Raw genomic sequence first — 56,679 nt, 5'->3', positions numbered from 1 at the left:
GGCTCGCGAGGGATCATCCCCATCACGATCCTCCAGTCCTACCGCCAGGGCCAGAAAGTCTGGGGCGACGCCGGCATGGATGCCCTGTGGTCGGCCTCGACTGTGAAGGTCATCGGATCCGGTATCGACGACCCCGACTTCGCGGACAAGCTGTCCCGTCTGATCGGCGACCACGACGTGGAGACCCTTTCCACCTCCCACTCCGAATCCGGCAAGTCCACTTCCGTGTCCATGCGACAGGAGCGGATCCTGCCCGCCGACGCCATCCGTGCCCTCGCCAAGGGCACCGCTCTGTGCTTCGCCACCGGGATGCGTGCCGCCATGCTCGACCTGCGTCCCTGGTACCTGGAACCGGGCGCCGGCGAACTGTCCGCCGCCTCCGCCCATGCCTCAACGGCCATCACCGAACGCGCCGTCGCCAAACACACGCCGACACAGTCCGGCTTCGGCAAGGCCACGTGAGGCGAAGGAGCCCGTCCGCGCGTGACACCGTCACCACCCACCGCCGGCACACGCAAACTCCCCGCGGTACGGGGTTCGTCAGGCCGACGAACGACTGCACGCTCCCTCCCCCTCTCGCCCTGGAGTCCCTACGTCCGCCGATGCCCCCCCACATCCCACGACCTCGCTCGTGCTCTCGCAAGCCGGATCCACCCCGACGCCGCCCCGCGGGACGTGATCGTCAGCTTCCGCGTCCGGCCCCAGGCCGCCGCCGAGTTCCACCACAAGGGCAGCGGAGGACCAGCCGCCGAAGTCGCCCAATGGCTGCACGCCCAGCTCTACGGCCTGCCCACGGCCCCCGACCCGCTGCCCACCGCCCTCGACGCGCTGCTCCAGGCCACCCGCACCACGCACACCGGCCAGCAGCGGGCAGCGATCGTACGGCGGGTCGCCGACCAGCTCCGCGACGGAGCCGAGATCATCAAGGGCTACCAGTACAGGGCCCAGTGGGAGCGACTCCCCGAAGAAGCCGCCGTACATCTGCGTCAGGCGCACGACCTCGCGCAGCAGGTCGCGGACCTCCTCGACCAGGCTGCTCCTCACTTCCACAACTTGCACGCCCATCCCAGCCGCCGAAGCCATGCGCGCCCGGTCAGCACTCAAAGCGGCTTCGGAGGTACAACACAGCCACAGCCCGACGTCTGGTTGGCCTCCGCTCCACCACCTCCGAGGAGAACGACCTGACATCCGCACCCCAGCACCTCCACGTTGAGGCCGACATTCACCAACAAGTGGCTCTCCTCGCCTGCGCCTTGGGGCTCACCGCCAGCGAGACCATCGCTCACCTGCTCCGCACCTACGCCCAACCCTCATCCGAGACACCAGCCCGCGCGGACATGCTCACCCCCGTCTACGCCATCTATCAGCGCCGTCGCATCGAGGGGCACTTCGACCGTTCCACCGGAGCCTTGAGCATCCCCGCGGGCCCCGGGGCGGGGCAGTACAGGACCCCCAGCGGCGCTGCTCGCGCCGTCATCACGGCGCTACGCCCGCAGGTCTCGCCCATCCGTACCGGATGGGCGTTCTGGCGCCTTGCCGAAACTGGCGCCCACCTCGAAGTCCTCCGCGGCACCACCAATCACACCCGCGCCAAAACGAGCCCGCCCGCACCGCCGCCAGCCAGCACCGCTGCAGCCGCGCCGCGCACCCGCTGACCTCCATCGGTCCACCCAAGGACGCAGTTCCGCCGAAATCCGCAGCCCGTCCGATTCGCGACGTCGCACCCTCGTCCTGACCGGCCTCGGATGCCGCAGCCGCCGGCCCGTCGCCCGGGCTGCCCCGACTGTCCCTTCACCGCGCGGATCCCACGCCGCCCTCACCCCTGGAATTCCATGAGCACCCCCACCCTGAAAATCCTTTCACTAGGCGCCGGAGTTCAGTCCAGCACGTTGCTCGCCCTGTCCGCCGAAGGAATTCTCCCCAAGGTTGATTACGCCATCTTCGCCGATACCGGATGGGAACCTGCAACCGTCTACTCCCATCTCGACCGTATCGAAAAGGAGATAGCCAAACCCGCCGGCATCCCCGTCCTCCGGGCCTCCTCGGGTAACATCCGTAAGGATGCGCTCGATCCCGGGCACCGTTTCGCTTCCATGCCGCTATACATCCTGAACAAGGACGGCAAGCAGGGCATGACCCGGCGCCAGTGCACCGGCGAATACAAAATCAAGCCGATCAAGAAGAAGGTCCGCGAACTCCTCGAATATCCCCACCCGCAGCGTATCCCCAAGGAAATTTTCGTCGAGCAGTGGGTCGGGATATCCACGGACGAATTCCACCGGGCCAAGGACGCCGACGTCCGTTACATGCGCAACCGGCATCCACTCATCGACATGGGCTGGTCGCGCAGCGACTGCGTCCGCTACCTCACGTCGCTCGGCCTCGCGGACACCCCGAAATCCTCGTGCCTGGGCTGCCCGTTCCACGGGAACGCGCAGTGGCGGCACATCCGCGACACCAGCCCGGACGAGTGGCAGGACGTCGTGGAGTTCGACGCCGCGATCCGCCAGGGCAACGCCCGCGCGAACGAGACCGGCAACAAACTGCTCGGCCAAGCGTTCCTCCACCGCTCCCGGGTACCGCTCAGTGAGGCGCCGATCGACCACGTCACCGCAGCGGAATGGGCCGCCCTCCAGCCCGAACTCGAGGGTGCGCCGGACGCGCAGGATCTGGAGAAGGGGGTGGTGGACGGCTGCTCCCCCTGGGCGTGCCGCGGTGACGTCGATCCGGTGCGGGACAACTTCGGTCTGGCTTCGTGAGGGGGATCGTCCTTGATTTGTTCGCGGGTCCGGGCGGGTGGAGTCACGCTCTGAGCGTGCTCGGGGCCCGGGATGTGGGTCTGGAGTGGGATGCGTGGGCCTGCCGGACTCGTCAACGGGCTGGGCAGGTGACGGTGCGCACGGATGTGGCGGCGTATCCGACATGGCCGTGGCTGGGCCGGACGAAGGGGGTGCTGGCGAGTCCTCCGTGTCAGGCGTGGTCGATGGCGGGCAAGCGCCTGGGGCTGGTGGACCAGCCGCTGGTCCACCAAGCGGTCGCCGACCTCGCAGCCGGACGCGACACCCGCGCGCGAATCCTCACCGCCTGCCAGGACGTGCGTTCTCTCCTGGCCGCCGAGCCCATGCGCTACCTGCACGCGCTGAACACGGTGGGCGAGCCGGAGTGGATCGCCATGGAAGAGGTCCCCGACGTGCTGCCCTTGTGGAGGCAGTACGCGGCCGTTCTCCGGCCCTGGGGGTTCTCCGTGTGGACCGGGATCATCCAGGCCGCCGACTACGGCGTGCCCCAGACCAGACGGCGGGCGATCCTCCTCGCCTCCCGCGTGCGTACCGCCAAGCCTCCCCCGCCGACCCACGCCCGGGTCGCGGAACCGGAGTCGCTGTTCGGGCCGGGCCGTGCCCGCTGGGTCAGCATGTCCGAGGCCCTGGGCTGGGGCGCCACCGACCGCCCCGTCCCCACCGTCTGCGCCGGCGGCGGCCCCGGCGGAGGCCCCGAACCCTTCCCCTCCGGCTCACGGAAAACCCTGTCCGACGCCCGCGACCGCGGCACCTGGACACCCCGCCCAAAGGGAACCACCCCGCCTTCCCACCGGGCCGCCGACCAGCCCAGCGCCCCGGCAGCCGTATCGGTGACGGGGGCGCATCGGTGGTCATGGTCGCTGCGGAGCAACAACCAGGCCAACGCCACCGTCCGGTCCATCGCGGAACCGGCGGGGACGCTGTTCTTCGGGCACCGGGCGAACGAATGCACCTGGGTCGCCGAACCCGCCCACCCCCACGTCGGCACCGAGGACCTGGTGGCGCCGGACCCGATCCGGATCAGTGCCCGCGAAGCGGGCACCCTCCAGACCTTCCCCGCCGACTACCCCTGGGCCGGGAACAAGGGCCAGCAGTTCTCACAGATCGGCAACGCCGTACCACCGCTCCTCGCCGGCCACCTCCTCGCCCCGCACCTCGGCGTCACCCTCGACCCCGACGACTTCACCCTCGCCGCCTGATGCCCAACGCTCCCGAACCCGACGAAGACGACCTCGACGCCATCGCACCGCCCCAGCCCGTCTTCCACGTCGAGCAGGCCCTCCTCGGTGCCCTCCTCCTCGACCCGCACCGTGTGGACGACGTGAGCGGCATCGCCGCCGACTCCTTCTCCACCGCCGCGCACTCCGCCCTGTACGGCGCGATCACCACCCTGCCGCGGCCCGACCTCGCCGAGCACGCGAAGAACACGCGGTGGCTCGACCGCGTACTGGCCACAAGCCGGGAGCAGGCCCGCGGTCTGACCGCCTCCTACCTGCACACCCTCGTCCAGGTCTGCCCCTGGCCCGGCCACGCCCCCGCCTATGCCCGGATGATCGAGGCGGAACACGCCCGCCGCCACCTGCAGACGGCTGCCGAACGCCTCGTGCGCACCATCCACGACGTCACCCTCCCGCACCCCGTCCAGACGATGCTCACCGAGGCCGACGCGCTCACCGCGGTCGTGGACGACATCGCCCATCGCTTCCCGCCCCGCGCAGGCGTGCTGCCCCGCACCACGGCACCACCGCCACCCGCATCAGCCGATCCAACTGAGGCCGTCGAAGAGGAGCAGATGCTCCTCGCCACCGCCACGGCCCGCCCCGCCGGTATCGGCTCCGTGCGGTGGCTGCTCCCCGGCGACCTCACGCAGCCCCTGCACTCCGGCCTGTGGCAGTGCCTGACGGCCCTGGCCCGCCGCAACGAGCCCGTCGACGCCGTCACGGTGCTATGGGAAGCCCAGCAGCGCGGCCTCCTGGACGACGGAAGTGAACCAGGCGAGGTCCTGCGCATGCTGGCGGAGCCCGCCGGTTCCGTCGAGCACTGGGGTGAGCGGGCCCTGCAGCGCTCTTTGCTGACCACGGCCGAGCACGCCGGCCGGCGCATCGCGGTGTACGCCGACGACCCGGCGAACACCCCGTTCCAGCTCGTGGTCGGCGCCCGCCGCGCCCTCGCCGACATCGCCGCCGTCCGCACTCGCTGGCAGCACGTCACCGGAGCGGCCCCTCCTCAGCGGCGGCGGCCCGCGCCCACCACGCGCGCCGGGCCGCCGACCACCAGGGCCGCGCCCGCCGCCCGATCCACACGAGCCCCCCGGTAGCCCCGAATACGCCGGTGGCCGGACCCGAAGGCCCGGCCACCGGCGAGACAGAGGAGACCCCCACGTGACTCCCGCCATCGACGCCCACGTCCACCTCGACACCCACCCCACTCACCCGAGCGCCGTACAGGCCGTCCTGACCGGAACCCAGGCCCGCGTCGCCCTCATGGCTCTGGAGGCCGTCGACTGGAGCGTCGCCGCCACCAACCTTCTGGTTCTGGCCCGCATCGACCACGAGGAGCCCTACTGGGCCCACGACGCAGCCAAGCACCTCACCGCCGAGGGCATCACCGTCGAGATCACCCCGCGCCTCCAAGAGGCCATCGACGAGGAATGGACCTGGCCGAACTACCCGATGCCCTGGTGCACCCGCAGCGAAATCCGCGAGATCTCCGACCAGGCGCAGAAGATCCACGACGCCATCCGCCACGGCCACCTCCTGGTCCACGCCCACGCCCGCGACGGCCACACCACCGTCGCGGTCGGCACCTACCTCCACCGAGGCGGCAAGTCCATCTACCTGCACGGCGAGGACCACCTGCGTCAGGTCGCCGACACTTTCGACTCACCTGCGGAGGCACTGGTGGCCTTCGAGAAGGTCCACGCCGCCGAGATGCGCCCCGGACCGGCGCCCTTGACCGACACCGAGCGCGCCGCCATCGCAGCGCGTTCCGTCTTCGACGTCACCACCGCCAAATCCGTACCTTCCCGCCCGAAGCCGGAGACCGTCCCGGTCCACCTGGCCGACGCCGACGACCACGACGCTCTCCTCGACCGCTTCCTCAAGACGCACGGAGAGTTCGAGAAGTGGCGGACCTGGTCGGACGGCACCCCCACCCCACCGGCCGAACGGGACGAGCCGAGGACAGAACTCGTCCCGGCGTACGCCGCCCACCCGGGCAACCACGAAGCCATGCTCGACGCCTTCCTCGACGAGGAGGACGACTGGCAGAAATACAGAACGTGGGTCGAGAACACGACCATCGCCACCCACGAATCACTCACCCTGCGGATCGAGTTCGTCCACGAGGCACACGTCAACGATGTCGCCTGGACCATCGCCGCCTACGAATCCCCCACCGGCCCCCGCGTCTGGCACCTCACCGCGACCTCCGCCACCCCCGCCGGAATCATGGAGGTCCTCCTCGACGGACTCGCCGCCCAAGACGCCTGGGCCCAGGAAGCCGACGCTCTCAACGAGCAGACCGTCGCCCAGGCCATGAGACCGCTGGCCGACGAATGCTGGTCTCAGACGGTCGACAGCCACTCGATCCGATGGTCAGAACCTACCGGCAAGCCCGCCGGCGCCGCGTTCGACGCCTTCGCCGCCACCACCCGTACCGACAGCCCGCCGCCCACCTGGACCATCTGGGGCGGCAACCACAGAGACCACCCCACCTGGGCCATCCACTGCTCGCCCCACACCCCCACCAAACTCCTGGCCGACCTCACCTACGACCTCATCCACGGCGCAGTCCGCCAACAGGTCTCCCCGCCCGCCCCGGCACAATCCCCGCACCACGCCACACCGGCAACAGCCCCCACACCAGCGGCACCACCACACCCCCACACCCGGCACAGCCGATGAGCCGAGCGGACGGCACTGCTCAGCACGGGAACGACCAACCAGCCTGCCGGCGCCGCCCCGTACCAGGGACTACTCCGTCAGGCCCAGCTCCGTGTCCGGCCGGCAGAACTCGCAGGCTTGCGCACCGACCGCCGACTGGGTGAGCGCCAGCCGCGCCTCGGCGGCACTGATCCCACTGGCCGAGCGCTGCGTCATCGAGCAGTCACCAACGTGGACGCAGGGCGGCCTCGGGTGATCCGGACGGATCTTGGGCTCCAGCTTGTAGGAGCCCGCCTGCGCACGCTGAGGCGGACCGGTCCGTTCGCGCCGCCGCCCCGGAGCCGATACGTCGGCAGCGGCAAGCGCACGGCCGACAGCCTCACGCTGGAGCCGAAGCCACGTCCCGATCGTGTCGCTCTCGGCGATCTGCCGATCAAGGTGAGCCATGATCACACGGAGCCGGGCCTCGTCCGGAGGCAGGCCACCGCGAGCCGCCGGCCGCCCGTCACTCACGTACGGCCGTGAACGCGTCGCGGCGGCAACAACGGCACCGCCGGACGGCGCCCGGCCCAGCAGGGATGGTAGAACGCCGCAACGGTGAGCCGTTGCAGACGCCGGCGCAGCTCCGCACTGCCTGGACGATCAGCCAACAGCCGATACGTCGCAGCCAACTCCCGCTGAACCTGAACAAAGGTGGTCGTAGCCATATCCCAGATTCAAGCACGTGTTCGAATATGATGCCCAGGCGATCCACGCCACGTCTTGACTGGTGAGGGCGGCGGCTGCCGTTACTGCTGCTGGAAGGCGTCGGCCACATCCCACGGCTCGACGTAAGGGAGGTCGGCTACCCGCTGGGCGAGCGGGTAGCCGACCTTGTGGTGGATCCGGGCCGGCTCGCAGGCCGCCCACCGGGCGGTGCCGCTGGGCGCTATCCCCGGGTCAGGCAGCAGTGCGTCGAGCGCCAGGGCTTCGGCGGCCCGGTCGGCCAGCCACTGGGCGAAGGCTGAGTCCGCTGCGGCCTGGCCGGGAGGTGCTGAGCCGTCAAGGAGGGTCCGGTCCGATCTGTACGGAGTTTCACCGTCCGACGGCGTGCTCCCGAGCAGACCACCCGAAGGGGTGACGCTCCCCAGAAGTGGTGAAGCATGTTTTCACCTCGGCACAAAGAATTTCCGTTCGATAGCGACCGGGGTTGATCATATTTGCGGGGTCGATGACTTCTCCGGCTCTGCGGAACATTCTTCGGATTAGCCCACTCAGATTCCCTGTGGAGTTCCGTGTTCCGTTTGCATGATTTCCGGGTCCCTCGGGCGGGGGCGCCATGCGACTAGCGTGCGTGGAGTCACGAGGGAAGGGCCCCGTGTTGGTTGGCGTCAGCTCCGGAACCCTTCCCCACGTGCCGAACCGAACCCGACGTAAGGAGAAGGGCATGATGCAGCACGTCCGCCGGAGGATCGAGAGTCTCTTTCCGGCAGCGCACGACGTTAGCATTCCGTTTTCGGCCGTCCCGCAAACCGGAATGGTGAGCGTCACCATGCTGACGCTCCGCTTCGGCTCGGTACTAACGCTGGGGTCGATCACGGGGGCCGCCGTGTGGCCGGAGTCCTTCTCCGTGCAGCTTCTGTTCACGGTGTTGGTGGCGGCCGTCTCGGACCGCAGCGCGATCACCCGTCTGTGGGTCCGTCGCACCATCTGACCCCGCACCGGGTCCGGAGCGTGACGCCGGCTGCCGCTCTCAGTCGAAGGCAGCCGGCGATCCCCGTCGCGCCGAGGTGCGGCCCTGCTCGTACGTCCCGGCCGGTACGGGGAACCGCGCTGCCGTTCTCCGTGGCCGATGAAGCATCAGAGGCGAGGTGACCCTCATGCCGCCGCTGTCCAGTCCGCCCGGGCCGCAGGTTGATCCTGCGGCCGACGAGCGGCAGTTCGTACCTCCCCGCGCGTACCGTGGCGCCGGGTCGGGCGCCGCCGTGGCCTATACCGCCTTCTGCCACAGTCACTGGCCCGTCTACCAGCGGTATGCCGGCGCGGTGACCGGATGCCACGCCGCCGGCGTCGAACTCGCCCGTGCGGCTCTGCGTGAACTCGGCGTCCAGTGGCCCACGGCCCTGCGCAGCGACGTGCCCTCCGCCCTCGGCTGGGCGCTGCTCTGCGCCATGACCGCGCCCCGTCGTACGGTGACCTTGCGGACGCTTCTGCGGAATCTCTGCGTGCGTGAGGTGGACGCGCTCATTCTGCGCTACAAACTCGGCCTGACCGTGCGGCAGGCCGGATACGCGATGGGGATGGCGCCGGAAGTTGTCGAAGTGCTCAGGCGTAACGCTCTGCGAAAGGCGGCCGGGCTCGGGCGGGAGTCACATATGCCGGGGTCGAATGCGGTCCGTCTGCGGAGGTGTGCGCCGGAGCACTTCTTGCCGCCTCGCCGTCAGGACAGCTCCGAGTAAGTTTCACCCCATAGTGGAAGCGGGTAGCTGTGGCTCGGACCGGCCTCCTAACATGGCATCTTCACCTGGAGATCCACCACGTCTGAGGGGCGCGTGTGGCCGAGAGCGTGGGGAGCGGCTCATTCTTGACCTCAGTAAACCCAGCGTCGCCCGGATGTACGACCATCTTCTCGGCGGAACGGACAATTACCAGGTCGACCGGGACGCATGTGCCGAATTAATCCGCATTGCTCCGAGCGCACGCGAACTGGCCCGTGTAAACCGGGATTTCCTCGTACGGGCGGTGCACTACCTCGCCTATGAGCGTGGCGTGCGTCGGTTCCTCGACCACGGATCCGGTCTACCGGCCCAGCCCAACGTCCACCAGGTCGCCCAGAGCGTCGACCCCGCCAGCCAGGTCGTCTACATCGACAACGACCCCCTTGTGCACGCCCACGGCCGCATGAAGCTCGCCGAGGACCCGCGCACAACAGCCGTTCTCCAGGCCGACATCCGCGATACGAACGGCATCTTCGACAGCTCCGAGGTTGAGCGCCTGCTGCAGGGCGGCCAGCCGGTCGCCGCCCTGTTCGTCTCGGTCCTGCACTGCATCCCCGACCGCGACGACCCATGGGGCCTCGTACGGCAGGTCGCCGGACGGCTACCTCCCGGCAGTTACCTTGTGATCTCGCAGTTCGCCAGCGACGACGCCGAACTCCGCGCGAAGATCACCCGGTTCATGGCAGACATCACCGACGACCAGTGGGGCCAGGTCCGTTCGACGAGCGAGGTGAACCGGTACTTCGACAGCCTCGAACTGATGGAGACCGACCGCCCCGGGGACGTCTCGCGCTGGAGAAGGAACAGCGAGCTGGCCCTGCGGCAACGCTCCACGGAGTGGGTTGCGTACGGAGGTGTGGCCAGGATCGGATAGCTGTGCGCGGCTAGTCGTGGAGCTGGTTGATGTAGTGCTCCAGGACCTTCATCGACTCACCCTTGTCCAGGGCTCTGGTCCACAAGTCGTCCAGCGATGCCTGGAACATCTCGATGTCCTCGTCTTCGACGAGCAGTTCACCGCTGCGGTTCCTGGTCTCCAGGTAGACGGCGCGGCTGACCGCGCCATCGTGCGGAGTGATCAGCGTCATCGACGTGTGCAGGGCGGATCCCTGGCTCAGGGCTTTCCCCAGCAGGACACGGATGTGGATGTTCGGCCTGTTCTCCGAAAGGCTGTAGACGTGCCTCAGTTGCTCACGGAGGACAGCCGGACCGCCCACCTCCATCATCAGAGCCGGCTCTCCGATAAGCGCTTCGTACTCCGGAGCGTGGTCGTCGTCGAGGAGCGTCTGCCGCTGAAGCCGCGTGTCCAGGCGCCGGTCGATCAGGGCGCTGTACCTGCGCTGCCGCTCCTCGTCGGGCTGGGCACGGCTGAAGTCCGACATCAGGGCCTTGGCGTAGCCGCGCGTCTGCAGCATGCCGGGAATCCCGTTCTCCTGGTACGTCCGGATGGACTTGGAGGTGGCCTCCATGGCAAACAGGCCGGAGAGGGGCTCGGAGACGACATCGGACGGGTTCGCCCACGCCGGCGAGTATTTTATCCGACGGAGGCACTGAGCAGCCTCTTCACGGACCGCCGAGGAAGCTCCGCACGCCTGGAGGAACGCGTCGACCCTTTCCGGATCCTGATCCTGCTTTCCCGTCTCGTACCGGCTCAGAGTGGGTACCGACCCCATCACGGGAACCGCGACAACGCCGTCACGTTGAGTCCACCCCTTCAGCTCGCGGTGGTGCCTCAGCAGCGCGCCGACGGTCCGCGCCAGCGGATGCGGCGCGGACCGTGACGTCTTCTTTTCCTGCCTACCCGGCAGAGGGACGAGCTGACCGGACACGATGCGTACTCCTCGCGCGTAAGCGGAACTCCCGCCCCGCGCGAACATCTTTATCGCCCGATCGGCCCTCAGCAACCTGTGGGCAGAATTTTTCAGACAGTCATCTCCTGGAACTCCCCCTTTGTTGCACCGTCAATGAATGCGGACAGTTCACGTCGCGTGAAGATCAACGCAGGTCCGCCCGGATCGCGCGAATTTCGCATCGCGATGTTCTCACCGACCACTGCAAGCTCGACACAGTCATTGACGCCGTCGCTAACGGACGCCTTCACCCACTCCAGAACCGGCAGTTCGCCGGCCCCGATCCCGTTGTAGACCGCAGTCACCATCCACCCGCTTCCCTCTACGACCAGCAGCGACGCCCGCCCTCTGGTCTTCCCGAACTCTCCACTTACCAATTTTCACCAGTGCGTGAGAATTTCATGCACTGGTGAGAGTGGGGAAAGTCTAGCCCCCAGGACCACCGCCCCGCTGTCCCTCGAAAGGGCGCTCTCGGGAGAGCGAAAATAATACATACGAAGAAAGCATTAATGCGGACGGTGATAACGGCTGTATCCGCGAAAATGGCCGAACAGTGTTCCCTGCAGGCGATCGCAAGATCGGTATCCCCCGCGCCGATCAACGGCAGGGGGCAGCGCCCGGCTGCCACGTGCCGTGAGGCATCTCGTTCGGTACTGGCCTGGGCCTTCCGCACCGGGCTGCCTTCCAACTCGTCTGAACGCAGGCGGCGTCGCAGGACCGACTTGTTCGGCAGTCACCCCGGCCGTATCGCAAGTGGGGGAACATAGCGCGGAGTCGCCAGTTGGCCAGACCGGCGATCCCCGGATCATTAACGATCCGCCGCCACTCCCTGCCCGCCTTCCCGGAAGGAACCGCAACACCTCAGGAACACCAACGACATCACGCCTACCCGCATCAACCACGCACCGGTCACGCTGCCGCATAGCTGAGCCGGAATAGCTCGGCCGCGCGCTCGACATCGCGCTCGGAACGCAACCGCACCTCCAGGTCGCCCGTTCCGTGGTGGCCGAGCCCCGTCACGTCCCGGGTGAAGCCGGGGATAAGCTCGACTGCCTTCGGGTCAGCCTTGAGGTAGACGAGGAGCTTGGTCTGCTGCGGCGGACAAAGGCAGGCGAAGTTCCGCAACCTCTGATACGCGGCGTACTGCTTACGCTGAACCCGGGTGACCCCATCCCCGAGACCGAGCAGCACCTCGTCGACCGCATCCGCCAAGTCCGCCAGCGCACCGCCCTGCCCGCGGACAGGCGTCGGCCCGGCCGCGCGACGGCGGGCTCCCTTGGCAACAGCAGCCGCCCCGGTAACGGAGGCCACGGTCTCCAGGCCGAGCAGGTCGTCGCCGAAGAGTCGATAGCGGACAAGGTCGATGCTGTGCCGGTGCTCGCGTACGGCGTGCACGTCGTAGCGGGTGAAGTCGCCGGCCACGCAGATCAGCCTCGGCGCGCTCCACAGGATCTGGGAGGCGGCCGTGGCCCCGAGCCGGTCGCGGACCAAGTGCGCGAACTCAGCCCGGTGGTCCATCAGCCACGCCAGGTAGAACAGCCCCTGGTTGATGACGCCCGCGTCGGTCGCGCGCTTGTACTCGACGATGACCGGCGCCCCGTTCTCGTCCAGGCCCAGCGAGTCGATCCGCCCTCCGTGCACCGACCCGGTGCCGTACTCGCTCGCCAGGAACCGCACCCCCAGCAGCCTCTCCATGTGCGCCTCGACGAGACCCTGCACATCCGCCTCGGCCTCGGCCAGTCGCGGCACGACCTCCGTCACGCCACCGTTCGTGTGAAACAGCTTCAGGCCCGACACCTTCCCCTCCTCGGCTCCGTACGCCGCAACAGCGAACAGATACCGGATTGTTTCCAGGAGGAGCCTCGGAGCTGTAAAGATGTTGTGAGAGAGTATCAATCGGCTTCTGAGGCCCTCCCGCCTCAGATCCCACATACGTCCCACGACACACAGGGACGAGCGCCGGAAGGACTGCGTTTTCGCAGGTCAGCCCCCGTAGCTCAGTGGATAGAGCAGGTGCCTTCTAAGCACTTGGCCGCAGGTTCGAGTCCTGCCGGGGGCGCTCTTCTACGCGCGGTGCACGGCCCTCCCGTCAGGGAGGGCCTTTGCGCAGGTCGACGTAGTTTAGCGAGAGCGCTGTAGTGACGGCGTAAGGCCCACCGCCGCCTGCGAGGCTCACCGCCGCCCCCGAGCTCACCGCATCCGACCCGGCCGCACTTCCCCGTACCGTCCGCGTTCTCCCGCCCCCCACCGCGCCCCCCTGTGCCCCGGAAACGATCTCCGGACTTCCCGGGTTGCCCCGACTCATCCGGAAAATTATGCGCAAATCCCGGGAACTATTCACGCCCGTCACGAGGTCTTACCCAGGGACGAGGGGCCCGCGGCGATCCGAGAGCGCGGGCCGGACCACGGGGAAAGGTTCTCTCATATGCGCACCCGGCTCCGCGAGTGGCGGTGGTGAGTGTGGCGGTGGCTGTCGCGGTGGCGGTGGGTGTGGGCCACCGCCACCGCGCCCGACACCACCCGGGCGCCCTTCCCACAGACGTGATCACGCCAGGGCGGCAGAACCGGCCGGCCGGGCACCGGGGGAATTTGTCATCGCACACAACGATTGGCACGCGGAACGGGCAGCGAACAAACGAGAAACGGGCGGCCCCGGCGTTGTTCCCGGCCACCCCGGGCGCCGCGGATCGGATTCGGGTGAATTCCCGGATTGTTCACCCATACGCTCCGCCGCCGCCTCCCCGGCGCCGCGCGGACCGCGACCGGAAAACGATGGCTCGCCGATGACGGGCCGCTTCCCATGTGCATCGGCCGAGATACGCATAAACGCAGATCACCGAAGATCGGCCATTTCGGGCAACTCCCGGCCGCCTTCACCGCGAGACGGGCCCGCCGCCCCCGAGGCGCCCCGTCCCGTACGGCGCGGGGCACACCCTTCGAGAGCTGCCCTTTCACCCGGCCGTTCGACCGGCCGGGCAGCGCCCGTTCGGAAGCGGTCACGCCGCGGAACAAGCGAATCGGTCACCCGCGCTGCCCGGCCCGGCCTCAGCACCTATGGGTGAGTTGCCGCAGAGCATTTGCGCAACTTGGCGTGCTCTCACCCTGCCGTGGCGCGATGTCCAACACAGAACGACGAGAATGAGCCAAGTTCACAGCTCACCGATCCAAGCTTTCGTACTGGGCCGCCTTACCTACGAGTAGCGCTGCATTATCGCTGGGTACCGGAGTGATCTCATCGTGAATCCGGGCCGACAGTGGTGTTCGTGCGTGCCGCCGTCCGCTGGGACGGTGGCACCAGACCACGGGGGCCGACCCGGGAGGGGAGGCGTTCCGTGGGCCAACTCTTCGGTCGCATCAGGAAGGCAACGGGCGACAATTGCAGATCAATCTTCTCGGACCGATGGAAGTAATCGACGACGGGGTTCAGGTCCGGATACCCGGAGAGAAGTTACGCTCGATCATGGCGGCCCTCTCCTTGTCGGTGGGCCGTTCCGTTTCGCGGAGCGAGCTCATCGACGAACTATGGGGCGAGGAGCCCCCGAACAGCGCTGAAAATTCATTGCACGGCCACATTGCCCGGTTGAGACGGGTGTTGGTCGCACACGGAGGGAAGGCCGCTCTGCGCAATGTCATCCAGACCTCGCCGACCGGGTACGTCCTGGAACTGGCAGAAGAGGACGTCGACGCCTCCCGGCTGCTCCACCTGGTGGCCCGCGCCGACGCGGCGAGCGCGCACAGCCCGAGGGAAGCCGTCGACCTGCTGAACGAGGCGGTGTCCCTGTGGCGCGGCCCGGCGCTGATAGACGCCGGGCACGGAATGATCTGCCAAGTGGCGTACACGCAACTGGAAGAGGTCAGACTGGGAGCGTACGAAAGGCTCTTCGACATCCGCCTCCGGCTCGACCACCCCCGGGCCGTCATCCCGGGGCTGGAACAACTGCACGCCAGGTACCCGCTGCACGAACGCTTCTGTGAGCAGCTCATCACCGCCCTCTATCTTTCGGGGCGGCAGGCCGACGCGCTCAACACCTACCACCGCACCCGCGAGTACCTGTCGCAGCATCTGGGGCTGCAGCCCGGACACGGACTGCGTGACACCTTCCAGGACATCCTCCGCCAGGCTCCTCACCTGACGAGGGCGACCGCCGGCGAAAGGGTCACACCGATTTCGTGACCCTCAGGATCTGCCAGATGGCTCCCAGCCGCGCCCGGCCGTGGAAGGCCAGGTACTCGGGGGACACGAGCTGGGGGCCCCACTTCTCCTTGTAGGCGAGCTGGCTGGCCGCGGGATAGACCTTGTCACCGTGGTCGGCCAGCAGCCGCATGATCCGGCGGGTGGCCTTGCTGGCCCCGTCCGGATCGTGCTCGTCGGCGAGCCCGGTGAACGGGGTGAAGCCGAAGTGCAGCCACTCCGCGCCCTCCTGGCGGAACATCTCCAGCGCGGTGAGGTTGATGGCCTCCATCACACCGGGCGGCGCGTCCGGCAGCCGCCGGCTGAGGTCGTGCAGCCAGCCGGGGCGGGTGCCGTACGCGGGCGAGTACGAGATGTACGCGATGGCCACCCCGTCGAGCCGCCCCAGCATCAGCCGGCGGGCGTGCTGCACGGGCCCGCCCAACTCGCCCACCAGGAACTCGATCTCCTTGACATGGCGGCCCTTGCTCCGCAGCCAGGCCCCGTCGATGCCGTCGATCTCCGCCGCGCACTCCTCGTAGGGGACCTCGGTCACCTCAAGGCCACTGCGCCGGGCCTTCGATATCTTGTTGCGGAGTTTCATGAAACGGGTTCCGCGCAGGGCGAAGTTCGGCAGGTGCACCGAATACGACGAACCGACCTGATTGACCGTGAAGCCACACCGGACATAGAGCTCGACGTCCGAGGTGAGGAGCTGTATGGCGACCACCTTGCGGCGGCGCCGGCGCGCATGGTCGAGGAACGCCTTCAGCAGCGCCTCCCGCTGGTCCTGCGGGGCGTGGACACCACCGAACTGGATGAAGTACGAGCCCGCCTCGCGATAGGAGACGACCCCGTCCAGCGACGGGTCGGTGAAGTACGCGTTGCCGGAGTTGAGCGCGAGGAAGGCGCTGGGATTGTCGCCGTCCTTGCGGAGCCTTTCCAGGACGTCGAGCACTTCTTGGTCGGATACCTCTCCGCTGCGCGTCGTCATCTCACTCCCGTTGCCTGATGCGTCGAGTTACGGGGCCGAGTGCCCGGTGCCGTGCCCCGCAGACTCTCCGGCATCTCTCTTCCATTTCCCTGAAACGCCCGTCTCAGCGCGGTCTCAGCGGCGTCTCAGCGCCGTCTCCGGGGATTGTCAGGGGGGTCTGTGATGGTCGTAACCACCACTTGGAACTGCGAACTTTCCCGTCGGACGATGGGAAATGGAGAGCGGAGGGGCTGCGTGAGCAGCGACATCACGACGCCTTCGGCGTCAGGAAAAGAAGATTCCGGAACGCCTCGCCCTGAAGTCCCCACCTACCTTTCCCTCATTGACGGAAAGAACGTTCCGAGCGGGTCCTGGGTATACGTGGTCGACTCGGACGCCCTGCTCGACGACGCGTTTTCCACGCTGACCCTGAAGCGGAAGCTGGAGAGCGGCCGTATTTCCGCCGAGAATCTGCCGGCCACCATTGTCGGCCGGGTGGCGAGGGCGGACCGGCAGACCACCGATCTGGCGGTCGAGGCGGCGGCCGCGGCGGTCGGGCCCTGGTCCGCGTTCCCCCCGGAGACTCGGATCGAGCGGTTCGGCACCCTGCTGTACCGCAGGCTCGTCGAGCAGGCCGATCAGATCACCGAGGTCCTCGTACGGGAGGGGCACCCGCTCGCGCTGGCCCGCTGGCAGGTGTCCGGGGCCCTGGAGGTCTTCGGCCCCGAGTCGCTGGGCTTCTACCGGAGCCAGATGCTCCAGGAGTACCGGCACGGGGAGCGGACGATCTCCGTACGCCGCCGCCCCGACGGGGTGGTCTGCCTCAACCCGCCGCAGAACGCCCCGCTGTCCAGCGCGCTGCTCGGCGTGACCGCGATCATGGCCGGCAACGCCCTCGTCGTCCGGGCGCCGCGCAGCGCCCCGCTGGGCGCGATGTACGTGCTACAGGAGGTCGTGGCCCCGGTCCTGGCGGAGCTGGGCGCCCCGCCCGGCACCCTCGGCGTGGTGTGCGGCGACCCGGCCCCGATGCTGGACGCCTGGCTGGAGAGCCCGCTCGTCGACGACATCATGTACTTCGGCAGCAGCGAGAACGGGATGCGCTTCCAGGAGCGCTGCATCGCCGCGGGCAAGAAGCCGATCCTCGAACTGGCCGGCAACGACATCGTGCTGGTGTGGAAGGACGCCGATCTGGATCTGGCGGCCGAGGCCATCACCGAGAGCTTCTACGGCTCCGGCCAGCTCTGCATGATCCCCAACCAGGTGGTGGCCCACCCGGAGATCGCCGACGCCCTGGTCGCCCGGCTCTCCGAGAAGGCAGCGCTGATCAGGCCGGGACGCTCCTCGGAGGAGGGCGTCCTGCTCACCCCGGTGCTGCGCAACGAGAAGTTCTTCGCGTGTCTGCGCGACGCCCTCGACCACGGCGCCGAGCTGGTGTGCGGCGGACACGCGATGCAGGAGGACGGGACCCGCGACACAGCCGGGATCTTCCTGGAGCCGACGGTCGTGAAGGTACACGGACTGGCGCAGGCCCGGGAGGTCCAGGCCGTCCGCGAGGAGACGTTCTTCCCGCTGCTCCCGGTGATCGTGGCCGAGCCCGCCCCCGACGACGTACTGCTGGAGCGGTTCATCGACTTCGTCAACGGCAACGCGTACGGGCTGCGGAACTCGGCCTGGGCCCGGGACCCCGAGGTGGTCGACCGGATCGTCACCCGGATCACCCAGGGCGGGCTGCTCAAGGTGAACGACTCCCACATCGGCTTCCTGCCCTATCTGCCGACCCACGGCGGGACCGGACTCACCGGGGGCGTCTTCGGCGAGGCCAACTACCCGATCCTGCGCACCTCCCACATCCAGGGCGTGAGCGTCGCCACCGGCGCGCGCCCCTCCGAAGCGGTGTTCGGCGCCTGGAAGGCCCTGCAGGCCGCCGCCGAACGCTGACCGCACCCCTCTCTCGCGGGCCGGGGCCGCCTCCGTACGGAAGCCCCGTGCGCGGCGTCCGTACGCCCGCGAACCATCCCGAACAGAACTGAGAAGGATCCATGCGCTCGTTGGATGCCGCACGCGAGACGTGCGAATCATTCCTGCCCGGACTGCTCGATCTGCTCTCCGGCACCTCGCTGGAAGAGCTGGAAGCTCCCAAGAACCCCGCCCTCGACCACTTCCGCAAGGCCGGCGGCCCCGGACTCGTGATCCCCAAGACGTACGGCGGGGCGGGCGCCGACCCGCTCCAGGCCCTCGCGGTGACCCGGGCCCTCGCCTCCAAGGCGCCGTCCCTGGCGATCGCCACCACGATGCACCACTTCTCGGTGGCGACCCTGTTCACCCTGGCCGAGTCCATCCAGAGCAGCGGCATGGAGTGGGCGCTGCTCGAAGGGATCGCCGAACAGCGGCTGCTGGTCGCCTCCGGCTTCGCCGAGGGCAGGCCGGGCCGGGGCATCCTCTCGCCGATGATGACGGCGACCAAGGCCGACGGCGGCTATGTGATCAACGGCGCCAAGAAGCCGTGCAGCCTGTCGCACTCGATGGACCTGCTCACCGCGAGCGTGGCACTGCCGACCGACAGCGGTGAGCCGCGGATGTCGGTGCTGCTGATCCCCCGCGAGACCGAGGGCGTCACCATCCACCCGTTCTGGGGCAGCCGTACCCTCGCGGGCGCCGAGAGCGACGAGGTGCGGCTCACCGACGTCTTCGTCGACGAGCAGCTCATGATGCACACCGAGCCGGGTGACGCCGGGAACCTGGACGACCTCCAGACCGTCGGGCTGATCTGGTTCGAACTGCTCATCTCCGCCTGCTACCTCGGCATCGTCAGCGGGCTGGTCGAGCGGGTCGTCGACGGCGGCCGGGGCAGCGACTCCGACCGCGCCCGGGTGCTCACCCGGCTGGAGACGGCCGCCCTGCTGCTGGAGGGCACCGCCCGCATGATCCGGGACGGCGAGACGGGCAACGCCGGGCTGGCCAGCACGCTCGTCGCCCGGTACGCCGCCCAGGACGCGCTCGGCGACGCGCTGAACCAGACCGTCGAACTGCTCGGCGGGACCGCCTTCATGTCCTCCTCCGACGTGTCCTACCTGGCCGGCGCGGCCCACGGGCTGTCCTTCCACCCGCCGTCGCGGGCGAGCTTCACCACCCCGTACCTGGACCACGTCGCGGGCCAGCCGCTGCGTCTGACCTGAGGAGGCGGAGCCATGACCACGACACCCACGCTTCCCCCGGCCCTGCCCCCGGCCTCCCCGGCGGCCCCCACGCCCGCGCTCGGGCGTGAGGAGCTGGGCAAGCTGTACCGGGCCCGTCTCAGCAAGGGCCGGGCGACGCTCGGCGAACTGTTCGGCGGGCACATCGAGGTGGCGTCGCAGGGCGCCTGGGTCACCACCTCGGAGGGCAGGACCTTCCTGAACTGCGGTGGTTACGGCGTCTTCCTGACCGGCGCCCGCCACCCCACCGTCATCCGGCATGTCGCCGAACAGCTGGCCACCCACCCGGTGGCCACCCGTCTCTTCCTCGAACCCCAGGTCGCCCTGGCCGCCGACGCCCTGGTGTCCGTGGTGCCCGAGGGGCTGGAGCGGGTGCACTTCGCGGGCTCGGGGGCGGAGGCCGTCGAGACCGCGATCAAGCTGGCCCGCACCCGGGGCCGCCATCGGCTGATCGCCACGGAGAACGGCTACCACGGCAAGACCATGGGCGCGCTCAGCCTCACCGGCAAGAGCGTCTTCCAGGACCCGTTCCGGCCGCTGCTGCCGGAGACCAGCCATGTCCCGTTCGGCGACGCCGCCGCCCTCGAACCGCTGCTGGCGGCCTCCCCCGGCGAGGCGTGCGTCTTCATCGAGCCGGTGCAGGGCGAGGCCGGGGTGGTGATCCCGCCGCAGGGCTATCTGCGGGCGGTGCGCGATCTGTGCGACCGGTACGGGGCCTACCTCGTCCTGGACGAGATCCAGACCGGCCTCGGCCGACTGGGCACCTGGTGGGGGGCCGACCGGGAGGGGATCTCCCCCGATGTGCTGCTCGTCGGCAAGGGGCTGAGCGGGGGCGTCGTCCCGGTGTCGGCCGTGGTCGCCACCCGGGAGGCGTTCGGCGCCTTCGACCGGGACCCGTATCTGCACACCTCCACGTTCTCCGGCGCGCCGCTGGCGATGGCCGCCGTACGCGGATCGCTCGCGGCGATGCACGAGGACGACCTCGTGGCCCGCTCCCGCGATCTGGGCGCCGAGATCCTTCCGGAGCTGGACCGTATCGTCCGCTCGCACTACGGCTCCGCCGTGCGCGAGGTGCGCGGGCAGGGGCTGCTGCTGGGGATCGAGTTCACCGACCCGGGCCCGGCGGGCGATCTGCTCATCGAGCTGATCATGAACGGCGTCATCGCCAACCACTCGCTCAACTCGCACCTGGTCCTGCGCTTCACCCCTCCCGCGGTGCTGACCAGGGGCGACCTGGACTTCTTCTACGAGGCGGTCGACCGCGCGTGCCGTGCGCAGGGCGCCCGGTACGCACCCACAGCAGAAGGCGGCAACATCCATGCGTAGCGTTCAAGTGATCGTCCGTGTCCATGACGTCGCCGCGGCCGCGGCGTTCGAGCGGGTCGGCGCCTTCAGCCGGTATCCCGAACTGACCGAGGTCATCCGTTCTGTGACCTCCCGTCAGGTCTCGGAGAAGGAGGAGGTCAGCGACTGGGACGTCTACTTCCGCAACGGCATCCTGAGCTGGAGCGAGACGGACCTGTTCGACCGGGACGCCCTGACCATCACCTTCGAGCAGACCGACGGTGACTTCGCCGAGTTCGCCGGGGTGTGGCGGCTCACCGCGGACGGCCAGGACTGCCTGGTCGACTTCAGCGCCGAGTTCGACTTCGGCATCCCCAGCCTCGCGGGCATCCTGGACCCGGTCGCCGAGCGGGTCTTCAAGGAGACCATCGCCCGGGTCGTCATCAGCATCTTCGGCGGCAACGCCGCCGTGGTCGGTGACGAGGCGGTCGCCCGCGCCGTCGCCGAGGCGCTGGGCACGCCCGTCACCGCCGCGTCCGGAGCGCGCTGATGGACGGGAAGAACCTCTTCGAGACACAGACCACCTACCGGCTGATCCGGCTGGAGTACGGGCTCGGTCTGGTGATCGCCGCGGTCTTCTTCTTCGCCCACATCGACGAGGTCCGGTGGATCCCGGCGATCGGGCTCTTCGTCTACATCGACCTCATCGGCTACATCCCCGGGGCCATCGCGTACCACCGCTCGAAGACCAAGCGGATCCACCGGGGTTATTACGTCGCGTACAACGTGATGCACAGCCTGGCCACCCAGACGCTCGTGGTGCTCGCGTGGATCTGGCTGTGGGGCCCGGAGTGGGCGCTGCTGGTCGTCCCCATCCATCTGTTCGGGGACCGCGCGCTGTTCGGGAACTTCCTGAAGCCGTTCGCGCTGGACTTCGAACCGGTGGCGCATCCCGCGTACACCCGCTTCACCGGCCAGTTCGCCACCACGGCCGTCACACCCGCCGCGCAGCCCGAACCCGCCGGCGGGGTGACCGCCACCGCCCGGCAGCCGCAGGGAAGCTGACGGCCCCACCGCCACCGCACCGGCCGGCCGGCACACACCGGCGGCCGCCTCCGGAAGGAACCCCTCATGGAAGACGTCTACAAGCGCCTGGTGGAACTGCTCACCAGCACCTTCGGTCTGGACGCCGGCTCCATCGAGCCGACCAGCACCCTCAGCGGTCTCGAACTCGACTCGCTCGCCCTCGTGGAGCTGTCGGTCGCCGCGCAGGAGGAGTTCGACGTACCGATCGACGACAGCGAGCTGGGTCCCGAGTCGACCGTCGGTCAGGCCGCCGAGATCATCTCCGGCAAATTGGCCACCGTCTGATGAGCGGCCGACCGACGACCTCCCCGGCACCGGCCCGGTTCGACGCGGCGATCACCGGCGTCGGCATGGTCACCGCCGCCGGGGTCGGGGTGGAGCAGAGCTGGGAGCGGATCCGCGCCGGCGCCGGTACGGCGGCCTCCGAGGTCCCCGCGCTGGCCGGGCTGCCCGCCGACTTCGCCTGCGCCGTGACCGACTTCGACCCCAGCGCGCTGATCGAGCGCAAGCAGGTGTGGCGGCTGGACCGCAGCAGCCAGCTCGGGATGGTCGCCGCCCACGAGGCCGTCGCCGACTCCGGTCTCGACCGGGACTCCTGGGACGCCACCCGCGTCGGGGTGATCCTCGGCAACGGCATCGGCGGCGCCGCCACCTGGGAGAAGCAGCACAGCGTGCTGCTGGAGAAGGGGCCGCGCAGGGTCTCCCCGCTGCTCGTCCCCATGCTGTCGCCCAACATGTGCGCGGGGTACGTCTCCATGATGCTCGGCGCCCTGGGCCCCAGCCTGGTGACGGCCACGGCCTGCGCCTCGGGCACCACGGCGGTGGGCATGGCGCGCGAACTGCTGCGCAGCGGCGTCTGCGACGTGGTGATCACCGGGGGCACCGAGGCGCCGCTGGTGCCCTCGCTGATCTCGGGGTTCAGCCAGATGCGGGCCCTGGCCGACCGCCGCGACGACCTGACCGCCACCTCCCGGCCCTTCGACGCCGACCGCAGCGGCTTCGTCGCCGCCGAGGGCGCGGCCGTCCTGGTCCTGGAGCGGGCCGAGGACGCCCGGGCGCGCGGCGCCCGGATCCGGGCCATGGTCAGCGGTTACGGCGCCTCCGCCGACGCGCATCACGCGACCGCCCCCGACCCGAACGGCAGGGGCGCCGAACTCGCCCTGCGCGCCGCGCTGCGCGACGCCGGGGTCGGCCCCGACGAGGTGGACCACGTCAACGCGCACGGCACCGCGACGATGCTGAACGACGCCACCGAGGCCCGGACGATCCGCCGGGTGCTCGGGGAGCGGCCCGCCGTCACCTCCGTCAAGGGGGTGGTGGGCCACTCCCTGGCCGCCGCCGGCGCCATCGAGGCGGTGGTGACAGCGCTCACCCTGGAGGAGGGTCATATCCCGCCCACCGCCAATCTGGAGAGCCTGGATCCGGAGCTGGAACTCGACATGGTGTTCAAGGCCGGGCGCGATGTGCGCGCCGAGGTGGCCGTCAGCAACTCGTTCGGATTCGGCGGTCAGAATGCCGTACTGCTGTTCACGGCGGCCTGACCGGTCCGCGCCCGGCCTCGGCACCCGGCCGGGTGCCGAGGGCGCGCACCACGGCGGCGGCCAGGGCCGCGTGGCCCCGGCTGTTGGGCCGGGGCCGGTCGCGGCTCCACACGGCCGCCGCCGCGGCGTCCGGGCGGCGGGGGCCGGGGTCGACGTAGAGCGTGCCGTGGCGCAGGGCGACGGCCCTGGCCTGGTCGGAGACGCGCCGCTGCCGCTCGGCCGCCCGCTCGCGGCGGTCGGCGGGCAGGCCGGGCCAGGCGGCCAGCGGCGGGGAGCCGACCAGCACGACGTCGTGACCGGCGTCGCGCAGCGGTGCGACGATCCGTACCAGCTCGGCCGTCAGCCCGTACAACCCGAACGTCTCGTCCTGGGTGTACGCGGTGCCGCAGCACACCAGCGCGAGGTCGCCCCGGAAGGCGAGGGCGGCCGGGAGCTGCCCGGAGCGGACCTGGGCGAGGCGGCCCGTGCGCCGGCCGAGGAGGTTGAGGTAGGCGATGCCCTCGGCGGCCTCGTCCAGGGCGGCGGCGACCCGGTCGTACCAGGGCCGCGTGCCGTACCCCTCGACCGGCTCGGCGGCCCGCTCGACGGCGAGGTCCCCCAGCACCACCAGCCGGCGCCACGGGGCTCCGGCGAGGAGCGCCCGTGCCTCGCCGGGCCGCAGGCAGTGCGGGTCGGCGGCCTCTTCGACGGCGGTCCCCGGGGCGTCGCCGTGGCCGGTGCCGGCGGCATGGGCGGTGTCGTTCTCGATGGCGTTCCCCTCCCTCCGAACCCTTCCTTGCTGCCCGGCCGGAATCAGGTCCACTCCACCGTCCGGCCGCGGGTCGCCGGCCGGCGGCCGGTCTCAGGAAGATCTCAGCGTGATCTCAGAACGCTGCGGCAGCATCGGTGGCGCGGCGGGAGCGGTGATCGTTCCGCCCCCGCGGCAGGGAGAGGTACCCGAAGCGGTCCAACGGGGTTCCGGGGCAACCCGGATCGGGTGAAAGCCCTCGCAGGTTCGAATCCTGCCCTCTCCGCCGACCATCCGATGCCGTGGAGCGACCCCGCCCGCGCGGGGGACCCGCCCGGGGCAGTCGGACAGCCAGGGCGACGGCGCCGCGCACCGTACGCGCGCGTTGTCCCGTACACCCGTTCCCGGAAGTTGCCGGGCCCGCCCTCCGGGGCCGTGGGCCCGTTCTGTGGCACCACCCGAGACGTTGCGAACCGCGAAGGGAAGTCCGGATGATCGAGAAACTGCTCAAGGGCCCGCTGGAGTTGGTGGAGAACAACTTCAAGCAGCCCGACGGACGCGCCGGTCGGCTGATCGGCCATGTGATGGCCAAGCAGCACCGTACGCTCACCGTGTGGGCGATCGAGCACATGGAGGTACGGCGCTCGCAGCGGGTCCTGGACATCGGCTGCGGCGGCGGTATGGCCGTCAAACTCCTTTCGGAGCAGGCGAGTCAGGGGTTCGTCGCCGGGGTGGACTACTCCGCCGAGATGGTCCGGCAGTCCGTACGGCGCAATGTCGACGGGGTCGCCGCGGGGCGGGTGGAGATCAAGCAGGGCGACGCGGGCGCGCTGCCGTACGAGGACGCGTCCTTCGACCAGGTGAGCGCCATCGAGACGTTCTACTTCTGGCCCGACCCGATGCGCGGGCTCAGCGAGGCGTACCGGGTCCTCAAGCCCGGCGGGCAGGTGGCGATCACCCTGGAGATGAGCCGGGAGGCGTCCGACACCCCCACGGCGAAGCAGCGTCTTCTCGGGAAGCGGTTCACCGAGCGCTCCGAGCGGGAGGGGCTGCGGATCCTCTCCGGGGACGACCTGGTGGAGATGTTGGGCAAGGCCGGTTTCCAGGACGCCCGGTTCGTCTCGGAGCCGCTCCGTTCGTTCGGCTGGGTCTGCGCCCTGGCGCGGAAGTGAAGGGGACGGAGCCCACGATGACGGCAACACACGACACGGTCGCCCCGGTCAGGCCCGGAACGGCCCCCTCCGCGCCGGAGGCGCGCAGCCTGCCCGTGCTGGGCAGCGTCCTGGACTTCCGCAAGGACATCCTGGACGCCATGCACCAGGGCTGGCGCGACCACGGCGATCTGGTCCGCTACCGGCTCGGTCCCGTCGTCGTGCACGGCGTCTCCAGCCCCGAGCTGGCCGGCGAGGTGCTGACCGACAGCGCGACGTACGGCAAGCTCGGCCCGGACAACCCGCTCCGGCTGATCCTCGGCGAGGGCCTGCTCACCAGCGACGACCACGAGAGCTGGATGCGCAACCGGCGCATGATGCAGCCGATCTACACCAAACAGGCGATCGCCCGCATGTTCGCGTCGATGTCCGAGTCGACCGCGAACCAGGTCGCGCACATGGCCGCCTCGTACCGGAGCGGCGACGTGGTGGACGTCCACGCGGAGATGATGCGGGTCACCCTCGACATCGTCAGCCGGTGCATGTTCTCCACCGATGTCGAGCAGACCAGGGACGGCATCAGCCCGGAGGCCGTCGACGTCGCCATCAACTACGCCTTCGACCGGCTCCAGAACCCGTTCAGCCCGCCGACCGACTGGCCGACCCCCCGCAACCGCCGATTCCAGGCGGTCATGAAGGGGATCGACGACATGACGTACGGGATCATCGCGGAGCGCCGCAAGGCCGCCGCCGACGGGGTCTCCCGCGGCGACGGCGTGCCCGACCTGCTCGACATGATGCTGGACGTACGGGACGCCGACACCGGCGAGGGCATGAGCGACCGTCAGGTGCGGGACGAGGTCATCACCACCTTCGGCGCCGGCCACGAAACCACCGCGATCACCCTCACCTGGGCCTTCTACCTGCTCTCCGGCAACCGCGGGGCGCTGCGCCGGGTGCAGGAGGAGGTGGACCAGGTCCTCGGCGACCGGATGCCCACCATGGAGGACCTGGCGGCGATGCCGTACGCGCTCCAGGTCTTCGAGGAGGCGCTGCGGCTCTACCCGTCGGCACCGATCGTGCCCCGGCTGGTGCTCAAGGACACCGTGCTCGGGGGCCACACCGTGCCGGCCGGCTCGCGGCTGCTGGTCAACCTCTACAACATCCACCGCCACGAGCGGCACTGGGACGACCCCGAGCGCTTCGACCCGGACCGCTTCTCCGCCGAGGGGAAGAAGGGCCGCCACCGCTTCGCGCACATGCCCTTCGGCGCGGGACCGCATCTCTGCATCGGCAAGCACTTCGCGCTGATGGAGGCACATCTGCTGCTCGCCGCGCTGGTACGGCGGTACGAGTTCCGGCATGTGCCCGCGCACCGGGTCGTCAACCAGGCGTCGATCACGCTGCGGCCCCGCTACGGAATGGACATGACCGCGCACGCGCGTACGGGGACACCCGGCGCCCCGTAGCACGGAACAGCAGAGGCAGAAGCAGTACCAGCACCGGTATCGGATGGGAAGACGGACCCGATGAACTTCGACCCCAGCACAGCGGACGCGGAGCGCCTGAACTGGACGCAGTACCGTCCGGGCCAGGAAGCCGGCCACTACGAGAGCTTCTACCAGCGGGGCAATCACCCGACGGAGCCCCGGGCCTTCTGGATCCGGTACACGATCTTCAGCCCCGCCGGCATGCCCCACGCCGCCATCGGCGAGCTGTGGGCGATCTACTTCGACGGCACGACCGGCCGTCATGTGGTGGCCAAGGAGGAGTACCCGATCTCCGACTGCCACTTCAACCCCGACTCCTTCGGCGCCCGGGTGAGCGACCGGGTCCTGGAGCCGGGCAGTCTGAAGGGCGAGGCCGTCGGCACCAACGGCCGCATCGGCTGGGACCTGAGCTACGAGGGCTCGGAACCGCCGCTGCTCCTGCTGCCGCCCGCCATGTACACCGGCGGATTCCCCAAGGCGAAGAGCCTGGTCGGGATCCCGCTGGCCAGCTACACCGGCAAGCTCACGGTCGACGGAGAGACCATCGACGTCGACGGCTGGACCGGCAGCCAGAACCACAACTGGGGCAGTCGGCACACCGATCACTACGCCTTCGGCCAGGTCGCCGGGTTCGACGACCACCCGGACAGCTTCCTGGAGATCGTCACCGGTACGACGCGGCTGGTCGGCCCGGTCAAGACGCCGAAGATCACCTTCCTGGTGCTCCGTCACGACGACCGCGAGTACAACCTGTCCGCGCCGCGCCAGGCGCTCAAGGCCAAGGCCGACTTCGGGTACTTCTACTGGGACTTCGCCAGCTCCGACGAGACCGTCGCCGTCCGGGGCCGCTTCACCGCCGCCCCCGAGGACTTCGTCGGCCTGAACTACTACAACCCGCCGGGCGGCATCAAGCACTGCCTCAACACCAAGATCGGCCGGTGTGAGCTGGAGATCCTCAACAAGGCGACGCGCAAGATCCAGCGGCTCACCACGAGCAACCGCGCGCTGATGGAGATCCTGACCGACGACCGCGAACACGGAATCGCGATCCGCGCATGAGCCCGCGTCGCGCCCCTTCGAGCGGGCCGCCGCGGCCCGCGAGCCGCGGCGCGTCCCGGTTACCGTCCGGCCTGTCCCGGCTGACCGGCCGTCACCGGTGGCCGCTGGCCGTGCTGTGGCTGCTGCTGCTCGGCGTCGCCGGCTGGCAGGCGGCCCCGCTGCCGGGGCTGCTCAGCGGCGGCGGGTGGTACGTGCCGGGCTCCGGCTCCGCCGTCGCCGCCGGGCGGCTCACCGACGGCTTCGAGGGGCGCGGCGCGACCTCCCTGACCCTGGTGGTCAAGGACACCCGGCACCGCTCCGGCGATCCCGCCTTCGACACCCGGGTACGGGAGGCGGCCGAGGCCGTGCTCCGGGACGACGGCCTCAAGGCCACGGGCGCGTACGGCTACACCACGCTCACCGGCGAGCGGGCGCGCTCGGCCTTCCTCGGCGAGGACGGCAGGACCGCCCTGGTCCGGGTCGGCTCCGCGCTGGACGACGGCACGGCACGCCGACTGCTGCCGGACATCCAGGACGGCCTCAGCCGGAGTTACGGGCCGCAGGGCCTCCAGGTCTCCCTGGTGAGCCAGGCCGCGCTGTGGGGCGAGGTGAACCAGCTCAGCGAGCGCGGGCTGATCATCGCCGAACTCATCACCCTGCCGCTGATCCTCCTGGTGCTCCTGCTGCTCTTCCGCAGCGTGGCCGCCGCGCTCGCCGCCCTGCTGGTCGGCGTCACCTCGGTGGTCTTCGCGCTCGCGGTGCTCGCCGTGATCGCCCGGCGGACCGAACTGTCGGTGTTCGTGCAGAACGCCGCCACCATGCTCGGTCTCGGCGTGGGCGTCGACTACTCGCTCTTCATGATCATGCGTTTCAAGAGCGAACTGCGCGCCGGGGAGGGGCCGGTCTCCCGGGCGGACACCGAGCGCGCGCTCGCCCGTACGCTGCGGACCTCCGGCGAGACCGTCGTGGCCTCGGGGGTCACCATCGTGGCCGCCATGTCCACGCTCTTCCTGGTGGATCTGGGCGTCATCCGGTCGATGGCCCTGGGCGCCGTGGTCGTGGTCGCCTTCTCGGTCCTGACCAGTGTGGTGCTGCTGCCCGTACTGCTCCATCTGCTGGGCCCCCGGATCGAGTGGGGCCGCTTCGGCCGGCGCGGTCCTGCCGCCGGGCGGTCCGGCGGCGGCTGGGTCGCGGTGACCCACGCGGTCATGCGCCGCCCCGCGCTGTTCCTGGTGGCCGGCGTCGCCGCGCTGGCCGCCCTCGCGCTGCCGGCCCTGCGGCTGGAGACCTTCACGCCGGACGCCCGGGTCGTCCCCGCGGACGCGGCCGTACGCCAGGGGTACGACACCATCAGGGACGAGTTCGGAGTGGGTGGCGCCGCCCCGCTCCAGGTGGTGGTCGCGTCACGCGTACCGCTCCAGGAGCGCTCCGACGCGGACGCCGGCCGGCTGCTGCGCCTCCACGACACGCTCACCGCGCTGCGCGGTGTGGTACGGGCCGACTCGGCGGTCGACACCCTCCGCCAGGCCGGCGGGGAGCGGCCGTTCGCGGCCCTGGCGGCGCGGGACCGGCTGCCCGGGGACGCGCGCGCCACCGTCGACTTCTTCGTCTCGGGCGACGGCAGGACCGCGCTCATCGAGGTGGTGGCCGACGACACGGCCTCCTCCGACGCGGCACAGGACCTGCTCGTCGCCGTACGCGCCGAGGCCGCCGCCTTCACGGCCGGCGGCGCGGGGTGGACGGTCCATGTCGGCGGGGAGACCGCGGAGGGCGTCGACGCCAACAAGGTCATCGAGGACGGTCTCGTACCGGTCATCGCGACCATGCTCGCCGTCATCTACCTGCTGCTGCTCATCACCTTCCGTTCGGTGTTCCTGCCGCTCAAGGCCATCGCGATGAACCTGCTCTCCGTGGGCGCCACCTACGGTGTGCTGGTGCTGGTCTTCCAGGACGGCCTGGGGAGCGCGCTGTTCGGCCTCGACGTGGACGGCCATCTCACCAACTTCGTCCCCGTGCTGCTGGTCACCCTGCTCTTCAGCCTCAGCACGGACTACGAGGTCTTCCTGCTCAGCCGGGTCCGCGAGGACTATGTCGCCACCGGGGACGACATCGGCAGCGTGGCGCGCGGCATGTCCGCCACGATGCCGCTGATCTCCGGCGCGGCCGTCCTCATGGTCGCGGTCTTCGCGGCCTTCGCGTTCGCCGGCATCCTGCCCATCCAGCAACTCGGCCTCGGCATGGCCCTGGCCATCGCGCTCGACGCGACCGTCATCCGGCTTCTGATCGTCCCGGCGTCCATGCGGCTGATGAGCCGGGTGAACTGGTGGATGCCGGGCCGCAAGCGGGTGCCCGCCGGCGGCCTGACCGGCCCCGGCGCGCCGACCGGACCCGCCGGGCCCGTACCCGTACCCCCCGAACACACGGACAGCATGCAAAGGACGGCCCCCAAGTGACCGACCGCACCGACCGGACCGCCGCAGTGCCGGGGGAGCCCGACACCCCCTCCCGGATATCCGAGACCATCGTCATCCGGGTCTCCCCCGAGGCCGCCTACGCGGCCGTCAGCGACGTGGCGCGGATGGGCGAGTGGAGCCCCGAGTGCCGGGGCGCGTGGATCCTCGGCCGGGGCGGCCCTGCCCGGCCGGGCATGCGGTTCATCGGGCGCAACCGCGCCCGCTGGCTGCCGTGGCCCACCCTGTGCCGGGTGGTGGAGGCCGAGCCGGGCCGCGCCTTCACGTTCCATGTGAGCTTCCTCGGTATCCAGGTGGCCGGCTGGTCGTACCGCTTCTCGACGCTGCCCGAGGGGTGCGAGGTCCGCGAGGAGTGGCGGGACCGCCGGGCCGGCCCGTTCGGCATGGCGCTCACCGCCGTCACCCCGCTGGTGACCGGTGTCGTACGCCGCAGGGCCCGTAACCGGACGACCATGCGCACGACGCTCGTCGCGCTGCGCGACGCCCTGGAGTCCGGGCGGTAGATCCCGTACCACGGCGGATCCCGCCCCACCAGAGAAACAGACACCCGGACAGGAAGGAGCCCCACCATGCCCCACGTCATCACCGGTGCGCGTACCGGCGGGCCGGAAGTGGACCAGACGCCGGCAGCGGATCCGGCGTCCGTCCCCGGCGCCGAACTCTGCCTGGACTTCTACGCCAGCCTCGCCTCCGGCATAGCCGTGGTCACGGCGCCCTCGGACGACGGGCCGGTGGGGACGACCGTCTCGACGGTCACCTCGCTCTCGGCCGACCCGCCGCTGCTGCTCGTCTGCCTGTCGCACTCCTCGCGCACGCTCGCCGCGATCACGCCGGGTTCCGCCTTCGCGGTGCACCTGCTCGACGAGGAACAGCGGGGCCGTGCACGGCTGTTCTCCACCGCCACCCCCGCCGAGCGGTTCGCCGCCGAGTCGTACGAGGAGGTGCTCGGCGTCCCCGTGCTCGCGGACACCTTCGCCTGGTCGATCTGTGTGACGGAGGAGGTACGGGCGTACGGCGACCACTGCCTGGTCGTCGGGCGGGTCGCCGCCCTGCACATGGCCGCCGGGCGGCCGCTGATCTGGCACGCCCGCGGATTCCACGCCCTGGCGGACGGGGCGGTGCGATGAAGGCCCCGGCGACGGGCCCGACAGGTCCGGCGGGCCCGACAGGTCCGGCGGGCCCCGGCTCGGTCCGTACGACGGCCCCGGAGGCCGTACGGGCCGGCGGGGAGCCCTGCTGGGAGCCGCCCGGCACCGCCCCGGGAGCGGCCCCCGCCGCACGGGTCTCCGGCGGGCTCACCGCCGATGTCGTGGTGGTCGGCGCCGGTCTGGCCGGCCTGTCCACCGCGTACCACCTGATCGAACGCGATCCCTCGCTGGACATCGTCGTCGTGGACGCGCGCGGTCCGGCCGCCGGGGCCAGCGGCCGGGGCACCGGCCTCCTCGGGCCCCGGGTCGGCCCGGCCATCGACCGGGCCGCCCGGCGCTTCGGCCCGTCCACGGCGCGGCGGATGTATCTGGCCTCGCTCGCCGCGGTGGACCGGGTGGTCGCGCTCACCGAGGAGCTGGGCGCGCCGTGCGGGCTGCGTGCCGGGGAGCAGATCGTGGCGACCCGGGGCGCGGACGGGCTGGCCGCCCTCGCGCGGCAGGCGCGGACGTACCGGGCGCTGGGCCTGGACGTCCCCGTCCTGTCGGCCGCCGCCATCCGCGAGCGCGTCGACGTCCCGTACCACGCGGGGCTGCTCTACCGCTCGGCCGCCACCCTGAACCCCGCCGCGCTGAGCGGCGCGCTGGCGGCGGCCTGCGCGTCGAAGGGCGTCCGCTTCCACGGCGACTCCCCGCTGCGGGGCGTGCGCCCCGGCGCCGGCGCCACCCCCACCGAACTGCTCTTCCCCAGCGGCACGGTACGGGCGCGCAAGACGGTCCTGGCCGTCAACGCGGCGGCCGGACCGCTGGGGCTGCCCGTCGGCACGGTCCTGCCCCTCCAGGTGCACGCCGTGGCCACCGCCCCGCTCGGCGCCGAGGCCCGCGCAGCGCTGGGCGGCGCCACCGGGACCGCGCTCGTGGACAGCATGTCCCTGGCCCCGTACTTCCGCCTCAGCCATGACGGGCGTCTGGTGATGGGCGGCGGCAGGGCGGTCCATCTGCCGGGGCTGCGCCCCGACCGGGCCGCCGCGCTGCACACCGCCACCTGGACCTGGCTGGAGGAGCGGCTGCGCCTGCTGCACCCCGTGCTGGCGGATGTGGCGGTCACCCACCGCTGGTCGGGGCAGATCGGTATGACCCTGGACGACCTTCCGGTGGTCGGGCGGGTGGGGGGCCACCCGGACGTCTGGTACATCGGCGGCTGCTGCGGTCACGGCCTGGCCATGTCGGTGGCGCACGGGGCGCATGTCGCGCACTCCCTCACCGAGGACCCCTCAGGGGCCCACGCCCCCGCCGCCTACCCCTGGCACCGGGACCGGGCCCCCCGGGTCCCGCTCACGGCCCGCCCGGCCAGGCCCCTGCTGCGGGCCTACCTGAACAGCCTGGACCGGGCGGCCCGGCGTACGCCCTGAAGCCGTACGCCGGGCCGCCGCTTTCTCATCCCCTCCGTACCTCCATACCTCCATGAACGGACAAGTCATCATGTGGACCGACCGACTCATCACCGCGCTCTTCGTCGTGGTCGGTGCGATCAATCTCGTGCCCGGCTTCGTCGCCGTCGCGCCGTCCCGGATCAGCACGGCGTACGGGGTGTCGGTCGCCGGTGCCGACTCCGCCGATCTGACGATGCTTCTGCGGCATCGCGCGGTGCTGCTGGGGCTCGTCGGAACCGGTCTGCTCTGCGCGGCGTTCATCAGGTCGCTCCGGGTGCCCGCGCTCAGCGCCGGCGCGATCAGCATGGGAACGTTCCTGCTGCTCGCTTACACCACGTCCGGGCTCAACGACGAGAACATGCGCGTGGCGCGGATCGACATCGCCGCGTTCGCGCTCCTGGTGCTCGCGGCGGTTCTGGTGCTGCGCAAGAAGGCCTGACGTCAGGCGCGTTGTCCGCCGGGAAGACCGCGCCCCCGGCGACTCCACCTCACAGGAGCCGCCGGGGGCGCGTGGTGCGGAGAGGGCAGGATTCGAACCTGCGAAGGCTTTCACCCGATCCGAGTTGCCTCGGAACCCCGTTGGGCCGCTTCGGGTACCTCTCCTCACGGTGGGAGGGGGTCCAGGACCGTCCCGCCGTGCTGATGATTCTGCTCGTCCGGCCTGATATTTCGCTGAGACGGGCCTGAGATGGCGACGCGTTCCGGGGAGGGACGCGGTCCGCCGACGCGCACGTGCGAATCCGTGGCCTGTAAACCTGTGGACCTGTGAATCCGCGGCCTGTGGACCTGTGTGCCCGTGGATCCGTGGACCTGTGGACCCGCGACCCCGTGAAGAGGAGATACCTGGTGTGGGACATGCCCCTGACCGCCGGCTTCGAGGCGGACGACCCGGGTTGTCTGAGGGACGGCGAGGCCGCCCGGCTGCTGGACGGGCTGCCCTGGCGCCGGCTCGTGGTGCTCGGCGACGGCAGGGCGCCCCGGCGCGTGGAGCGGGTGGACGGCTACGACCGCGCGCCCTGGTACGACCGGGTCGCGGACGCCCTGCGCGTGGCGGAGCCCCGGCTCGCCTGCCTCAGCCTGCTCGGCGTCCGGGAGCAGAGCGCTGCGGCGGTCCGCTCCCGGCAGCTTCCCCGGGCGCTCGCGTTCGGCGGCGATCTGGCGGTGGTGCAGATGGCCGGTCATGACGTACTGCACCCGGCGTTCGACGCGAACGCGCTCAGGACGGAGGTGGTCCGTGTCGTCGCCCCGCTGCGCGAACACGGCTACGACGTGGTGCTGGTGACCCCTTTCGACCTGACCCGGTCGCCCGGCGCGCGGCTGCTCGGCGAGAAGGTGCTGCGGACCCGCCAGCGCGCGCAGTCCGACGCGTGCGCGACCCTGGCCCTGCGCCACGGCGCCCTGTACGTGGACCTGGCCGCCGCGCATCCGGCGGCCGGTGAAGAGGTGTGGAGCGCCGACGGCCTCGTCCAGAACGGCCGCGGCCAGGCCGTCATGGCCGCCGCGGTGGTCCGTACCCTCGGGGACCACATGAGAGCGACCCGCCCCGTCAGCGCCCCGCTCACGTAGGTGAAGGCCCGGGCAGGAATCCGACAGGAGGCGGACAAGACTCGGACAATGCCCTGGTCACAGGATTATCGCGGCTTCTATACCGGTCGGGAGCACCCGATATGCAGGAGGTAGAGGCAATGCGGAAATCCTTGGTGGCCGTGGTCGCTCTCGGTGGTCTGGCGATCGGCGGTACGGGCCTGGCCGTCGCGGGCGAGGAGGTGGCCGGGGCCGGTGGTCCCGGCGGCGCCGCGCGGAGCGGTGAGGGCCGGACCCTGTCGAGCGGGTCCCAGAACGGCGGGCAGGTCGCGTCCCCTCAGGTGAAGAACGCCGCTCAGGCCGCGGACCTGGTGCTGCGGGAGGTGGGGGGCGGGCGTGTGACCGGGGTCGGACTGGAGGAGGAGGCCGGGCGGGCCGTCTGGAAGGTCGTCTTCGTCAACGGGAGTGGTACGCAAGGGGCTCAGGTGGACGCCCTGACCCGGGTGGTCCAGGAGACCGCCGCCGATCCCGCCATCGCCGCCGGCAGCACCTTCGACGATGACACGTGCACGGACGACGACGATGACGACGGCATCGATGACGATGACGATGACGACGGCGGCGACCGTCAGGGCGTAGAGCCCAACAAGTAGGCGCGAGGGCGGGAAAGCGGCGCACCACCCCGGCCGGCGGTACTCCCCCACCGTCCGCCGGCCGGGTCCGCTCTCCCCTCACCCACCGACCGTCACCCCCCGACACCAGGGAAACGTCATCGTGAAGCCGGCAGACCGCATCGTCAGAATCGTGCATGTGGAGGGCGCGGGCCTTCTCGCCTCCGACACCCACGGCCGGGTCCATCTCCTCGACGGGCGATTGCGCGTCGTCCGGTCGTCCCCCTTCGTCCCGCAGGGCAGGCCGTTGTACGGGCTGGCCGTCGCCGAGGGCTGGGTCATCGGCAAGGACCGGATGGGCGCGCTGTTCCGCTGGTCGCTCGACACGCTGGAGTTGGTCGACCGGCTCGACCCCGCCACCGTCTGCGACCCCGCCCTGCTCATCCCCAACGAGCGCCCGTCTCCCGTCAGTTCGCGGGGCATCGGCATCTGGAAGGGCAAGGTCCATGTCACCAGCGGCTACCACCAGCAGATGCTCGTGGTCGATCTGCACACCTTCACGGTGCTGGAGATCCGCCCCAACATCTGCGGTGCGAGCCCCATGGAGTGGGCCTGTACCGAGCATCCCACCCGGCACGCCGTCTCCGACAAGAAGGGGAACCTCCGGTTCGGGTCGTTCGACGACGACGCCGGCTTTCCCGACCGGGTGAAGCTGGACGACGGCAACATCCACCGGGTGCGCTACGACGCCCGCCACGACCGGTTCTGGGCCACTCAGGACTTCGGCGCGGGCGAGAACGCCGACATCGCCAACGGGGTCGTGGTGGTGAGCGCGTCGGGCGAGAAGGAGGACGAATGCCTCTTCGCCCGCGACGACGTCGAGTTCGTCGCCTTCTCCCCCGACCATCTGCGGGCGTACGCGGGCGGCTTCGACGGTGAACTCCACATCTTCGACAACACGGAGCGCGCCCTGTGCATCAGCCGCACCGTGACCGGCTTCCCGCACCAGCTCTCCGATCTGACCGTCTCCGCCGACGACGGCCAGGTGTATGTGCTCTGCCAGGACGGCGAGATCGTCCAGCTCGACGCCGACGGCACCTTCGTACGGGCCATGGGCTTCCCGCGGCAGGCCGTGTGGGACATCCAGCCGTCGCCCGAGGACCCCGGCACCCTGTACTGCGCCACGGACACCGGGGTCGCCGTCGTCCGTGTCCGGGAGTCGGCGGGCGGGCCGATGACCCAGGTGACGGCGGAGTACACCACCGGATTCGGGTTCACGCGCCGGGTGGCGCCCGTACGGTCCGCGGGGCGGTCCGGGTGGCTCGGCATCACCCGCGACCACCGTGTTTTCCGTACCGACCACGACAGGACCGGCCACGCCAGGACCGGCCACGCCAGGACAGGCCACGCCAGGACAGGCCACGACGAGACCGGCCACGGCGGGGGCGAGGGCCCCGGCGCCGCGCTCCGGTGGAGCACGGAACTGCCCGCCCTGCCCCACACGGTCGCGGTCAGCCCGGACGGCGCGCGGGCCCTCGTCGCGACGAACGCGGGCGCCGTCGAGGTGGACACCGGCGACGGGCGCCCGCTCGACACCTTCACCGTGGACGGACTGCCGGTCTGGGCCGCGGCCTATCTCCCGGACGGCGACCGCCTCCTGGTCACCAGGAACGGGGTGATCGTCGTCCTCGACCGGGCGGACGCGTCCGTACGGTGGCGGTTCGACCAGGGCGAGTACCCCAAGCGCCTGTGGATCCAGAGCGGCCGCGCCTATCTCACCGGCGACGGCGGGGTGAAGGAACTCGTCGTCGGCGAGGGCGTCGTGGCCCGCTGGCTCAGGCTGCTCTCCAACACCGTCGAGAACGCCGTCGTCGGCGACGGCCTGGTGATCGCCAGTTCGTACGGGATGCAGCTCGCCGCGTACGACTACACGACCGGGGCGTTCCTCGGGCTGTTCGAGGACCTGCCCGACTACCCCAAGGCGCTGTCGCTGCTGCACGGCGCCGACGCCACCCCGTATCTGCTCGTCGGCTGCCGTACGGGGCTGCTGTCGCTCTACCGGATCGAGCGGCGCCCGAAGAAGGTCCGTCTCGTCAAGGTGCGCGACCACTGGCTGCCCCGCCGCCCCGCCGTCCTCGACCTGCGGATCCACGACCGGTGACGCACCGCACGGCGACGCCACGAGGGACCGTACGCCCGATGCCCCCAGCGACCGACCGCCCGGAGAGGGAAGCACCATGCGCACGATAGATCTGAAGCCCGACCCGCTGGGCCATGCCGCCCCGATCACCCATGTCGCCTTCCGGCCGGACGGCAAGCGCCTGGCGAGCTGCTCGTACGACGGAACCGTGCTGGTGTGGGACACCGGCGAACCGGCCAGGCCCGTCCCTCTGACGCGGCTGCGCCACCGCCGTCTCGTCAACGCCGCCGCGTGGAGCCCGACCGCGCCGACCCTGCTGGCCACGGCTTCGGCGGACAAGACGGTCGCGGTGTGGCGGATCCCCGAGCACGGGCGGCACCGTCTGGTCACGGTGCTCGCCCGGCACACCGACGACATCAACTCCGTGGCCTGGATGCCGGACGGCCGGCGTCTCATCTGCGTCTCCGAGGACGGCCGCGCCACCATGTGGGACACGCCGACCGGCGCGCTGCTCGCCGAGATCGGCTCCCACGCGGCCCACTGCATGATGGTCTCGGTGAGCTGCGAGGGGCTGGTGGCCACCGTCGGTGAGGACGGCATGGTCGCGGTCGGCGACCCCGGCCGCCCGGCCACCGCGGAGATGCGGCACTACGCGTCGTCCGTCGAGGGGTGCGCCTGGTCGCACTCCGGGAAGCTGCTGGCCGTCGCGCGCGACGACGGGGTCGTCAATCTGCTGACGCCGGACCTGGAGTGCCTGCGGACGATCACCGTCTCCACCGCCGCGGCGCGCTCGGTGGCGTGGGCGGACGACGACTGCTCGATCGTCGTGGGCGCGTACGACGGTTCGCTGCACTGGATCGACATCAGCGGCGAGCCGGTCCGGCAGGTGCACGACGCGCGGCTGTGGCCCCGGTCGGTGGCGGCGACGCGGGGGCTGGTCGCGGCGGGCAGCTTCTGGAACGCGCCGCATCTGCTGGACTTCGCGACCGGAGCGGAACTCTCCGCTCCGCGGCGGCCCGGCCATGGCGCGAACGCGCTCGCGGTCCTCCGTGACCGTCCGAACAGTGACCGCCCGCACGGCGACCGCCCGCACGGCGACCGGCTTCTCGTCGGGTGCGACTCGGGGAGCGTCCTCGCCCTGGACGTGGCGGGCGGGGCGGACGGAACGGGCGGAGCCCCTGCCGAGGTAGAGGTCCTGCCGGTGTCCGCGAGCCCGGTGCTGTCGCTCGTCGCCGGCCACGACGGAACCTTCTACGCCGGTACCTACGCGGGCCATGTCGTACGCCACGACGGCGAGGACATGACCGTCAGCGCCCCGCTCGGCGCGCCCGTGCCCTCGCTCTGTCTGGCCGGGGACCTGCTCGTCGCCGGTACGTACAACGGCGAGCTGATCGCCCTCGACCCGGTGACCCTCGCCGAGGTGGAGCGGGGCGCCCCGCACGCGGGGTCGGTGAAGTCGCTGTCCGCGTTCGACGGCGGTTTTCTGTCGGCCGCCACGGACCGTACGGTCGCGGCCGGGCGGCTGCACGACCGCGTCACGCTCTGGCAGCACGGGAATCTGGTCAACGCGGTCGCCGGGCTGGGCGACCGGGTGGTCGCGTCGGCGTCGCGGGACCACACGGTGAAGGTCGGCCTGCTGGTTCCGCGCGATCCGGCCGGGGCCCCGGGCCCGGCCCCGGGCGGCCGGCGCGCCGCGAACGTACAGACCCTGCTCGGCCCCGACGAGTCCGTCAAGTGCGTCGGCCTGCTCGGCGATCCCGACGCGCCGGTCGTCCTCGCCGGTTCGTACGACTTCGGCCTCTACGCCTGGGAGATCGACTGGCAGGACAGCGTCGGCACGCTCGGCTCGGGCCGCCTCGTCAGCGCGTTCCGGCAGGGGCTCTCCTGTATGACCCCGTGGGACGAGCGGCGGATGGTGGTCGCGGGGTGGGACGGGCGGCTGTCTCTCGTGGGGCGGGAGCGGCCGGACGCTCCGGTACGCGAACTGCGGTCGTGGCAGGTGGAGGAGTTGATCGAGCAGGCGGACAGCGCCGGGAACATCGACGTCACGGCCCTGGCGCGCTCCGCCGGGCACACGCCGGCGCTCGGCACCCGCGCGGAGCGGACACCCGACAGCGACACACGGAACGGGACACGGGCATGACTCCACCGGACACGACCACACCTCCCGCACCTCCCGCACCTCCCACCTCAACCGCGCCTCCCACCTCTCCCGTACCGCCCTCCCCGCACTTCGCCGCCCACGCCGAACCGGCCGACCCGCGCCTGCTCCACCCCGGCCAGGACGCCGCCGCCCGGCTGCGCGGCCTGACCCCCGCCGAACTGGCCGCCGCCGTCGAGGATCCGGCCGAGCCGCTGGCCGTACGCCTCGCCGCCGGCGGGCTGCTGGCGCTCCTCGGCGACCCCCGCATCCGTACGGGCGCGGCGCCCGCCACCCGTGCCGTGGCGGGCGGCTCCGTACCCATCGGTCTGCCGCCACGGTCCGTCGCGGCGGTGGTCGACGCATGGGCCCATGTGGGCGTGGAAAGGGCGTGGATCGAGAAGGAGACACCGGTGGAACAGGTCGCGCTGGCCGACTACTGGATCAGTACCTACCCGGTCACCAACGCGGAATACCGGCACTTCCTGGCGGACACACGCCACCCCGGCCGGCCGACCACCTGGTACCTGGGCGCCTATCCGTACGACCGGGCCAACCACCCCGTCGCCGGCGTACGCCCCGAGGACGCCGACGCGTACGCGCTCTGGCTGTCGGAACGCACCGGGCATCCCTGGCGGCTGCCCGGCGAGGCCGAGTGGGAGTACGCGGCGAAGGGGCCGCTGGGGTACGCGTTCCCGTGGGGCGACACGTTCGACGCGACGGCAGCCAACACCCGGGAGACGGGTGTGCACACCACCACCCCGGTGGGCGCGTTCCCGGCGGGCCGGTCGCCGTTCGGCGCGTTCGACATGGGCGGGAATGTCGAGGAGTTCGTCGCCGACGACTACCGGCCCTACCGGGGCGGGTCGTTCGTCACGGACGACCTCTCGGCCGGCCCGGACCCCGCGGCGGGCCCGGACCGTTCTTCGGGTACGAACGGCCCCGCCCGCACGGACGGACCCGCCGGTACGGACGGACCCGCCGGTACGGACGGGGCGCGCGTCGCGTACCGGGTCGCCCGGGGCGGCAGCTTCTCGCGCTTCGGCGATCTCACGCGCACCCGGCGCCGCCACGGCGCGTTCCCCAGCCCGCTCTACCCCATCGGTTTCCGGCTCGCCACCGGCGCCCGCCCATGACCGCCCGCGCCCTGCCCGGCCGTATCCGTCGACGTGAGGACTCCCGTAACCCCATGACGCCCGCCATTCCCGACCAGCTCTGGAAGAAACTGACGAGCACCGTGGGCCTGGTCTCCGTACGGCATGGCTCCGCCACGAATGTGATGGCGGCGGAGTGGTCCTACTTCGTCAACAAGGCGCCCCTGTACGCGGCCGTCGTCCTCGGCCCCCGCTCCGCGTCCGCGGCGCTGATCGCCGCCGCCGGGGAGTTCTCGCTGACCCTCTGCGCCGAGAACCAGGCGGAGTTGGCGGACTTCGCCGGAAGCTTCTCGCTGGCCGACATCGACAAGACCGGCAGCGAGCTGATCACCTTCGGCGCGCCCACGGCGACCGGTACGCCATGGGTCACCGGTGGTGTGGTCGCGGTCGAGTGCGTGCTCCGCGAGACCGTCCGCTTCCCCGTGCACACGATGTACGCGGGCGAGGTCGTGGCCGCGCACCTGCCGGGGAACGCGCCGCTCGAAACGGTCCGCCCGCTGGTCAAACACGGGCCGATGCACGTGCTCGGCGATCCCGTACGGCGGACGGCGATCGTCGCCGCCGCGCAGTTGCTGCCCGACGGGCTGCTGCGCATCGCCGCCACCGGACCGGCCGCCACGGGCCATGGCGCCGCCGACGCCCGGTGGCGGGTGACCCTGCTGACCGCCGACGGCGGCACCGTACCGCTCGGCGAGCATCCCCCGGCCGCGTACGGCGACTTCCTCATCGATCTGCCGGTACCGGTGTCGCACCGGCTGCCCGCCGAGCGGCTGCACGGCTGCCGCGTGCTGGTCGAACGGGACGGCGCCAAGGCCGGACGGACCGACATCACCGGAGTGCCGGCCGCGCCCGGCGCCCTCGGAGCCCCGGGAGCCCCCGTATGAGCGAGCCCCTGCCGCCCCTGGCCCTGCCCCTGCCCTCCGCGCCGCTGCGGCTGGCCGCCGTGCAGACCGGGGCGGCCTCCGGGGACGTGGCCGCCAACGCCCGCCACGCCGCCGCCCTGACGGTGCGCGCCGCCGACGAGGGGGCCGGGGTGGTCGTCCTCCCCGAGCTGCACCTGTGCGCGTACGACCTGCCCGCGCTCGCCGCCGCGCCCGACCGCTACGCGGTGCGCGCGGACTTCGGCCGTACCGTCATCGACCCCCGGCTCGACCCGCTGGCCGAGGCCGCCGCCGCCCGCGCCGTGACCGTACTGACCGGCGCGGCGGTGCGCGGCGCCGACGGGTCGCTGACCAACTCGGTGCTGGCGTTCGGCCCTTCGGGCCCGCCCACCGTGGCGTACGACAAAGAGCACCTGTGGCACGCCGACGAACGCGCCCTCTTCGCGGCGGGGCCGCCCGGGCAGCGGAGCGCGGCCCTCACTGTCGGCGGCTGGCGGCTGGGGCTCGGTGTCTGTTACGACATGTCCTTCCCCGAGCACGGGCGCGCGGCGGCCCTGGCCGGGGCCCATGTCTACGTCTGCCCCAGCGCGTTCGCGGCCGGCAACGAGCACCGGGCGGACGTCTATCTCGCCGCCCGCGCGCTGGAGAACACCGTGTACGCGGTGTTCTCCAATCCGGTGGGCGGCCCCGCGCACCGCCCGTGCGGCGGCGGTACGGCCGTCCACGGGCCCGGCGGCCGTACGGTGGCCCGCGCCGCGACGGCGGGCGAGGAGACCGTCCTGGCCGATCTCGACCCGGCCGGGCTGGCGGAGGTGCGGGGCCTGCTCCACATGCTGGAGGAGTGCCGTACCGCGCTCGGCTGAGGCCGGGTCGGCCGAACCCTCAGGACACCTTGTCCGCCCGTGCCTCGTAGCCGGGCGAGACCGTGAGCCGGAAGCCCACGCAGCGCAGCGTCTCGATCCGGCGGGGGTCCCCGAGCTTGCGGCGCAGCGCCGCGATGTGCACGTCGAGGGTCTTGGTCGGGCCGAAGAAGTTCGGGTCCCACACCGTGCCGAGGATCTGCTGCCGCGAGCAGACGGCGCCCGGGTCCTCGGCGAGGAGGGCGAGCACGTCGAACTCCTTGGGCGCGAGGCTGACCGGCCGGCCCGCCACATGGACCTGGCGGGTCCGCCGGTCGATCCGGATGTCCCCGATGATCTGCGGTGCGGTGCCGACCGCCCCGCGCGTCCCCGGCGCGTCGGGCATCGCGGTGACGAGCGCGGGCCGGGCGGCGGGAGCCGCACCGACCGGAACGGCGGTGGGCGCGGCACCGCGCCCGGATCCGTACGCCGCCGCGCGCCCGGATCCGTACGCGGCGCCGTGCCCGGCGGGGATCGTGTGGCGGGCGGGCGCCGTCATGCGCGAGCGCCGGGTCACCGCCCGGATCCGGGCCACCAGTTCCCGCAGGCTGAAGGGCTTCGCCAGATAGTCGTCGGCGCCGAGTTCGAGCCCGACCACCCGGTCCGCCTCCGTACCGCGTGCCGTGAGCATGATGATCGGGACGTCGGAGTCCTGCCTCAGCGCGCGGCACACGTCGATGCCGTCCATGTCGGGCAGCCCCAGATCGAGCAGGACCATGTCACCGCGCGGGGCATCCAGGGCCGCGTCGCCGGTGCCGACCCACCGCACCGTGAATCCGTACCGCGCCAACCCGTCCACCAGCGGTTCGGCGATCGAGACATCGTCCTCGACGAGCAGCACCTGCATGCGTGACCCCACCTTTCCTTCGTGCCGTCGCGCAACAACCGTCGAACGTCAGATCACACCTTCCCCCTGGATACGTACGCGGGCGGACGGGCGTTCAGCCGTTTCTCCTACGGAGGAACCCCGGCGGCGCGCGGTCGCGGAGCGGCCCCGTCTCCATTCGTATCTCCGCGTTGCCATGCCATCCCCCTCACGGCGACTATGGCCAGTACATCCCCGGTACATCCCCGCCCCGTGCCCCCGCACCACGCTCCCCTCTGGAGAACCCGCCCCATGGCCACCGCGACGTCGCAGCCGTCCGCCCCGTCCACGCCGTCCACGCCCGCCCTCGGTTCCGCCGGGGAGTGGATCCGGCGCGCCGGGACCGTACCCGCGACGGACACCTACCCGGGCGTGGACGAACTCCTCGCGTCCTTCCGCGCGCTGGCCGCGCTGCACCCGGAGCGGATCACGGAACGCCGGATCGGGACCTCCCGGCTGGGGGAGCCGCTGCCCTGCTTCACGGTCCGGCCTGACACCGTGGGCTCCCCGGGCGGCGCTTCCAAGGGCTCCGGCGGCCCCGTACCCCAGTTCGTCGTCGTCGGCGGGGTGCACCCCAACGAGCCCGTCGGCGCCGTCACCGCCCTCCATCTCGCGACCACCCTCTGCGAGGACGACGCGCTGCGCGCGCACTTCGGCGGCGCGTGGCACATCGTGCCGTGTGTCGATCCGGACGGCGCCCGGCTCAACGAGGGCTGGTTCGCCGTCCCCACCGACAAGCGGCTGTACGGACGCCACTTCTACCGGCCGGCCGGCGACGAACAGGTCGAGTGGACCTTCCCCTTCGCCTACCGCGACGCGTACTTCGACCGTGTCCTGCCCGAAACCCTCGCCCTGATGCGGCTGCTGGACGCCACCGAGCCCCGCTTCCTCACCACCCTGCACAACTGCGAGTCGGGCGGCGCCTACTACTACGTCAATCGGCCCGCGCCCGAGTTGTACGGCCTGCTGGAGGCCGTTCCCCCGGCCGTCGGCATCCCGCTCGCCACCGGTGAGCCCGAGGCCGCGCACTCCCCCCGGTACGCCCCCTCCGTCTACGGCGTCATCGACATGCGCGACGCCTACGACTATCTGGACGGTCTCGGCGCCGACGCCGCCGCCGAGATCTCGGGCGCCTCCAGCGCCGCCTACACCGAGCCGTACGGCACCTTCTACTTCGCCGCGGAGGTCCCGCACTGGGCCCACCCCGAGGCGGACGACGACACTCCCGTGCCCGAGCGCCACGCCGAAGTCGTACGGGAGCGGGCGGACGGGCTCCGCTCCACCGGCGAGCTGCTGAACCGCGTCCTGGAGACCGCCGGCCCGGAACTGACCATCGCGACGCCCTTCCTGCGGGCGGTGAAGGACTTCGTACCGTCGCTGACGAAGTTCGCCGCGCTGGAGAGCGCTCGCGCCGACGGGCTGGAGGAGCGGTACGCGACCGTGGCCGAGCGGTACGCCTGCCGGCACTCCGTGCACAGCTTCCGTATCCGCTTCGGCGGGATGCTGCTGCGCGCGCTCGCCGCCGAGGTGACGGCGGGCACCGCCACCCCCACGGTCCGCCGCTGCCACCAGGAGCTGGAGCGCGCCTACAGCGGCTGGGAGGACGAGGCAGCGCCGGCCATCGGTGACCCGATCCCGATCGCGACGCTCGCCGGGATCCAGTACGCGGCGCTGCTGGCCGCCGCCGACCACGCCAACCGGACCGAGCCAACCGGGACCCCGGACACGGTGGACCCGTAACCCTGGAACCACCGGGCGGGGTGAACCGGGGCCGCGAGGCGGCCGTACCACCCGTACCACCCGTACCGTCGCAGGACTGGGCCGAACGGCTCAAGATGCCGAATCCGGCGCGTCGTGGCTACGCTTGTGCCCGGTCACCCATGAGCCGAGGACTCTCCTCCCACAGGAAGAGGAATCGAACATGAAGCGCACCCGCATCCGTGCCACGGTTGTCGCCGCCGCCCTCGCGGCGGCCCTCCCCGTCACCCTGGGAACGCAGGCGCCCCAGGCCCTCGCGGTCACCCCGTCGCCGGACAGCTCGACATCGGCCGCCGAGTCCACGTCACCGTCGGCGTCGACGTCCCCGAGCACCTCGCCCTCCCCCTCGACCTCGACCTCCAGCTCCGCTTCCGCCTCCCCCTCCACCTCCACCTCGCCGTCGCCCAGCAGGCCGAGGACGGCGCCGGGCGTGGCCGTGCCGTTCGGCCCCGAGTGCTCCTCGCTGCCGAGGCGGGGCGAGGGCAGCCTCCGCGCCATGGCGCGGGAGCGGCTGGCCATCGCCGCGTCGCACAACCCGGACCTGTCCACGCTGGTCGCCGCGGCACGGAAGGCCGCTCTGGTGAGAACGCTGAACAACGGTCACGCTCTCACCCTGTTCGCGCCGACGAACGAGGCATTCGCCAAGATCCCCAAGCGGCAGCGCGAGCGGCTGCTCAACGACCGGGCCCAGCTCGCGAAGGTCCTGAAGTACCACGTGGTGAACCGCAGGATCAGTCCCCGTGAGCTCCCGCACGGCACGTTCCGGACGCTGGAGGGCGCCCCGCTCACGACCTCGGGCTCCGGCACGCACTTCAAGGTCGACGGCACCGCGAAGATCGTCTGCGGGAACATCAGGACGGCGAACGCCACGGTGTATCTCATCGACACCGTGCTGATGCCGAAGTAACCTCGTCCGCCGGACACCTCACGGACACCTCACGGACCGCACCACCGGCCGCGCGAACGGGCCGTACGAACGGGCCGCGGACAGCACTCGTCCGGGGCCCGTTCCCCGCGCCGGTCACGGGGCTACCCTGACCGGCGTGACCATGACACCGTACAAACCCTGGGAGTCGACAGCCTCCGGAATCCTGTGTCTCCCCTCGGGACGGCTCATCCGCGGCCGGGGGCTGCGCCACCCGATGCCGGAGGGCCCGCCACCGACCTTCGCGCTCTATCTGCTGGGGCGCAGACCGCCCAGTGTGGTCTGGGAGAACCGCTGGCTGCGCTGGCCCGACTTCCGGCTGCCGACCGATCGCGAGGCCACCGCGGAAGCGCTCAGGGAGGCGCTGGAACGTTCCGGCACCGAGCGGGTCGAGATCGCCTGCGGGGGCGGACGGGGACGGACCGGCACGGCGCTCGCCTGCCTCGCCGTGCTCGACGGGGTACCGCCGGGCGAGGCGGTCGCGTACGTACGACGGCACTACTCCCGGCACGCCGTCGAGACGCCCTGGCAGCGCCGTTACGTGGCGAAGTTCGGCTGAGCGGCACGCCCCGATCACCAACTCGGTGAAAAGTCGACGCCTTTTGAACCTCTGGCATGGATTCGCCACTCTCTGAACTGCACTTGTCACAGTGCGCAATGATGTGCGTACATGGAGTGGCGTACGGCTCCGAGGGGATGGCGGGGGTGGTCAGCCGTGTCGGACGTTTCTGGTTCTGTGCTCAACAGGTCGACGCTGTCGGTGGGTGCGATGCGGGAGGAATCGGACGACACGCCTCATCCGCCGGGCCGGCCGATCCGTGGCGTGCGGGAGGTGACGGCCACCCTCACCGCACTGGTCCGTTCGGCCCGTCGTGAACTGCTCATCTTCGACGACCCCGGGAGCTGTCTGGGGCAGTGCGTGCCCGAGCACTTCCTCGACTTCACGGGCGCCTGCGTGCGCGCGGCGGGTGAGCAGGGCTGGCCGGAGGGCGGTTCCGGCCGCAGGGGCCGCAGGGGCCGCCCGTCGGTCGGGGTCCGCCGGATCGTTCCCCGGCACGGGCTGGTGGGGCTGGAGCATCCCCTGCCCCACCAGTTCCCCGGCGAAGCGAGGCGGACGGACTCCATCCCGTTCACGATGATCCTGGTGGACCGCTCGGTCGCCGCGGTCCCTCTCGACCTTCAACTCCACTACCACGGGCTGCTGCTGATCCGGGATCCGGTGGTCGTCCAGGCCCTGGTCCGTACGCATGAGATCTGGTGGGAGACGGGCGAGGAGCTGCCGACGGAGGCGCTGCCCACACCGGGCGGCCTGCCGGGGTCGTTACGTCCGGTGCTGGAGGCTCTGGTCGCCGGGATGACGGACGAGACGGCGGCGACGCGCCTCGGTATGTCGAGCCGGACGTACAGCCGCCGGGTGGGCGACCTGCTCGCAGCCCTCGGCACGACGAGCCGCTTCCGGGCGGGCGCGGAAGCGGCTCGAAGGGGGTGGATCTGACAGGGACTGCACGGCACCTACGACACGATGTCCTTACGGGAGAAGGTCCGGAAGGCCAGCGCGAACAGCACCACGGCGTACGTGAAGGAGACGGCCGCGCCCTTCGCCATGCCGCCCCACTCCAACTGCGGCTGGACCGCGTCCGCCCAGGCGAACTGCCAGTGCGCCGGCAGGAACTCCCGCCAGGAACCGAGCGCGGTCACCGCGTCCAGCACATTGCCGACGATCGTCAGCCCGACCGCGCCGCCGACCGCGCCCAGCGGGGCGTCGGTCTTGGTCGACAGCCAGAAGGCGAGCCCCGCCGTGACCAGTTGGGAGACGAAGATGAACGCGATGATCACGACCAGCCTCGGCAGCGTCTCCGCCGTGGAGAGGGAACCACCGGTCGGCAGCTGGAGCGGGCCCCAGCCGTACGCCGCCGTACCCGCCGCCAGCGCCACCAGCGGCAGCAGCAGCATCGCCGCGGCGCTCATCCCGAGCGCGACGGTCAGCTTGCTCCACAGCAGACGCGACCGTGGCACGGGCGCCGCGAGCAGATAGCGCAGCGACGACCAGCTCGCCTCGGACGCCACGGTGTCCCCATGGAACAGCGCGACGGGCACGACCAGCAGAAAGCCCGCCGAGACAAAGAGACAGGTCGCCGCGAAGTTGGCACCGGACGCGGTCGCGGTGTCCATCAGGGTCACCCGGCCGTCCCGCCCGCCGTCCGGAGTCCCCCCGACCGCGAAGGCCACGATCAGCACGAAGGGAAGGAGCCCCAGGATGAGACCCATGGCCAGCGTGCGCCGGCGCTTGAGCTGCCGCAGCGCCTCGACCCGCAGGGGCAGCGTGCGCCCGGCCCGGTAGCCGGGGGCCGTTTCGGTCAGCGCGCTCATGCGGAGCCTCCGGAGATCAGGGTGAGGAACGCGTCCTCCAGGCGGCGGTGCGGCCCGACGCCCGTCAGGGGGACGTCCAGCCGGACCAGCTCGGTGATCAGCGTGGTGGTGGACGCGCCGTCGAGCTGTACGAGCAGCCCGTCGTCCGTACGGACGGCCGAGCCGACGCCCGCCAGCGCGGCGACCTTGTCGACGACCGGTTCCGGGACCGGCTCGGCGGTGGTGACGAGCAGGGTGTCCCCCGCACCGGTGATCTCGGCGACCGCTCCGGCCTGCACGAGCTGCCCCCGGTGCATGACCACGAGATGCGTGCAGGACTGTTCGACCTCGGAGAGGAGATGGCTGGAGACGATGACGGTCCTGCCGCCGGCCGCGTACCGGATCATCACGTCGCGCATCTCGCGGATCTGGGGCGGGTCGAGCCCGTTGGTCGGTTCGTCCAGGATCAGCAGATCCGGCATACCGAGCATCGCCTGGGCGATGGCGAGGCGCTGCCGCATGCCCTGCGAGTAGGTGCGTACGGCGCGGGCGAGCGCGTCGCCGAGCCCGGCGATCTCCAGGGCCTCCTCCATGTGGGAGTCCTCGGTGGGGCGGCCGGTGGCCCGCCAGTACAGCTCCAGGTTCTCGCGGCCCGACAGATGCGGCAGGAAGCCCGCGCCCTCGACGAACGCGCCGACCCGGGAAAGCACCGGGGCGCCCGGCCGGATCGCGTGCCCGAAGACCCGGATCTCCCCGGCGTCCGGGGAGATCAGCCCCATCAGCATGCGCAGTGTGGTGGTCTTACCCGCGCCGTTCGGCCCGAGCAGACCGAGGACCTGGCCCTTCTCGACCGCGAAGGAGAGATCGCGGACCGCGTACCGCTCACTGGAGTTGGCGTACCGCTTGGACAGATCGGTGATCTGGAGCGGCACCTCGGCGAGCGCGGGGTCCGGCTCCGGCGCCGAGGTGCGGCGGCGTGCGGTGAGCAGCAGCGCGCCCGCGATCAGTACGCCGATGACCGGGAGCCCCCAGGTCCACCACGGCAGTGCGGTGGACCCGGCGGTGAGCCCGGGAACGGTGGGCACGGTCAGCGGGCCGTCCACGGCGACCTTGTACGTGGCCGGGGCGACCGGTGAGGCGTAGCCGAGGTCGGTGGCGGCGACCACGACCCGCAGCCGGTGCCCGGGGACGATCTGATGGTCGACCGCGGGCAGTCTCAGCTCCACGGTCCGGCCCTTGGCGACATCCTCGACCCGTACGGGCGCGACGAGTTGCGAGGGCAGCACCTGGCTGGCGCCGTCGGGGCCCACGTCGTACACCTTGGCGAAGAGGACCGCCTCGCCGTTGGAGGAGGTGACGGTCGCCTTGACGGTCGGCTGCCCGGTGATCCGCAGCGAGCGGTCGAGCGGCGCCGAGTCGAAGCGGGCGTGCTGGCCGGGGAAGTCGAGGGCGATTCCGACGCCGAACGAGGAGAGCTGGGAGAGCCCGGCGCCCAGTCCCGGCACGGCGGAGATGGCGGGCGGGCTGCCGCCGGCCGGGTTGGTGAAGGTCTGCGCGTCGCCGGTCAGCGGAACGGAGGTGGTGTCGTTGGCCAGGCCCGGGTAGCGGTCGCCGGTCGCACCGCGCAGGCTGACCTGACCGTTGGCGGAGTCCACTCCACCGGTCCGGCTGACGCGGAAGGCGGGCCCGGTGTCCGCGCCCTTGTCGTCCTTGAGATAGCGGTCGAACCAGGCGGAGACGCGGCCCTGGACCCGCTCGGCCTCCGGGTTGCCGCCGTCATGGCCGCCGGCCATCCAGTCGACGTCGACGGGCGCGCCGTTCGCGCTGATCCGCTGCGCCATGGCGTCGGCGTGGTCGAGCGGGAAGAGGGAGTCGGTCTGGCCCTGCACGATCAGCGCGGGTACGTCGATCCGGTCCCCGACGGCGGAGGGGCTGCGCTCCTCCAGCAGCTTGCGGGCGTCGGCGTCCGGTTTCCCGGCCACGGCGACCCGCTCGTACATCTCGCACAGCTCCTTCTCGAAGCTGGAGCAGCCGCCGCCGTTGGAGATGAAGATCCCGGCCCAGAGCTTCTTGAGGACGCCGTCGGGGAAGAGGGCGTCGGCCAGGTTCCAGTAGGTGATCTGCGGGGCGATCGCGTCGACGCGCTGGTCGTACCCGGCGGCGAGCAGCGAGATGGCCCCGCCGTACGAGGCACCGGTCACACCGACGCGGGGGTCGCCCTTCGCGTCGAGTTCGACCTCGGGGCGTCCGGCGAGCCAGTCGATCATCCGGGAGACGTCCTTGACCTCGTGGTCAGGGTCGTTGAGCCCGATGTCACCGGTGGACTTCCCGAAGCCGCGGGCCGACCAGGTCAGCACCGCGTAGCCGTCGCGTGCCAGCTTCTCGGCCTGGGCGCGTACGTCGTTCTTGCTGCCGCCGAAGCCGTGCCCGATGAGCACGGCGGGTTTGCGGCCGCTGCCCGCGGTGAAGTACGAGGTGTCGATCCGGGCGCCCGGCATGTCCAGCACCTGATCCTCACGGTGCACGGCCGGGTTCTCGTCCGAGGCGACGGCGGTCCAGGTGCCGGCTCCGACGAGCACGGCCGCGGCGGCCAGTCCCGCGAGCCAGCGGGCCCGTGGCCGGAACCGGCGGGGGGTTCGGGTCTCCATCCTTGAACCCTAATCGGCGCCCGGAGCCGTCCGGGCTGCCGCCGGTCGGAACCGGAGACCTCCTCGGGTCGTACGCGGGACCGCCGCCGTACAGCGGACGCGGTACCGCACACCGCCGCGAACGGGGGCGGAACGGAACGGGAGGGCGCCGCCGGCTCCCCGTCGGCTCAGGCGAAGGCTCAGGCGTCGGCTCAGGCGTCGGCTCACGCGTCGGGGAGCTGGTCCAGGGTGGTCGGCTGGGACGACGCCGAGGCGAAGAGCAGGGCCACGGCGAGGGCGCCCGGGTCGGGGATGCCGCGGGAGTGGTCGCCCGTGTAGCTGGCGCGGCCGCGCCGGGCGCGCAGGGCGCTGGTGGCGCGGGCGCCGTGGTGGGCGGCCACCGCCGCGCTGTGGAGCGCCCGTACCGGATCGCCGCCCGTGGGGTCCGCCAGCAGCGCCCGGGTGAGCGCCTCGGCCGCGGGGACCAGGGCGTCGACCATCGTCTTGTCCCCCACCTCGGCCTCTCCGACGCGCTGGACGGCCGCGGCTCCCGCCGCCGTACCCGCCGCGAGTTCGGCGGTGCCGGGGGCCCCGTCGGCGGCGGCGACCGCGGCGGCCAGTTCCTGGAAGAGCAGGCCGAAGAGCGGGCCGCTCGTGCCGCCGACGTGGTCGAGGAAGACCCGTGCGGCGGTGGCGAGCGGCGCCGCCGGGGTGCGTGGGCCGCTCGTCGGCGCGGCGAGCGCGTCCCGTACGCCGTCCATGCCGGAGACGAGGTTGGCGCCGAAGTCGCCGTCCCCGGCCCGCTGGTCCAGTTCCGTCAGCTCGCCCTCGACGGCTCTCGCGGCAGCGCCGAAGCGGTGGAGCCAGCCGGTGGTGTCCTCGTAGGTGAGGCCCTTGGGGGTGGGGGCGGAGGGGACGGGCGCGGGGGTCAGGTTCTGGGATGACATCGCGGAAAGGGCTCCTGCTTCTGGTCGGCGGGGGAAGGAGGAAGGGAGGGGTCAGCGCGGCCAGGACGCGGTTCTGGCCGGGGCGTCCCAGAGCCGTAGCGTCTCGTCGTCGGTCGCGAGCAGGGAGAGCGAGAAGCCCCGCATGTCGAGCGCGCTGACGAAGGTGCCGGTCAGCGAGCGGTCCAGGGTGACGCCGCGGTTCTTCAGCGCCCCGCCGAGCGCGTGTCTGATGCCGTACAGCTCCAGGGAGGTGACCCCGCCGAGCCCGTTGACCAGGGCCAGTACGCGGCGGCGGCCGGGTGTTCCGTGGGGCAGCGCGGCGAGCAGCCGGTCGGTCATGAGCGCGACGAGTTCGGTGAGCGGTGGGTGCGGGGCGGTCCCGCCGGCCCGTTCGCCGTGGATACCGACGCCGAATTCGAGGACGTCCCGGGGCAGTTCGAAGGCGGGCGCGCCGGAGGCGGGCGCGGTGTGCGCGGCGGTGGCGACGGCGAGGCTGCGCGTACGGCCGGACAGGTCGGTGCCCAGGGCCGCCAGTTCGTCGAGTCCGCGGCTCTCGTCGGCGGCGGCGCCGAGGATCTTCTCGACGATGAGGGTGGCGCCGGTGCCGCGCCGTCCGACGGCGATGTCCGCGGAGTCGGTCGCGAGGTCGTCGTCCACGAGAACGCGGGCGCAGCGGATGTTCTCGTGGGCGAGGCGTTCGGCGGCGATCCCGAAGTTGATCCGGTCGCCGGTGTAGTTCTTGACGATGTGCAGGACACCGTCGCTGCCCGCGACCGCACGGCTGGCCTCGAAGATCTGCCGGTTGTGCGGGGAGGCGAAGATCTGTCCCGGGCATACGGCGTCCAGCAGGCCGGCGCCGAGGAACCCGGCGTGCAGCGGTTCGTGGCCGGAGCCGCCGCCGGAGACCAGGCCGACGCGGCGGCCCGCGGCGGCCGGGGTGGCCGTCGTGGGGGTCGGGGTGGCGGTGCGGCGGGTGCGGAAGTAGCCGTGCTCGGGGTGGTGCTCGACCAGGTCGGCGTGGGCGGCGGCGAACCCCTTGAGCGCGTCGGGGACGAGCGACTCCGGGGAGTCGGCGAAGTATCGGGGCATATGAGGTCCTGAGCTCTCTGGATTAGCCTGTATATCACCTTTCCTATCGTTATCATCCTTTTTGGGCCGTCATCGAACACCACAGGGGGACAGCGGGCACAGGGTTGCGGACCCACCGGGCCACAGCGGCATGCGTCCTGACAGCCGCTCAGGTGAGCCTGATCTCCGGGTGGTAGAGGTCCAGCCACAGCGCCAGGTCCAGCGTCCGTTCCAGCCCGCGCCGACTCGCCGTCGTAACCTGCGGCGTCTCCCGCTCGGCGGTACGCCGTACACGTTCCCTGTCCACCAGGTCGAAGACTCGGTGCGACGGCTCGGCCAGCAGATCCCTGACCTGGTCCTGGAGGGCCACGGCGTACTTCGGATCCTGGGTGCTGGGATACGGGCTCTTCTCGCGCTCGTACACCGACTTCGGCAGTACATCGGCGGTCGCCTCCCGCAGCAGGCTCTTCTCCCGCCCGTCGAAGGACTTCAGCGACCAGGGTGTGTTGTACACGTACTCGACGAGCCGGTGGTCGCAGAAGGGCACCCTGACCTCCAGGCCGACCGCCATGCTCGCGCGGTCCTTGCGGTCCAGCAGGATCTGTACGAAGCGCGTCAGATGCAGATGGCAGATCTTCCGCATCCGGTACTCGAAGTCGCTCTCACCGGGCGCGCGTTCGATGCCGGCCACGGCCGTGGCATAACTGTCCCGGGTGAACGACTCCAGACCGAGGGCCGCGTTGACCTCGGGGCGCAGCACGCCGGTGTCCTCCCCGAAGTGTTCGCCGAAGCGCACCAGCCACGGGAACATGTCGGCCTTCCTGGCCGCCTCGTCGAAGAACTGGGGGTAGCCGCCGAAGACCTCGTCGGCGGACTCGCCGGAGAGCGCGACCGTCGAGCGCTCCCGGATCGCCTGGAAGAGGAGGTAGAGGGAGGAGTCCATGTCGCCGAAGCCCATGGGCAGGTCCCTGGCCCTGATCATGCGGGCCCGGACCGCCGGGTCGGCGAGGGCGAGCGAGTCGAGGACGATGTCCTGGTGCTCCGTGCGCGCCTCGCGTACGACGTCGTGGACGAACGGCGTGTCGGGCGTGGTGCGGAACGCGTCGGCCACGAAGTGCTCCGTACGGCCGGTGAAGTCGACGGAGAAGCTGCGTACGGTCTCCCCGGTCTCCCCGAGCTGACGCGCGGCGATCCCCGTCATGGCGGAGGAGTCGAGTCCGCCGGACAGGAGGGTGCAGCGCGGTACGTCGGCGACGAGCTGGCGGCGCACGATGTCGTCGAGGAGCGTCCGTACGCGGGCCACCGCCGTGCCGCGGTCGTCGGTGTGCGGGCGGGTCTCCAGGGACCAGTAGACGTGGCGTCGCAGCCCGCTCGCCGCCACGGTCACCAGGGTGCCGGGCGCGACCTCGTACATCCCGTCCCAGACGGCGTGACCGGGTGTCTTGACGAAGGCGAAGAGTTCGCGCAGCCCGTCGAGGCGGACACGGGCGCGGGCGAGCGGGTGGGCGAGGATCGCCTTGGGCTCGGAGCCGAAGAGCACGCCGTGGGGGGTGGGGGCGTAGTAGAAGGGCTTGATGCCCATACGGTCGCGGATCATCACCAGCTTGCGCCGGCGGCCGTCCCAGATCGCGAAGGCGTACATGCCGTTGAGGCGTCCGGCCAGCTCCTCGCCCCACTCCAGATAGCCGTGGAGCACGACCTCGGTGTCGGAGTCGGTGGTGAACCGGTGGCCGCGGCCGGTCAGTTCCGCGCGCAGCTCGGTGTAGTTGTACGTCTCGCCGGAGTAGACGAGCGCGATGGTGCCCTGCGGTGTCGTCAGCGTCATCGGCTGGCGCCCGCCGGGCAGGTCGATGACGGCGAGCCGGCGGTGGCCGAGGGCGGCGGGGCCCTCGGCCCAGGTGCCGCGGTCGTCGGGGCCCCGGCAGGACATCGTCTCCGTCATCGCGTCCAGGGTGTCGGCCGCGCCGGCCGCGCCGACCGGATCGCGGTCGAAGGAGACCCAGCCGGTGATGCCACACATGGGTGTGTCCTCCTGCTCCGCGCACCGTGAAAAACGACCGCGGCCCGTACGGCGAGGAACGCCGTACGGGCCGCAGTCATCCAACGAAGCCGCGCGCCGAGGAGTTACGGCCGACCGCCACTGACAAGTGAAGGCGGATCAGTGGTTACGGGGGAAGCCCAGGTCCACGCCGGTCGGGGCGTCGGCAGGGTCGGGCCAGCGTGTCGTGACGACCTTGCCGCGCGTGTAGAAGTGCACGCCGTCGTTGCCGTAGATGTGGTGGTCGCCGAAGAGCGAGTCCTTCCAGCCCCCGAAGGAGTGGTATCCGACGGGCACCGGGATCGGCACGTTCACCCCGACCATGCCGGCCTCGATCTCCAACTGGAAGCGGCGGGCGGCGCCGCCGTCGCGGGTGAAGATGGCCGTGCCGTTGCCGAACGGCGAGCTGTTGATCAGGGCGACACCCTCCTCGTACGTCTCCGCGCGGAGCACGACGAGAACCGGGCCGAAGATCTCGTCGCGGTAGGCGTCCGAGTCGGTGGAGACCTTGTCCAGCAGGGACAGGCCGATCCAGTGCCCGTCCTCGTACCCCTCCACCGTGTATCCCGTGCCGTCCAGGACGACTTCGGCGCCCTGGGCCGCGGCTCCCGTCACATAGCCCGCGACCTTGTCGCGGTGCGCCCTGGTGATGAGGGGACCCATCTCGGAGGCCGGGTCGGTGCCGGGGCCGATGGTGATCTTCTCGGCGCGCTCGCGGATCCTGGCGACCAGGTCGTCCCCGATCGCACCGACCGCGACGACCGCCGAGATCGCCATGCAGCGCTCACCGGCCGAGCCGTACGCCGCCGAGACGGCCGCGTCCGCGGCGGCGTCCAGATCGGCGTCGGGCAGGACCAGCATGTGGTTCTTGGCGCCGCCGAGCGCCTGGACGCGCTTGCCGTTGGCGGAGGCCGTGGCGTGGATGTAGCGGGCGATCGGGGTGGAGCCGACGAAGGAGACCGCCGCGACGTCCGGGTGCGCGAGCAGGGCGTCGACGGCCACCTTGTCGCCGTGCACGACGTTGAGCACGCCGTCGGGCAGCCCCGCCTCGGCCGCCAGCTCCGCCAGGAGGACGGCGGCCGACGGGTCCTTCTCGCTGGGCTTGAGGACGAAGGTGTTGCCGCAGGCGATCGCGAGCGGGAACATCCACATCGGCACCATCGCCGGGAAGTTGAAGGGTGTGATGCCCGCGACGACCCCGAGCGGCTGGCGGATGGCGGCGACATCGACCCGGCTGGAGACCTGGGTGGAGAGTTCGCCCTTGAGCTGGGTGGTGATCCCGCAGGCCAGCTCGACGATCTCCAGTCCGCGCGCCACCTCGCCGAGCGCGTCCGAGTGCACCTTGCCGTGCTCTGCGGTGATCAGCGCGGCGATGTCGTCGCGGCGGGCGTCGAGGAGGGCGCGGTAGCGGAAGAGGATCGCCGTGCGCTGGGCGAGGGAGGAGGTTCCCCAGGTGGCGTACGCGGCCTTGGCGGCGGCGACCGCGGCGGCGACCTCCTCGGCGGAGGCGAGCGCGACCTGGGTGGTGGCGGCGCCGGTCGCCGGGTCCGTGACCGGACCCCAGTCGCCGGACATGCCCTCGACGCTCTTGCCACCGATCCAATGGCTGACGGTCTTCATGTGTTCCGCTCCTTCACAGATGGCGGCGGCGGGTCGCTGCGTGGCGGTCGTACTCCTCGCGGGCCTCGACCGCGGCGATGCGGGTCGCGGTCTCGGCCACCGGAACATCCCACCACGCCTGGGCCGGTGGGACTCCCGACACTGTGTCTGCCGTTCCGGTCTCCACGTAGACACATGTGGGGACGTCGGCGGCGCGCGCCTCGGCCAGGGCTTCGCGCAGGTCACCGAGGGTCCCGGCACGGATCAGCCGCATGCCGAGGGAGGCCGCGTTGGCCGCGAGGTCCACGGGGAGCGGGGCGCCGGTGTACGTGGCGTCGGCGGCCCGGAAACGGTACGCGGTGCCGAAGCGCTCCCCGCCGACCGTCTCGGAGAGGCCGCCGATGGAGGCGTAGCCGTGGTTCTGGAGGATCACGACCTTGATGG

The 56,679-nt window shown here is 71.2% G+C and carries 50 protein-coding genes and 3 tRNA genes (2 of these 53 cut by a window edge); 38 read left to right on the top strand and 15 right to left on the bottom strand.

The window, feature by feature from the left end:
* The 6 genes from ACIQ7D_RS10070 to ACIQ7D_RS10045 all read left to right on the top strand — a co-directional run.
* Window positions 1-462 carry the 3' portion of a type IV secretory system conjugative DNA transfer family protein gene (locus ACIQ7D_RS10070; protein WP_403935711.1) on the top strand. The gene continues 1,329 nt to the left of window position 1, outside the view, so the window shows 462 of its 1,791 coding nt (coding positions 1,330-1,791); its start codon lies beyond the left edge, outside the window; its stop codon occupies window positions 460-462.
* Window positions 463-675: 213 nt separating this feature from the next.
* Complete coding sequence (locus ACIQ7D_RS10065) at window positions 676-1,185, top strand: hypothetical protein (protein ID WP_403935709.1); 510 nt, start codon at window positions 676-678, stop codon at window positions 1,183-1,185.
* 704 nt (window positions 1,186-1,889) lie between these two features.
* Window positions 1,890-2,759 carry a hypothetical protein gene (locus ACIQ7D_RS10060; RefSeq protein WP_403936088.1) on the top strand — a complete coding sequence of 290 codons (870 nt, stop codon included), beginning with the start codon at window positions 1,890-1,892 and terminating at the stop codon, window positions 2,757-2,759.
* Window positions 2,760-2,764: 5 nt separating this feature from the next.
* Entirely contained in the window at window positions 2,765-3,997 is a 1,233-nt protein-coding gene (locus tag ACIQ7D_RS10055) for a DNA cytosine methyltransferase (RefSeq protein ID WP_403936086.1), read from the top strand.
* A complete protein-coding gene (locus ACIQ7D_RS10050; RefSeq protein ID WP_403935707.1) occupies window positions 3,997-5,115 on the top strand; it encodes a DnaB-like helicase N-terminal domain-containing protein in 1,119 nt (372 codons plus the stop codon). The genes ACIQ7D_RS10055 and ACIQ7D_RS10050 overlap by 1 nt, the downstream gene beginning before the upstream one ends.
* Before the next feature lie 64 nt (window positions 5,116-5,179).
* Entirely contained in the window at window positions 5,180-6,703 is a 1,524-nt protein-coding gene (locus ACIQ7D_RS10045; protein WP_403935705.1) for a DUF317 domain-containing protein, read from the top strand.
* A gap of 69 nt (window positions 6,704-6,772) precedes the next feature.
* On the opposite strand, the gene ACIQ7D_RS10040 is transcribed toward ACIQ7D_RS10045, so the two are convergent.
* The gene (locus tag ACIQ7D_RS10040; RefSeq protein ID WP_403935703.1) at window positions 6,773-7,129 is read right to left on the bottom strand and encodes a DUF6233 domain-containing protein; all 357 of its coding nucleotides are present in this window, start codon (window positions 7,127-7,129) and stop codon (window positions 6,773-6,775) included.
* A gap of 979 nt (window positions 7,130-8,108) precedes the next feature.
* Between ACIQ7D_RS10040 and ACIQ7D_RS10035 the strand changes: the two genes are divergently transcribed.
* From ACIQ7D_RS10035 to ACIQ7D_RS10025, 3 genes are all read left to right on the top strand, one after another.
* Window positions 8,109-8,375, top strand: a complete 267-nt coding sequence (locus ACIQ7D_RS10035; protein ID WP_403935701.1) for a hypothetical protein — start codon at window positions 8,109-8,111, stop codon at window positions 8,373-8,375.
* 166 nt (window positions 8,376-8,541) lie between these two features.
* The gene (locus tag ACIQ7D_RS10030) at window positions 8,542-9,120 is read left to right on the top strand and encodes a hypothetical protein (protein WP_403935699.1); all 579 of its coding nucleotides are present in this window, start codon (window positions 8,542-8,544) and stop codon (window positions 9,118-9,120) included.
* A 52-nt stretch (window positions 9,121-9,172) separates the two neighbouring features.
* The gene (locus ACIQ7D_RS10025) at window positions 9,173-10,033 is read left to right on the top strand and encodes an SAM-dependent methyltransferase (RefSeq protein ID WP_403935697.1); all 861 of its coding nucleotides are present in this window, start codon (window positions 9,173-9,175) and stop codon (window positions 10,031-10,033) included.
* Between the two features lie 10 nt (window positions 10,034-10,043).
* Here the strand turns inward: ACIQ7D_RS10025 and ACIQ7D_RS10020 are convergent, their stop codons facing one another.
* The 3 genes from ACIQ7D_RS10020 to ACIQ7D_RS10010 all read right to left on the bottom strand — a co-directional run bounded on the left by ACIQ7D_RS10020 (window position 10,044) and on the right by ACIQ7D_RS10010 (window position 12,803).
* Window positions 10,044-10,985 carry a helix-turn-helix domain-containing protein gene (locus ACIQ7D_RS10020; protein WP_403935695.1) on the bottom strand — a complete coding sequence of 314 codons (942 nt, stop codon included), beginning with the start codon at window positions 10,983-10,985 and terminating at the stop codon, window positions 10,044-10,046.
* Window positions 10,986-11,077: 92 nt separating this feature from the next.
* On the bottom strand, window positions 11,078-11,314 hold the full coding sequence (locus tag ACIQ7D_RS10015) for a DUF397 domain-containing protein (RefSeq protein ID WP_403935694.1): 237 nt from the start codon (window positions 11,312-11,314) through the stop codon (window positions 11,078-11,080).
* Between the two features lie 601 nt (window positions 11,315-11,915).
* The gene (locus tag ACIQ7D_RS10010; RefSeq protein ID WP_403935692.1) at window positions 11,916-12,803 is read right to left on the bottom strand and encodes a DUF5655 domain-containing protein; all 888 of its coding nucleotides are present in this window, start codon (window positions 12,801-12,803) and stop codon (window positions 11,916-11,918) included.
* A 189-nt stretch (window positions 12,804-12,992) separates the two neighbouring features.
* Between ACIQ7D_RS10010 and ACIQ7D_RS10005 the strand changes: the two genes are divergently transcribed.
* A tRNA-Arg gene (locus ACIQ7D_RS10005) sits at window positions 12,993-13,065 on the top strand.
* A 1,317-nt stretch (window positions 13,066-14,382) separates the two neighbouring features.
* Window positions 14,383-15,180, top strand: coding sequence for a BTAD domain-containing putative transcriptional regulator (locus tag ACIQ7D_RS10000; RefSeq protein ID WP_403935690.1), 798 nt, complete (start codon window positions 14,383-14,385; stop codon window positions 15,178-15,180).
* Here ACIQ7D_RS10000 and ACIQ7D_RS09995 read toward each other — a convergent pair.
* Window positions 15,164-16,171, bottom strand: coding sequence for a bifunctional lysylphosphatidylglycerol flippase/synthetase MprF (locus tag ACIQ7D_RS09995; protein ID WP_403935688.1), 1,008 nt, complete (start codon window positions 16,169-16,171; stop codon window positions 15,164-15,166). The two genes, ACIQ7D_RS10000 and ACIQ7D_RS09995, sit on opposite strands and share 17 nt — an antisense overlap.
* 207 nt (window positions 16,172-16,378) lie before the next feature.
* Between ACIQ7D_RS09995 and ACIQ7D_RS09990 the strand changes: the two genes are divergently transcribed.
* From ACIQ7D_RS09990 to ACIQ7D_RS09960, 7 genes are all read left to right on the top strand, one after another.
* Entirely contained in the window at window positions 16,379-18,088 is a 1,710-nt protein-coding gene (locus tag ACIQ7D_RS09990; RefSeq protein ID WP_403935686.1) for an aldehyde dehydrogenase family protein, read from the top strand.
* A gap of 101 nt (window positions 18,089-18,189) precedes the next feature.
* Window positions 18,190-19,326, top strand: coding sequence for an acyl-CoA dehydrogenase family protein (locus ACIQ7D_RS09985; protein ID WP_403935684.1), 1,137 nt, complete (start codon window positions 18,190-18,192; stop codon window positions 19,324-19,326).
* A 12-nt stretch (window positions 19,327-19,338) separates the two neighbouring features.
* Window positions 19,339-20,670 carry an aspartate aminotransferase family protein gene (locus ACIQ7D_RS09980; protein ID WP_403935682.1) on the top strand — a complete coding sequence of 444 codons (1,332 nt, stop codon included), beginning with the start codon at window positions 19,339-19,341 and terminating at the stop codon, window positions 20,668-20,670.
* The gene (locus ACIQ7D_RS09975; RefSeq protein WP_403935680.1) at window positions 20,663-21,178 is read left to right on the top strand and encodes a type II toxin-antitoxin system RatA family toxin; all 516 of its coding nucleotides are present in this window, start codon (window positions 20,663-20,665) and stop codon (window positions 21,176-21,178) included. Before ACIQ7D_RS09980 ends, ACIQ7D_RS09975 begins: the two co-directional genes overlap by 8 nt.
* On the top strand, window positions 21,178-21,693 hold the full coding sequence (locus tag ACIQ7D_RS09970) for a hypothetical protein (protein WP_403935679.1): 516 nt from the start codon (window positions 21,178-21,180) through the stop codon (window positions 21,691-21,693). The genes ACIQ7D_RS09975 and ACIQ7D_RS09970 overlap by 1 nt, the downstream gene beginning before the upstream one ends.
* 66 nt (window positions 21,694-21,759) lie before the next feature.
* Window positions 21,760-21,999 carry an acyl carrier protein gene (locus tag ACIQ7D_RS09965; protein WP_403935677.1) on the top strand — a complete coding sequence of 80 codons (240 nt, stop codon included), beginning with the start codon at window positions 21,760-21,762 and terminating at the stop codon, window positions 21,997-21,999.
* Entirely contained in the window at window positions 21,999-23,255 is a 1,257-nt protein-coding gene (locus ACIQ7D_RS09960) for a beta-ketoacyl-[acyl-carrier-protein] synthase family protein (protein ID WP_403935675.1), read from the top strand. Before ACIQ7D_RS09965 ends, ACIQ7D_RS09960 begins: the two co-directional genes overlap by 1 nt.
* Here ACIQ7D_RS09960 and ACIQ7D_RS09955 read toward each other — a convergent pair.
* On the bottom strand, window positions 23,242-24,057 hold the full coding sequence (locus ACIQ7D_RS09955; protein WP_403935673.1) for a GDSL-type esterase/lipase family protein: 816 nt from the start codon (window positions 24,055-24,057) through the stop codon (window positions 23,242-23,244). The two genes, ACIQ7D_RS09960 and ACIQ7D_RS09955, sit on opposite strands and share 14 nt — an antisense overlap.
* A 124-nt stretch (window positions 24,058-24,181) precedes the next feature.
* Here ACIQ7D_RS09955 and ACIQ7D_RS09950 point away from each other — a divergent pair.
* The 9 genes from ACIQ7D_RS09950 (at window position 24,182) to ACIQ7D_RS09910 (ending at window position 33,149) form a co-directional block, all read left to right on the top strand.
* Window positions 24,182-24,268 (top strand) — tRNA-OTHER (locus ACIQ7D_RS09950).
* 205 nt (window positions 24,269-24,473) lie between these two features.
* A complete protein-coding gene (locus ACIQ7D_RS09945; protein WP_403935671.1) occupies window positions 24,474-25,154 on the top strand; it encodes a class I SAM-dependent methyltransferase in 681 nt (226 codons plus the stop codon).
* Window positions 25,155-25,171: 17 nt separating this feature from the next.
* On the top strand, window positions 25,172-26,602 hold the full coding sequence (locus tag ACIQ7D_RS09940) for a cytochrome P450 (protein ID WP_403935670.1): 1,431 nt from the start codon (window positions 25,172-25,174) through the stop codon (window positions 26,600-26,602).
* Window positions 26,603-26,662: 60 nt separating this feature from the next.
* Window positions 26,663-27,682, top strand: a complete 1,020-nt coding sequence (locus ACIQ7D_RS09935) for a hypothetical protein (RefSeq protein WP_403935668.1) — start codon at window positions 26,663-26,665, stop codon at window positions 27,680-27,682.
* On the top strand, window positions 27,679-30,114 hold the full coding sequence (locus ACIQ7D_RS09930) for an MMPL family transporter (protein WP_403935666.1): 2,436 nt from the start codon (window positions 27,679-27,681) through the stop codon (window positions 30,112-30,114). Before ACIQ7D_RS09935 ends, ACIQ7D_RS09930 begins: the two co-directional genes overlap by 4 nt.
* On the top strand, window positions 30,111-30,635 hold the full coding sequence (locus tag ACIQ7D_RS09925) for an SRPBCC family protein (protein ID WP_403935664.1): 525 nt from the start codon (window positions 30,111-30,113) through the stop codon (window positions 30,633-30,635). Before ACIQ7D_RS09930 ends, ACIQ7D_RS09925 begins: the two co-directional genes overlap by 4 nt.
* 66 nt (window positions 30,636-30,701) lie before the next feature.
* Window positions 30,702-31,259 (top strand): flavin reductase family protein, encoded by a 558-nt coding sequence (locus ACIQ7D_RS09920; protein ID WP_403935662.1) that lies wholly within the window; start codon window positions 30,702-30,704, stop codon window positions 31,257-31,259.
* Window positions 31,256-32,689, top strand: coding sequence for an NAD(P)/FAD-dependent oxidoreductase (locus ACIQ7D_RS09915; RefSeq protein ID WP_403935660.1), 1,434 nt, complete (start codon window positions 31,256-31,258; stop codon window positions 32,687-32,689). Before ACIQ7D_RS09920 ends, ACIQ7D_RS09915 begins: the two co-directional genes overlap by 4 nt.
* Window positions 32,690-32,741: 52 nt before the next feature.
* Complete coding sequence (locus ACIQ7D_RS09910) at window positions 32,742-33,149, top strand: hypothetical protein (protein ID WP_403935658.1); 408 nt, start codon at window positions 32,742-32,744, stop codon at window positions 33,147-33,149.
* Window positions 33,150-33,226: 77 nt separating this feature from the next.
* Here the strand turns inward: ACIQ7D_RS09910 and ACIQ7D_RS09905 are convergent.
* Window positions 33,227-33,313, bottom strand: a tRNA-OTHER gene (locus ACIQ7D_RS09905).
* A 252-nt stretch (window positions 33,314-33,565) separates the two neighbouring features.
* Between ACIQ7D_RS09905 and ACIQ7D_RS09900 the strand changes: the two genes are divergently transcribed.
* From ACIQ7D_RS09900 to ACIQ7D_RS09870, 7 genes are all read left to right on the top strand, one after another.
* On the top strand, window positions 33,566-34,276 hold the full coding sequence (locus ACIQ7D_RS09900; RefSeq protein WP_403936084.1) for a GDSL-type esterase/lipase family protein: 711 nt from the start codon (window positions 33,566-33,568) through the stop codon (window positions 34,274-34,276).
* A 119-nt stretch (window positions 34,277-34,395) separates the two neighbouring features.
* Window positions 34,396-34,887 (top strand): hypothetical protein, encoded by a 492-nt coding sequence (locus ACIQ7D_RS09895; protein WP_403935657.1) that lies wholly within the window; start codon window positions 34,396-34,398, stop codon window positions 34,885-34,887.
* A gap of 121 nt (window positions 34,888-35,008) precedes the next feature.
* Window positions 35,009-37,006, top strand: a complete 1,998-nt coding sequence (locus ACIQ7D_RS09890) for a WD40 repeat domain-containing protein (protein WP_403935655.1) — start codon at window positions 35,009-35,011, stop codon at window positions 37,004-37,006.
* 76 nt (window positions 37,007-37,082) lie between these two features.
* Complete coding sequence (locus tag ACIQ7D_RS09885; RefSeq protein ID WP_403935653.1) at window positions 37,083-39,128, top strand: WD40 repeat domain-containing protein; 2,046 nt, start codon at window positions 37,083-37,085, stop codon at window positions 39,126-39,128.
* A complete protein-coding gene (locus ACIQ7D_RS09880) occupies window positions 39,125-40,261 on the top strand; it encodes a formylglycine-generating enzyme family protein (RefSeq protein ID WP_403935651.1) in 1,137 nt (378 codons plus the stop codon). Before ACIQ7D_RS09885 ends, ACIQ7D_RS09880 begins: the two co-directional genes overlap by 4 nt.
* Window positions 40,262-40,314: 53 nt before the next feature.
* Complete coding sequence (locus tag ACIQ7D_RS09875) at window positions 40,315-41,163, top strand: flavin reductase family protein (protein WP_403935649.1); 849 nt, start codon at window positions 40,315-40,317, stop codon at window positions 41,161-41,163.
* Complete coding sequence (locus ACIQ7D_RS09870; protein WP_403935647.1) at window positions 41,160-42,023, top strand: carbon-nitrogen hydrolase family protein; 864 nt, start codon at window positions 41,160-41,162, stop codon at window positions 42,021-42,023. Before ACIQ7D_RS09875 ends, ACIQ7D_RS09870 begins: the two co-directional genes overlap by 4 nt.
* Before the next feature lie 19 nt (window positions 42,024-42,042).
* On the opposite strand, the gene ACIQ7D_RS09865 is transcribed toward ACIQ7D_RS09870, so the two are convergent.
* The gene (locus ACIQ7D_RS09865; RefSeq protein WP_403935645.1) at window positions 42,043-42,906 is read right to left on the bottom strand and encodes a response regulator transcription factor; all 864 of its coding nucleotides are present in this window, start codon (window positions 42,904-42,906) and stop codon (window positions 42,043-42,045) included.
* Window positions 42,907-43,176: 270 nt separating this feature from the next.
* On the opposite strand from ACIQ7D_RS09865, the gene ACIQ7D_RS09860 reads away from it, so the two are divergent.
* The 4 genes from ACIQ7D_RS09860 to ACIQ7D_RS09845 all read left to right on the top strand — a co-directional run bounded on the left by ACIQ7D_RS09860 (window position 43,177) and on the right by ACIQ7D_RS09845 (window position 47,102).
* Complete coding sequence (locus ACIQ7D_RS09860) at window positions 43,177-44,664, top strand: M14 family zinc carboxypeptidase (protein WP_403935643.1); 1,488 nt, start codon at window positions 43,177-43,179, stop codon at window positions 44,662-44,664.
* Between the two features lie 181 nt (window positions 44,665-44,845).
* Window positions 44,846-45,589, top strand: coding sequence for a fasciclin domain-containing protein (locus ACIQ7D_RS09855; protein WP_403935641.1), 744 nt, complete (start codon window positions 44,846-44,848; stop codon window positions 45,587-45,589).
* Window positions 45,590-45,731: 142 nt separating this feature from the next.
* Window positions 45,732-46,166 carry a protein-tyrosine phosphatase family protein gene (locus ACIQ7D_RS09850; protein WP_403936082.1) on the top strand — a complete coding sequence of 145 codons (435 nt, stop codon included), beginning with the start codon at window positions 45,732-45,734 and terminating at the stop codon, window positions 46,164-46,166.
* A gap of 210 nt (window positions 46,167-46,376) precedes the next feature.
* Entirely contained in the window at window positions 46,377-47,102 is a 726-nt protein-coding gene (locus ACIQ7D_RS09845) for a helix-turn-helix transcriptional regulator (RefSeq protein ID WP_403935639.1), read from the top strand.
* Between the two features lie 17 nt (window positions 47,103-47,119).
* Here the strand turns inward: ACIQ7D_RS09845 and ACIQ7D_RS09840 are convergent, their stop codons facing one another.
* The 7 genes from ACIQ7D_RS09840 to iolD form a co-directional block, all read right to left on the bottom strand.
* Window positions 47,120-47,977, bottom strand: a complete 858-nt coding sequence (locus tag ACIQ7D_RS09840) for an ABC transporter permease (RefSeq protein ID WP_403935637.1) — start codon at window positions 47,975-47,977, stop codon at window positions 47,120-47,122.
* Window positions 47,974-50,604, bottom strand: coding sequence for an alpha/beta fold hydrolase (locus tag ACIQ7D_RS09835; RefSeq protein WP_403935635.1), 2,631 nt, complete (start codon window positions 50,602-50,604; stop codon window positions 47,974-47,976). The genes ACIQ7D_RS09840 and ACIQ7D_RS09835 overlap by 4 nt, the downstream gene beginning before the upstream one ends.
* 203 nt (window positions 50,605-50,807) lie before the next feature.
* A complete protein-coding gene (gene dhaL / locus ACIQ7D_RS09830) occupies window positions 50,808-51,530 on the bottom strand; it encodes a dihydroxyacetone kinase subunit DhaL (protein ID WP_403935633.1) in 723 nt (240 codons plus the stop codon).
* Window positions 51,531-51,581: 51 nt separating this feature from the next.
* Window positions 51,582-52,619 (bottom strand): dihydroxyacetone kinase subunit DhaK, encoded by a 1,038-nt coding sequence (locus ACIQ7D_RS09825; RefSeq protein ID WP_403935631.1) that lies wholly within the window; start codon window positions 52,617-52,619, stop codon window positions 51,582-51,584.
* A gap of 148 nt (window positions 52,620-52,767) precedes the next feature.
* Window positions 52,768-54,618: an asparagine synthase (glutamine-hydrolyzing) gene (gene asnB, locus ACIQ7D_RS09820; protein WP_403935629.1), complete on the bottom strand. Its 1,851-nt coding sequence runs from the start codon at window positions 54,616-54,618 to the stop codon at window positions 52,768-52,770.
* A 138-nt stretch (window positions 54,619-54,756) separates the two neighbouring features.
* Window positions 54,757-56,256, bottom strand: coding sequence for a CoA-acylating methylmalonate-semialdehyde dehydrogenase (mmsA, locus tag ACIQ7D_RS09815; protein WP_403935627.1), 1,500 nt, complete (start codon window positions 56,254-56,256; stop codon window positions 54,757-54,759).
* Between the two features lie 13 nt (window positions 56,257-56,269).
* Window positions 56,270-56,679, bottom strand: the 3' end of a protein-coding gene (iolD, locus tag ACIQ7D_RS09810) for a 3D-(3,5/4)-trihydroxycyclohexane-1,2-dione acylhydrolase (decyclizing) (RefSeq protein WP_403935625.1). The gene runs 1,525 nt beyond the window's last position; the window shows 410 of its 1,935 coding nt (coding positions 1,526-1,935); its start codon lies off the right edge, out of view; the stop codon is at window positions 56,270-56,272.

Source organism: Streptomyces sp. NPDC096310, assembly GCF_044763125.1.
Lineage (GTDB): Bacteria > Actinomycetota > Actinomycetes > Streptomycetales > Streptomycetaceae > Streptomyces.
Note: the sequence above shows the minus strand (reverse complement) of the source record. Positions and strands in the feature narration are given on the sequence as shown.

Bases quoted from the DNA above. Each gene is read 5' to 3' on its own strand.
- ACIQ7D_RS09930 (WP_403935666.1), top strand. From the start codon at position 27,679: ATGAGCCCGCGTCGCGCCCCTTCGAGCGGGCCGCCGCGGCCCGCGAGC.
- mmsA (WP_403935627.1), bottom strand. From the start codon at position 56,256: ATGAAGACCGTCAGCCATTGGATCGGTGGCAAGAGCGTCGAGGGCATG.
- ACIQ7D_RS09915 (WP_403935660.1), top strand. From the start codon at position 31,256: ATGAAGGCCCCGGCGACGGGCCCGACAGGTCCGGCGGGCCCGACAGGT.
- ACIQ7D_RS09975 (WP_403935680.1), top strand. From the start codon at position 20,663: ATGCGTAGCGTTCAAGTGATCGTCCGTGTCCATGACGTCGCCGCGGCC.
- ACIQ7D_RS09985 (WP_403935684.1), top strand. From the start codon at position 18,190: ATGCGCTCGTTGGATGCCGCACGCGAGACGTGCGAATCATTCCTGCCC.
- ACIQ7D_RS09965 (WP_403935677.1), top strand. From the start codon at position 21,760: ATGGAAGACGTCTACAAGCGCCTGGTGGAACTGCTCACCAGCACCTTC.
- ACIQ7D_RS10030 (WP_403935699.1), top strand. From the start codon at position 8,542: ATGCCGCCGCTGTCCAGTCCGCCCGGGCCGCAGGTTGATCCTGCGGCC.
- ACIQ7D_RS09885 (WP_403935653.1), top strand. From the start codon at position 37,083: ATGCGCACGATAGATCTGAAGCCCGACCCGCTGGGCCATGCCGCCCCG.
- ACIQ7D_RS09845 (WP_403935639.1), top strand. From the start codon at position 46,377: ATGCGGGAGGAATCGGACGACACGCCTCATCCGCCGGGCCGGCCGATC.
- ACIQ7D_RS09970 (WP_403935679.1), top strand. From the start codon at position 21,178: ATGGACGGGAAGAACCTCTTCGAGACACAGACCACCTACCGGCTGATC.
- ACIQ7D_RS10015 (WP_403935694.1), bottom strand. From the start codon at position 11,314: ATGGTGACTGCGGTCTACAACGGGATCGGGGCCGGCGAACTGCCGGTT.
- ACIQ7D_RS09990 (WP_403935686.1), top strand. From the start codon at position 16,379: ATGGGAAATGGAGAGCGGAGGGGCTGCGTGAGCAGCGACATCACGACG.
- ACIQ7D_RS09920 (WP_403935662.1), top strand. From the start codon at position 30,702: ATGCCCCACGTCATCACCGGTGCGCGTACCGGCGGGCCGGAAGTGGAC.
- ACIQ7D_RS09895 (WP_403935657.1), top strand. From the start codon at position 34,396: ATGCGGAAATCCTTGGTGGCCGTGGTCGCTCTCGGTGGTCTGGCGATC.
- ACIQ7D_RS09980 (WP_403935682.1), top strand. From the start codon at position 19,339: ATGACCACGACACCCACGCTTCCCCCGGCCCTGCCCCCGGCCTCCCCG.
- ACIQ7D_RS09935 (WP_403935668.1), top strand. From the start codon at position 26,663: ATGAACTTCGACCCCAGCACAGCGGACGCGGAGCGCCTGAACTGGACG.
- ACIQ7D_RS10050 (WP_403935707.1), top strand. From the start codon at position 3,997: ATGCCCAACGCTCCCGAACCCGACGAAGACGACCTCGACGCCATCGCA.
- ACIQ7D_RS10035 (WP_403935701.1), top strand. From the start codon at position 8,109: ATGATGCAGCACGTCCGCCGGAGGATCGAGAGTCTCTTTCCGGCAGCG.
- ACIQ7D_RS10025 (WP_403935697.1), top strand. From the start codon at position 9,173: ATGGCATCTTCACCTGGAGATCCACCACGTCTGAGGGGCGCGTGTGGC.
- ACIQ7D_RS10040 (WP_403935703.1), bottom strand. From the start codon at position 7,129: ATGGCTCACCTTGATCGGCAGATCGCCGAGAGCGACACGATCGGGACG.
- ACIQ7D_RS09870 (WP_403935647.1), top strand. From the start codon at position 41,160: ATGAGCGAGCCCCTGCCGCCCCTGGCCCTGCCCCTGCCCTCCGCGCCG.
- ACIQ7D_RS09940 (WP_403935670.1), top strand. From the start codon at position 25,172: ATGACGGCAACACACGACACGGTCGCCCCGGTCAGGCCCGGAACGGCC.
- ACIQ7D_RS09900 (WP_403936084.1), top strand. From the start codon at position 33,566: ATGCCCCTGACCGCCGGCTTCGAGGCGGACGACCCGGGTTGTCTGAGG.
- ACIQ7D_RS09960 (WP_403935675.1), top strand. From the start codon at position 21,999: ATGAGCGGCCGACCGACGACCTCCCCGGCACCGGCCCGGTTCGACGCG.
- ACIQ7D_RS09840 (WP_403935637.1), bottom strand. From the start codon at position 47,977: ATGAGCGCGCTGACCGAAACGGCCCCCGGCTACCGGGCCGGGCGCACG.
- ACIQ7D_RS09850 (WP_403936082.1), top strand. From the start codon at position 45,732: ATGACACCGTACAAACCCTGGGAGTCGACAGCCTCCGGAATCCTGTGT.
- ACIQ7D_RS09860 (WP_403935643.1), top strand. From the start codon at position 43,177: ATGGCCACCGCGACGTCGCAGCCGTCCGCCCCGTCCACGCCGTCCACG.
- ACIQ7D_RS09880 (WP_403935651.1), top strand. From the start codon at position 39,125: ATGACTCCACCGGACACGACCACACCTCCCGCACCTCCCGCACCTCCC.
- ACIQ7D_RS09865 (WP_403935645.1), bottom strand. From the start codon at position 42,906: ATGCAGGTGCTGCTCGTCGAGGACGATGTCTCGATCGCCGAACCGCTG.
- ACIQ7D_RS09835 (WP_403935635.1), bottom strand. From the start codon at position 50,604: ATGGAGACCCGAACCCCCCGCCGGTTCCGGCCACGGGCCCGCTGGCTC.
- ACIQ7D_RS09995 (WP_403935688.1), bottom strand. From the start codon at position 16,171: ATGACGACGCGCAGCGGAGAGGTATCCGACCAAGAAGTGCTCGACGTC.
- ACIQ7D_RS09910 (WP_403935658.1), top strand. From the start codon at position 32,742: ATGAACGGACAAGTCATCATGTGGACCGACCGACTCATCACCGCGCTC.
- dhaL (WP_403935633.1), bottom strand. From the start codon at position 51,530: ATGTCATCCCAGAACCTGACCCCCGCGCCCGTCCCCTCCGCCCCCACC.
- ACIQ7D_RS09875 (WP_403935649.1), top strand. From the start codon at position 40,315: ATGACGCCCGCCATTCCCGACCAGCTCTGGAAGAAACTGACGAGCACC.
- asnB (WP_403935629.1), bottom strand. From the start codon at position 54,618: ATGTGTGGCATCACCGGCTGGGTCTCCTTCGACCGCGATCCGGTCGGC.
- ACIQ7D_RS09945 (WP_403935671.1), top strand. From the start codon at position 24,474: ATGATCGAGAAACTGCTCAAGGGCCCGCTGGAGTTGGTGGAGAACAAC.
- ACIQ7D_RS09825 (WP_403935631.1), bottom strand. From the start codon at position 52,619: ATGCCCCGATACTTCGCCGACTCCCCGGAGTCGCTCGTCCCCGACGCG.
- ACIQ7D_RS09855 (WP_403935641.1), top strand. From the start codon at position 44,846: ATGAAGCGCACCCGCATCCGTGCCACGGTTGTCGCCGCCGCCCTCGCG.